This is a genomic window from Photobacterium sp. WH77 (assembly GCF_022014395.1).
In the GTDB taxonomy this organism is placed as follows: domain Bacteria; phylum Pseudomonadota; class Gammaproteobacteria; order Enterobacterales; family Vibrionaceae; genus Photobacterium; species Photobacterium arenosum.
In genome coordinates this window covers 229,122-286,792 of the sequence record NZ_JAKLTE010000004.1, presented here as the reverse complement: position 1 = coordinate 286,792, position 57,671 = coordinate 229,122, and the positions used below count along the sequence as shown (strand labels likewise).

Annotated in this window: 50 protein-coding genes, 1 tRNA gene and 1 pseudogene (1 of these 52 only partly in view); 29 read left to right on the top strand and 23 right to left on the bottom strand. The window is 49.7% G+C overall.

Annotated elements, in window-relative coordinates; translation table 11 throughout:
- Together L6J37_RS06415 and L6J37_RS06410 are read left to right on the top strand one after the other, a co-directional pair.
- A protein-coding gene (locus L6J37_RS06415) for a membrane-bound PQQ-dependent dehydrogenase, glucose/quinate/shikimate family (RefSeq protein ID WP_218386358.1) crosses the window boundary here: on the top strand, nt 1–2,283 show its 3' portion. Its footprint begins 57 nt before the window's first position; the window shows 2,283 of its 2,340 coding nt (coding positions 58–2,340); the start codon falls outside the window, past its left edge; its stop codon occupies nt 2,281–2,283.
- Nucleotides 2,284–2,291: 8 nt separating this feature from the next.
- Nucleotides 2,292–2,447, top strand: a complete 156-nt coding sequence (locus L6J37_RS06410; protein WP_192015002.1) for a hypothetical protein — start codon at nt 2,292–2,294, stop codon at nt 2,445–2,447.
- Here L6J37_RS06410 and L6J37_RS06405 read toward each other — a convergent pair.
- Nucleotides 2,444–3,127 carry a hypothetical protein gene (locus tag L6J37_RS06405; protein WP_237794553.1) on the bottom strand — a complete coding sequence of 228 codons (684 nt, stop codon included), beginning with the start codon at nt 3,125–3,127 and terminating at the stop codon, nt 2,444–2,446. The genes L6J37_RS06410 and L6J37_RS06405 overlap by 4 nt on opposite strands.
- Before the next feature lie 403 nt (nt 3,128–3,530).
- Here L6J37_RS06405 and L6J37_RS06400 point away from each other — a divergent pair, with 403 nt between their 5' ends.
- The 5 genes from L6J37_RS06400 to L6J37_RS06380 all read left to right on the top strand — a co-directional run bounded on the left by L6J37_RS06400 (nt 3,531) and on the right by L6J37_RS06380 (nt 7,792).
- Complete coding sequence (locus L6J37_RS06400) at nt 3,531–4,049, top strand: GAF domain-containing protein (protein WP_237794552.1); 519 nt, start codon at nt 3,531–3,533, stop codon at nt 4,047–4,049.
- A gap of 19 nt (nt 4,050–4,068) precedes the next feature.
- On the top strand, nt 4,069–5,016 hold the full coding sequence (locus L6J37_RS06395) for an alpha/beta hydrolase (RefSeq protein WP_237794551.1): 948 nt from the start codon (nt 4,069–4,071) through the stop codon (nt 5,014–5,016).
- A gap of 40 nt (nt 5,017–5,056) precedes the next feature.
- Nucleotides 5,057–5,491: a DUF2214 family protein gene (locus L6J37_RS06390; RefSeq protein ID WP_192015006.1), complete on the top strand. Its 435-nt coding sequence runs from the start codon at nt 5,057–5,059 to the stop codon at nt 5,489–5,491.
- Nucleotides 5,492–5,667: 176 nt separating this feature from the next.
- On the top strand, nt 5,668–7,038 hold the full coding sequence (locus tag L6J37_RS06385; RefSeq protein ID WP_237794549.1) for a glutamine synthetase family protein: 1,371 nt from the start codon (nt 5,668–5,670) through the stop codon (nt 7,036–7,038).
- 31 nt (nt 7,039–7,069) lie between these two features.
- Nucleotides 7,070–7,792: a glutamine amidotransferase-related protein gene (locus tag L6J37_RS06380; protein WP_237794548.1), complete on the top strand. Its 723-nt coding sequence runs from the start codon at nt 7,070–7,072 to the stop codon at nt 7,790–7,792.
- Nucleotides 7,793–7,875: 83 nt separating this feature from the next.
- Here L6J37_RS06380 and L6J37_RS06375 read toward each other — a convergent pair whose 3' ends face one another.
- The gene (locus L6J37_RS06375) at nt 7,876–9,072 is read right to left on the bottom strand and encodes an MFS transporter (RefSeq protein WP_192015008.1); all 1,197 of its coding nucleotides are present in this window, start codon (nt 9,070–9,072) and stop codon (nt 7,876–7,878) included.
- Between the two features lie 155 nt (nt 9,073–9,227).
- Between L6J37_RS06375 and L6J37_RS06370 the strand changes: the two genes are divergently transcribed.
- Nucleotides 9,228–9,788, top strand: a complete 561-nt coding sequence (locus L6J37_RS06370) for a TetR/AcrR family transcriptional regulator (protein WP_237794546.1) — start codon at nt 9,228–9,230, stop codon at nt 9,786–9,788.
- 129 nt (nt 9,789–9,917) lie between these two features.
- Here L6J37_RS06370 and L6J37_RS06365 read toward each other — a convergent pair whose 3' ends face one another.
- The 6 genes from L6J37_RS06365 to L6J37_RS06340 all read right to left on the bottom strand — a co-directional run bounded on the left by L6J37_RS06365 (nt 9,918) and on the right by L6J37_RS06340 (nt 15,670).
- Entirely contained in the window at nt 9,918–10,625 is a 708-nt protein-coding gene (locus L6J37_RS06365; protein WP_218386370.1) for an anti-sigma factor, read from the bottom strand.
- On the bottom strand, nt 10,622–11,155 hold the full coding sequence (locus L6J37_RS06360) for a sigma-70 family RNA polymerase sigma factor (protein ID WP_192015011.1): 534 nt from the start codon (nt 11,153–11,155) through the stop codon (nt 10,622–10,624). Before L6J37_RS06360 ends, L6J37_RS06365 begins: the two co-directional genes overlap by 4 nt.
- A gap of 124 nt (nt 11,156–11,279) precedes the next feature.
- Nucleotides 11,280–12,392, bottom strand: coding sequence for a HupE/UreJ family protein (locus tag L6J37_RS06355; RefSeq protein ID WP_237794545.1), 1,113 nt, complete (start codon nt 12,390–12,392; stop codon nt 11,280–11,282).
- A gap of 21 nt (nt 12,393–12,413) precedes the next feature.
- The gene (locus L6J37_RS06350) at nt 12,414–13,466 is read right to left on the bottom strand and encodes a tetratricopeptide repeat protein (RefSeq protein ID WP_237794544.1); all 1,053 of its coding nucleotides are present in this window, start codon (nt 13,464–13,466) and stop codon (nt 12,414–12,416) included.
- An 87-nt stretch (nt 13,467–13,553) separates the two neighbouring features.
- Nucleotides 13,554–14,060 carry an Ig-like domain-containing protein gene (locus L6J37_RS06345; protein ID WP_192015014.1) on the bottom strand — a complete coding sequence of 169 codons (507 nt, stop codon included), beginning with the start codon at nt 14,058–14,060 and terminating at the stop codon, nt 13,554–13,556.
- A gap of 11 nt (nt 14,061–14,071) precedes the next feature.
- Nucleotides 14,072–15,670, bottom strand: a complete 1,599-nt coding sequence (locus tag L6J37_RS06340; protein ID WP_237794543.1) for a DUF4331 domain-containing protein — start codon at nt 15,668–15,670, stop codon at nt 14,072–14,074.
- Nucleotides 15,671–15,865: 195 nt separating this feature from the next.
- On the opposite strand from L6J37_RS06340, the gene L6J37_RS06335 reads away from it, so the two are divergent.
- Nucleotides 15,866–16,477, top strand: coding sequence for a TetR/AcrR family transcriptional regulator (locus L6J37_RS06335; protein WP_237794542.1), 612 nt, complete (start codon nt 15,866–15,868; stop codon nt 16,475–16,477).
- 180 nt (nt 16,478–16,657) lie between these two features.
- Here the strand turns inward: L6J37_RS06335 and L6J37_RS06330 are convergent, their stop codons facing one another.
- The 4 genes and pseudogenes from L6J37_RS06330 to uraH all read right to left on the bottom strand — a co-directional run bounded on the left by L6J37_RS06330 (nt 16,658) and on the right by uraH (nt 21,704).
- Nucleotides 16,658–18,028, bottom strand: a complete 1,371-nt coding sequence (locus L6J37_RS06330; RefSeq protein WP_192015017.1) for an 8-oxoguanine deaminase — start codon at nt 18,026–18,028, stop codon at nt 16,658–16,660.
- A 226-nt stretch (nt 18,029–18,254) separates the two neighbouring features.
- A pseudogene (locus tag L6J37_RS06325) lies at nt 18,255–19,527 on the bottom strand (nucleobase:cation symporter-2 family protein); the annotation flags it as partial.
- Nucleotides 19,528–19,722: 195 nt separating this feature from the next.
- Complete coding sequence (locus L6J37_RS06320) at nt 19,723–21,069, bottom strand: NCS2 family permease (protein ID WP_192015019.1); 1,347 nt, start codon at nt 21,067–21,069, stop codon at nt 19,723–19,725.
- 281 nt (nt 21,070–21,350) lie between these two features.
- Entirely contained in the window at nt 21,351–21,704 is a 354-nt protein-coding gene (uraH, locus tag L6J37_RS06315) for a hydroxyisourate hydrolase (RefSeq protein WP_192015020.1), read from the bottom strand.
- Between the two features lie 395 nt (nt 21,705–22,099).
- Between uraH and puuE the strand changes: the two genes are divergently transcribed.
- The 5 genes from puuE to L6J37_RS06290 all read left to right on the top strand — a co-directional run bounded on the left by puuE (nt 22,100) and on the right by L6J37_RS06290 (nt 26,913).
- Nucleotides 22,100–23,023, top strand: a complete 924-nt coding sequence (gene puuE / locus L6J37_RS06310; protein ID WP_218386379.1) for an allantoinase PuuE — start codon at nt 22,100–22,102, stop codon at nt 23,021–23,023.
- 2 nt (nt 23,024–23,025) lie between these two features.
- Nucleotides 23,026–23,541 (top strand): 2-oxo-4-hydroxy-4-carboxy-5-ureidoimidazoline decarboxylase, encoded by a 516-nt coding sequence (uraD, locus tag L6J37_RS06305; protein WP_120511855.1) that lies wholly within the window; start codon nt 23,026–23,028, stop codon nt 23,539–23,541.
- 20 nt (nt 23,542–23,561) lie between these two features.
- A complete protein-coding gene (locus L6J37_RS06300; protein WP_046219225.1) occupies nt 23,562–24,107 on the top strand; it encodes an ureidoglycolate lyase in 546 nt (181 codons plus the stop codon).
- 46 nt (nt 24,108–24,153) lie between these two features.
- Entirely contained in the window at nt 24,154–25,413 is a 1,260-nt protein-coding gene (locus tag L6J37_RS06295; protein WP_237794541.1) for a urate hydroxylase PuuD, read from the top strand.
- 402 nt (nt 25,414–25,815) lie between these two features.
- On the top strand, nt 25,816–26,913 hold the full coding sequence (locus L6J37_RS06290) for a type I restriction endonuclease (RefSeq protein ID WP_237794538.1): 1,098 nt from the start codon (nt 25,816–25,818) through the stop codon (nt 26,911–26,913).
- Between the two features lie 75 nt (nt 26,914–26,988).
- Here L6J37_RS06290 and nsrR read toward each other — a convergent pair whose 3' ends face one another.
- Nucleotides 26,989–27,417 carry a nitric oxide-sensing transcriptional repressor NsrR gene (gene nsrR, locus L6J37_RS06285; RefSeq protein WP_237794537.1) on the bottom strand — a complete coding sequence of 143 codons (429 nt, stop codon included), beginning with the start codon at nt 27,415–27,417 and terminating at the stop codon, nt 26,989–26,991.
- 114 nt (nt 27,418–27,531) lie between these two features.
- Here nsrR and hmpA point away from each other — a divergent pair, with 114 nt between their 5' ends.
- The gene (gene hmpA / locus L6J37_RS06280) at nt 27,532–28,704 is read left to right on the top strand and encodes an NO-inducible flavohemoprotein (RefSeq protein WP_237794536.1); all 1,173 of its coding nucleotides are present in this window, start codon (nt 27,532–27,534) and stop codon (nt 28,702–28,704) included.
- Nucleotides 28,705–28,813: 109 nt separating this feature from the next.
- Here hmpA and guaD read toward each other — a convergent pair whose 3' ends face one another.
- Genes guaD through xdhA form a run of 4 tightly spaced genes read right to left on the bottom strand, consistent with a single transcriptional unit; the run spans nt 28,814 to nt 34,951 of the window.
- The gene (guaD, locus tag L6J37_RS06275) at nt 28,814–30,163 is read right to left on the bottom strand and encodes a guanine deaminase (protein ID WP_237794535.1); all 1,350 of its coding nucleotides are present in this window, start codon (nt 30,161–30,163) and stop codon (nt 28,814–28,816) included.
- A 24-nt stretch (nt 30,164–30,187) separates the two neighbouring features.
- Complete coding sequence (gene xdhC / locus L6J37_RS06270; protein WP_218386389.1) at nt 30,188–31,030, bottom strand: xanthine dehydrogenase accessory protein XdhC; 843 nt, start codon at nt 31,028–31,030, stop codon at nt 30,188–30,190.
- A gap of 56 nt (nt 31,031–31,086) precedes the next feature.
- A complete protein-coding gene (xdhB, locus tag L6J37_RS06265; protein WP_192016474.1) occupies nt 31,087–33,510 on the bottom strand; it encodes a xanthine dehydrogenase molybdopterin binding subunit in 2,424 nt (807 codons plus the stop codon).
- Nucleotides 33,503–34,951 carry a xanthine dehydrogenase small subunit gene (xdhA, locus tag L6J37_RS06260; protein WP_269093374.1) on the bottom strand — a complete coding sequence of 483 codons (1,449 nt, stop codon included), beginning with the start codon at nt 34,949–34,951 and terminating at the stop codon, nt 33,503–33,505. The genes xdhB and xdhA overlap by 8 nt, the downstream gene beginning before the upstream one ends.
- Before the next feature lie 922 nt (nt 34,952–35,873).
- On the opposite strand from xdhA, the gene uvrY reads away from it, so the two are divergent.
- From uvrY to L6J37_RS06225, 7 genes are all read left to right on the top strand, one after another.
- Complete coding sequence (gene uvrY / locus L6J37_RS06255; RefSeq protein WP_027252441.1) at nt 35,874–36,518, top strand: UvrY/SirA/GacA family response regulator transcription factor; 645 nt, start codon at nt 35,874–35,876, stop codon at nt 36,516–36,518.
- On the top strand, nt 36,518–38,353 hold the full coding sequence (gene uvrC / locus L6J37_RS06250) for an excinuclease ABC subunit UvrC (RefSeq protein ID WP_237794534.1): 1,836 nt from the start codon (nt 36,518–36,520) through the stop codon (nt 38,351–38,353). Before uvrY ends, uvrC begins: the two co-directional genes overlap by 1 nt.
- Nucleotides 38,354–38,435: 82 nt before the next feature.
- Nucleotides 38,436–38,993: a CDP-diacylglycerol--glycerol-3-phosphate 3-phosphatidyltransferase gene (gene pgsA / locus L6J37_RS06245; protein WP_027252439.1), complete on the top strand. Its 558-nt coding sequence runs from the start codon at nt 38,436–38,438 to the stop codon at nt 38,991–38,993.
- Between the two features lie 561 nt (nt 38,994–39,554).
- Nucleotides 39,555–42,440: a pyridoxal phosphate-dependent class III aminotransferase gene (locus L6J37_RS06240; RefSeq protein WP_218386393.1), complete on the top strand. Its 2,886-nt coding sequence runs from the start codon at nt 39,555–39,557 to the stop codon at nt 42,438–42,440.
- A 69-nt stretch (nt 42,441–42,509) separates the two neighbouring features.
- Nucleotides 42,510–43,754 (top strand): carboxynorspermidine synthase, encoded by a 1,245-nt coding sequence (locus tag L6J37_RS06235; protein ID WP_218386394.1) that lies wholly within the window; start codon nt 42,510–42,512, stop codon nt 43,752–43,754.
- 77 nt (nt 43,755–43,831) lie between these two features.
- Nucleotides 43,832–44,965: a carboxynorspermidine decarboxylase gene (gene nspC, locus L6J37_RS06230; protein WP_237794533.1), complete on the top strand. Its 1,134-nt coding sequence runs from the start codon at nt 43,832–43,834 to the stop codon at nt 44,963–44,965.
- A gap of 202 nt (nt 44,966–45,167) precedes the next feature.
- Nucleotides 45,168–45,241: transfer RNA gene (locus L6J37_RS06225), tRNA-Cys, on the top strand.
- A 98-nt stretch (nt 45,242–45,339) separates the two neighbouring features.
- Here L6J37_RS06225 and L6J37_RS06220 read toward each other — a convergent pair.
- A complete protein-coding gene (locus tag L6J37_RS06220) occupies nt 45,340–45,969 on the bottom strand; it encodes a DsbA family protein (RefSeq protein WP_237794531.1) in 630 nt (209 codons plus the stop codon).
- Entirely contained in the window at nt 45,963–46,829 is an 867-nt protein-coding gene (locus tag L6J37_RS06215) for an MBL fold metallo-hydrolase (RefSeq protein ID WP_237794529.1), read from the bottom strand. Before L6J37_RS06215 ends, L6J37_RS06220 begins: the two co-directional genes overlap by 7 nt.
- Nucleotides 46,830–46,938: 109 nt before the next feature.
- Between L6J37_RS06215 and L6J37_RS06210 the strand changes: the two genes are divergently transcribed.
- The 3 genes from L6J37_RS06210 (at nt 46,939) to L6J37_RS06200 (ending at nt 51,783) form a co-directional block, all read left to right on the top strand.
- Nucleotides 46,939–47,853 (top strand): LysR family transcriptional regulator, encoded by a 915-nt coding sequence (locus L6J37_RS06210; protein WP_218386397.1) that lies wholly within the window; start codon nt 46,939–46,941, stop codon nt 47,851–47,853.
- Between the two features lie 302 nt (nt 47,854–48,155).
- Nucleotides 48,156–49,805: a bifunctional diguanylate cyclase/phosphodiesterase gene (locus L6J37_RS06205; RefSeq protein ID WP_237794527.1), complete on the top strand. Its 1,650-nt coding sequence runs from the start codon at nt 48,156–48,158 to the stop codon at nt 49,803–49,805.
- Between the two features lie 379 nt (nt 49,806–50,184).
- Nucleotides 50,185–51,783, top strand: coding sequence for a sensor domain-containing protein (locus tag L6J37_RS06200; protein WP_218386399.1), 1,599 nt, complete (start codon nt 50,185–50,187; stop codon nt 51,781–51,783).
- A gap of 108 nt (nt 51,784–51,891) precedes the next feature.
- Here L6J37_RS06200 and L6J37_RS06195 read toward each other — a convergent pair whose 3' ends face one another.
- The 4 genes from L6J37_RS06195 to L6J37_RS06180 are packed head-to-tail and all read right to left on the bottom strand — an operon-like array spanning nt 51,892 to nt 54,655.
- Nucleotides 51,892–52,503: an SCO family protein gene (locus L6J37_RS06195; RefSeq protein WP_218386400.1), complete on the bottom strand. Its 612-nt coding sequence runs from the start codon at nt 52,501–52,503 to the stop codon at nt 51,892–51,894.
- Nucleotides 52,496–52,897: a hypothetical protein gene (locus L6J37_RS06190; protein ID WP_218386401.1), complete on the bottom strand. Its 402-nt coding sequence runs from the start codon at nt 52,895–52,897 to the stop codon at nt 52,496–52,498. Before L6J37_RS06190 ends, L6J37_RS06195 begins: the two co-directional genes overlap by 8 nt.
- Nucleotides 52,887–53,459 carry a hypothetical protein gene (locus L6J37_RS06185; RefSeq protein WP_218386402.1) on the bottom strand — a complete coding sequence of 191 codons (573 nt, stop codon included), beginning with the start codon at nt 53,457–53,459 and terminating at the stop codon, nt 52,887–52,889. The genes L6J37_RS06190 and L6J37_RS06185 overlap by 11 nt, the downstream gene beginning before the upstream one ends.
- A complete protein-coding gene (locus tag L6J37_RS06180; RefSeq protein ID WP_237794525.1) occupies nt 53,456–54,655 on the bottom strand; it encodes an MFS transporter in 1,200 nt (399 codons plus the stop codon). Before L6J37_RS06180 ends, L6J37_RS06185 begins: the two co-directional genes overlap by 4 nt.
- Before the next feature lie 158 nt (nt 54,656–54,813).
- On the opposite strand from L6J37_RS06180, the gene L6J37_RS06175 reads away from it, so the two are divergent.
- The 4 genes from L6J37_RS06175 (at nt 54,814) to L6J37_RS06160 (ending at nt 57,184) form a co-directional block, all read left to right on the top strand.
- Nucleotides 54,814–55,773, top strand: coding sequence for a LysR family transcriptional regulator (locus L6J37_RS06175; RefSeq protein WP_237794524.1), 960 nt, complete (start codon nt 54,814–54,816; stop codon nt 55,771–55,773).
- A 148-nt stretch (nt 55,774–55,921) separates the two neighbouring features.
- On the top strand, nt 55,922–56,161 hold the full coding sequence (locus L6J37_RS06170) for a hypothetical protein (RefSeq protein ID WP_237794523.1): 240 nt from the start codon (nt 55,922–55,924) through the stop codon (nt 56,159–56,161).
- Between the two features lie 136 nt (nt 56,162–56,297).
- On the top strand, nt 56,298–56,474 hold the full coding sequence (locus L6J37_RS06165; RefSeq protein ID WP_237794522.1) for a hypothetical protein: 177 nt from the start codon (nt 56,298–56,300) through the stop codon (nt 56,472–56,474).
- Between the two features lie 242 nt (nt 56,475–56,716).
- Nucleotides 56,717–57,184: a hypothetical protein gene (locus tag L6J37_RS06160; protein ID WP_237794521.1), complete on the top strand. Its 468-nt coding sequence runs from the start codon at nt 56,717–56,719 to the stop codon at nt 57,182–57,184.
- Nucleotides 57,185–57,671 lie beyond the last annotated feature (487 nt).

Genomic DNA, 57,671 nt, shown 5'->3' with positions numbered 1-57,671 from the left:
CTGTGGCTGATCTCCCTGGGGGGTAGCTGGTATTTTGCCATCGCTGGCGTGGTGTTTTTGTTGGTTGCAGCCAAAATCAGAACCAAGCGGGGTAACGCGCAGATCCTGTACGGTTTATTTTTGCTGGCATCGTTGATCTGGTCATTGTGGGAGTCCGGTTATGACTGGTGGCCACTGGCCAGCAGGATGGGATTACTGCTGGTTTTAGGTATACCGCTGCTGTTTTCTTTCCGTCTGATGGGGCGAACCAGAATCAGCCGTTTGACCGCGTACTGGTGGTTAGTCGCGCTGGTGACGCTGGGCAGCATGTTTAACGACACCCACAAGCTGGAAGGTCAGTTAAACACATCCACTATTGTCCAGACACCGAAGCTGGGCCAGGTACCTGAAGGGGATTGGTACAGCTACGGCCGCAGCAATTTTGGGCAGCGTTACTCGCCGCTGGAGGCTATTACTCCGCAGAATGTGGGTAAGTTAGAGCAAGCCTGGCAGTACCAAACCGATGATGTGAAAAGAAAAGGGGATATCGGGGAATTTACTTATGAGGCTACGCCGCTGAAAATCGGCAATACCTTGTATTTGTGCACACCCCACAACTGGCTGGTGGCACTGGATGCCGACAGCGGCCAGCAGCGCTGGGTGTATAACGCGAAAGTCGGCGAGGACAACCAGCGCCAGCACCAGACTTGCCGCGGGGTGTCTTATCTCGCGCCTCAGGCAGGTGAACCGGCCATGATTTCGCAGCCCGGTTCCGGTGCGGCGGAAACATTAGCCAGTGTTGATTGCGATGCGCAGATCTTTTTGCCGACCTCAAATGCCAGGCTGATTGCGCTGGATCCGGCCACCGGTGCACGCTGTAAAAATTTCGCTGAAGACGGGGTGCTGGACTTACTGCACAATATGCCCTTCCCCAAATCCGGTTATTATTATTCCACCTCTCCGCCTGTGGTGGCGAAAGGGGTCGTGGTCGTGGCCGGTTCCGTCAATGACAACTATGACATCAACTCGCCATCCGGTGTTATCCGTGCCTACGATGTCAAAACCGGAGCCTTGAAGTGGAATTGGGATTCGGCCAATCCAACCGATACCCAGCCGATTGCCAAAGATAAACTGTATGCGACCAGTTCGCCGAACAGTTGGTCTGTCGCCAGTGCAGACGAAGCGCTGGGCTTGATATATATCCCTATGGGCAACCGAACCCCGGATCAGCTGGGCATGTTCCGCACCCCGGAGGAAGAAAAATACGCTTCTTCGGTCGTGGCATTGCGCCTGGATAATGGTCAGCCAGTCTGGGTACAGCAGTTTGTTCATCATGATTTGTGGGACATGGATACCCCCGCGCAACCGAGCCTGTTAGATATTCAGACCGACAGTGGTCTGCTGCCTGGGCTGGTTGTGCCGACGAAACAAGGCGATGTCTATGTACTGAACCGGGCGACTGGCGAGCCGATCCATCCGATTACCGAAGTGGCAGCGCCTCAGGGAACGATTGATGGCGACTTTGCCTCTCCGACCCAGCCTGAATCAGCACTGAATTTTAATCCGCCACCGCTGGAAGAGAAAGACATGTGGGGTGCTACGCTGATTGATCAGCTCTACTGCCGCATTCAGTTTCGCCAGCTGCGTTATGAAGGCCGCTATACCCCGCCATCAGAACAGGGAACTATCGTCTTTCCCGGTAATTTCGGTGTCTTTAACTGGGGCGGGATCGCCGTGGATCCAGAGCGGCAGGTGATGTTCGGTATGCCGCTTTATCTGGCTTTTACTTCTACCTTAATCAAGAAAGACAGCAGTGCGTCACTGGGTGAGGTCAACGTAGGGGAGCATGGTGTGAATGCCAACCAAGGTGCTGATTATGCCGTGAGCCTCAAACCTTTCTTATCACCGCTGGGCGTGCCTTGTCAGCAACCGCCCTGGGGTTATGTGGCCGGTGCTGATCTGAGTCAGGGCAACGTTGTTTACAAGCACAGAAACGGGACAATTCGCGATCTGACTCCCTTGCCGCTGCCCATCGAAATGGGCGTCCCCGGCATAGGCGGGCCGATCATTACCAAAGGCGGCGTTGTCTTTATGGCAGCCGCAGTCGATAACTATCTGCGTGCTTATGATCTCAGCGACGGTGAAGAAATATGGAAAGCCCGCCTGCCTGCCGGCGGACAAGCCACACCTATGACTTACCTCAATAGCCAGGGCGAGCAGATGGTGGTGATTGTGGCCGGGGGACATGGCTCAATCGGCACAACGCTTGGGGACTATATTGTTGCCTTTAAGCTGAAAAAATAGCCTGAGCCATGATGTCTTTGGTGGTGACTGGCACGGAATTCTTCGGTGCTCTGGCGGCATTCAGTGCCAGTCTGTTTTGCGGCGCGGCTTGCTATATCAGCCTTGTTGAGCATCCCGCCAGACTGGAATGCGGTGCGGAACTGGCGGCGACTGAATTGAGCTAGCCGGTAGAGACCACTTCCCACGTACCGTCCGGCAGTTTGCAGGCGGTGCCGACAGCGGTTTCTGTTGTCTCGTTCACTGTGACCAATTGCTGAAACTCTCTGCAATAGCGGCCACTGGTGGTTGTACCTTCCCGCGTTGCTTTCACCGAGCCAGAAGCGGCGCCGTCCTGCCATTGTACAGTGCGGCCCACTGGTGATGTGGTAGCCGTTATCTGCGCTTGTTCATGACGCCGTTGCTGGTGTTCATTGAGCTGGTTTAGCAGTTCGAAGTGAATAGCGGTGAAACCCAGCCAGTTGATGGCTTCCTGATTCGTTCGATATTGTCCGTAGCCATCATACCAACTGCCGTAAGGTCGGGTGACCCGAATGCTGTTAACCACAAAGTAACGATCCGGTGGGACTGCAGCATTGCTCTTGTTCTGTCTGGCCAGATAGTCGTCGATGTCAACATAGTGACGGCTGTCCATCACGCCATTTTTTAATTCTTCTCTGGTGATTCGCCCTGTGCGCTTTTCGATATTCACCTGTGGTGAGTAGATGGGTTGCTGGCCGCTGAGCAGCGCCAGTTTCTTGCCGGCTGCAAATGCAGTATCGGTGGCGTGAGCGCCGGACGCCGCTAAAATCAGGGAGGACAGCAGTAAGGATGAGCCTGACAACATAAGAGAGACTGTTCGATGCATTGTCGAATACTCCATATCTAAGGGCTGTACATTGAGTAACCAAATGCCTCCTGCCTGTTATGTCTATACTCCCTTACGCCTTCAGTATAGGCAGCGTATTCATAGGCTTGTGGATTCCATGTCCTGGGTCTAAAAATCGATACATCTTCAGGCAGAATGGTCAGCAAAGGCTATCCTTGACGATATCAGTGACAATGAACTCTGATGCTTCCGGTGGTAAATGCTCGCTGTTCATGCATTAATAATTTATGCGTAACGAGTTGCTTATCTGCCTTTACGTAGGTTGTCTGTCTTTACGCAGGTTGTCTGTTTTTACGCAGACAATACGTTGTTCTGACTCAGTACGGTTGAGTTATTAGCCATATCCACTGTGTCTGATGCAGCGAACAAAACAAGGGAATGTATGCACACTGAATATTCTGAAAGCGAAAATGTGATTCGCCGTTTAAATGAAATTGCCCAGCTTTACGATAAAGGCTTCGATGTCCAGATGAATGCGCTCATTCAGCTGGGACTGGAGCGCTTCAATCTGGACATCGGTATCCTGGCGCAGGTGGAAGGTGATACTTACACCATACGCCATTGTATTTGCCCGGAACACATGCCTCTTATGCCCGGCAATCAATTTGAATTTGGTATGACGTACTGCGCAGTCACTTGCGAATCAAACGGTGTCGTTGCCGTTGAGCATGTCGGTAACAGCGATATACTGGGGAGCCATCCAGCCTACCGGCACTTTGGGCTTGAATCCTATATTGCTATTCCTATCCATGTGGGTGGAGTGACCTGGGGAACACTGAACTTTTCCAGTCCGGCCCCTTATCCCCGCACATTCAAAGACATAGATACCGATACTCTGCAACTGATGGCGAGCTGGATAGAAACCGAGCTGGTACGGCGAATGCAGGAAAATGAACGGTAAGGAGTCCGTCGGCTAAGTCATGGTAAAACTGGATAATGGATTGAAAATCTGGCTGGATGCCTACAATCAGGGGCTGGCGCAACTGATGCAATCTGGCTACGTTGCCACTGCTGAAGCCGTACGGGACGGACTGTCGACCCTGACGGCAACTTGTGTGACTGACTCGCCCCACATAGCCAGAGTACTCGACACCTGTGTCACTGAGCACACACAGGTTGTTCCTGTCCGTATTTATCATCCAGCACCTGACAGGCCGTTGCCTGTTATTGTTTTTCTGCACGGCGGTGGCCACATGGCAGGCAGTGTGGCTGTGTACGATGCTATCTGCCGGAAACTGTCAAAAGCCACGCAACACATAGTGGTGTCGGTTGATTACCGTTTGGCGCCCGAGTGGCCCTATCCCAACGGATTATCGGATGCCCGCATTGTTATCGGTCAACTCTGGCCTTTGCTTGAGCAGCATCAGTTAGCGTATTTACCGACACTGTCACTGGTGGGGGATTCAGGGGGCGGCGCGATGGCGGCCACACTGAGTGCTGACTATCAGGACCATCCCGACGTTAGCATAGATAATCAGGTGCTGATTTATCCCAGCCTGGATTACACCATGAGCCAGCCTTCGGTCACCGCAAACGGCAAAGGGCTGTTTCTCCAGCAGGATAAAATGCAGTGGTATTTTGATCATTATTTTCAGCATGGCGAGGACAGGCAGGCCGCTTCCCCGTTGTTTATGGCTAAGAGCGCCCAGCTGCCCCGAACGCTGATGATCACGGCTGAATTCTGCCCCTTAAGGGACGAAGGTGTGGCTTATGTACAGCAATTGTCAGCGCTGGGAATCCCTACCGAACATTTTCATCTTGATGACATGATCCACGCGTACCTTAATCTTGAATCGTTAGTGCCGATTCAATGTCGCGCCACCTATCAGAAAATTGCAGAATTTTTAACAACATCGGGTGATAATTAACTCTTTGCACCTTTGTTACTTTGCACAATAAGGACCCTGTATGTTCGAAATCGTGATCCGCTATTTCCACTTTATCGGTATTTTTGCACTCTTCTCCGTGCTGGTGGTCGAGCATATGTTGATCAAACGTCGCCTGACAGCTGAGGAAATGCATCGTCTGGCAAGGCTGGATGCTGTCTATGGCATTTCAGCCGTTGTTGTGCTTTTGGCCGGGCTGGCTATGTGGTTTCTGGTGGGCAAACCTGCCGACTTTTACACCGCGAATCCGGTCTTTCATGCCAAAGTGACCTTGTTTCTGATAGTGGCTGCTTTGTCGGTTTTTCCAACCGTTTTCTTTTACAGACACAGACGCACAACCCGCGAAACCATTCCGGTGCCGCCTGCCATTGTTATTCTTATCCGTCTGGAGTTATTACTGCTGCTTGTGATTCCCTTATTGGCTGTACTGATGGCTAGAGGTGTCGGGCTTGGCTGATGCTTGCGGGATACAGCCTGACGACAGCGCGCGACGCGCCGATATTGATCCAGATCTCCCTCTTAAAACTGCCTGAAACTCAGTATGTTGCAAAATCGCATCTAAGCTTAATGTAAGAGCGAACTGTAGCTGTTGTGCGGTGCTGCTCTGCGGGTTGAGCAAAAGGGGTGAGGCTGATGATGGAAGCGCGAGCAGTAAAATCCGTGGCCGATGCAAAAGCGATTGTCGAAGAGCGTGGCCTGACCCATGTTAAGGTTGGCCTGTTCGATAATGACGGCATCATGCGCGGCAAATATATGTCCAAAGCCAAGTTTTTTGCATCACTGGAGAAGGGTTTTTCTTTTTGCGACGTGGTGCTGGGCTGGGATGCGAAAGATCAGCTCTATGACAATACCCGGTATACGGGCTGGCATACCGGGTATCCGGATGCCCCCGTGCGCATCTTGCCGCATACCTGCCGTGATGTGCAGGACGAAGAGGGCATGCTGCTCTTTATTGCTGAATTTACCGGTGCGGCTGAAGCTGTGTGTCCACGCGGGGTGTTACGCCGAGTGTTGGCAAAAGCGGAGGCGCTGGGGTTCGAGGTTCAGGCCGCGCTGGAATATGAATTCTTTTTATTTCGCGAAACACCGCATTCTGCACGGGAGAAAGGCTTCCGCAATCTGCAAACTGTCACGCCGGACTGGTTTGGCTATTCCATGATCCGCAACTCGGTATACAGCGAGCTGTATCACGACATTCTGGCGATGGGCCAGATTATGGATTTCCCCATTGAGGGTATTCATTCAGAAACCGGACCGGGTGTGATTGAAGCAGCGATTACTGTTGATCAGGCGGAAGCGGCAGCAGACAAAGCCGCGCTGTTCAAAACCTACATGAAAGTGCTGGCGCAGCGCCGGAATTTGCTGGCAACCTTCATGGCGAAATGGTCCATGGACTATCCCGGCCAAAGCGGCCACATCCATATTTCCCTCCAGCATAAAAACGGTCAATCTGCTTTTTATGATGCCAGCCAAACTCATGGCATAAGCACAATCCAACGACAGTTTCTGGCGGGCCAGCAACGTTTGATGCCCGAATTTTTGTGTATGATTGCCCCAACGATCAACAGTTATACCCGTATGGTGCCCGGCTTCTGGGCGCCGACGCACGCGACATGGGGCATTGAAAACCGCACAACGGCGCTGCGGGTAATACCGGGGAACGAGACATCCCAGCGCATCGAATACCGGCTGGGTGCAGCAGATGCCAACCCTTACCTGGCACTGGCGGCGGCTGTAGCGTCAGGCTTGTACGGCATCATGAATCAATGGCAGCCATTGGATGCGGTAACTGGTAATGCCTATGATCAGCCACAGCCTGCCGAATTGGCGCTGCCAGCCACGTTGTGGGAGGCCGCGCAGCGTTTCAGGGCCTCCGATGCGGCCCGTTCCCTGCTGGGAGAGGCGTTTGTAGAGCATTTTGCCGCAACTCGCGAGTGGGAAGAGCGCGAGTTCAGAAAGCAGGTAACAGACTGGGAGCTTGCCCGGTATTTCGAAATCATTTAAGTCGCGATGGTACAGACAGGGAGAGATGACAATGCGATTAGGTGTGCTCTTGTGTGATGATGTGGCGCCTGAGCTTCAGGCCACTCACGGTAACTATCGGGATATGTTTTCCGCTCTGTTTCATGAATATTCAAAACAAATCACTCTGGTGTTCTACCGTGTGATTGACGGTGAATACCCCAAAGATGTTGATGAGTGCGATGCTTATATTACCTCTGGTAGTCAATTCGGCGCTAATGACGGCTTTGTCTGGATCGGACACTTGATGGCATTCATTGAAAGGCTATATGAAGAGAAAAAGCCCTTTGTGGGTATCTGTTTTGGTCATCAACTGATGGCAAAGGCGCTGGGTGGCGAAGTGGTGACATCCGGCAGAGGCTGGGGGCTAGGTGTCAACGGCTATGCGGTGAAGAAAAAAGCCGGCTGGATGAAAGGTGCCGGGCCAACAGTTTCTCTTGTGGTCAGCCATCAGGATCAGATCAGTCGGTTGCCTGCAGATGCCCGAGTACTGACAGGCAGTGATTTCTGTCCTTTTGCCATGATCCAGATAAAGACTTACTTTCTGGGTATACAGGGACATCCAGAGTTCACTAAAGCTTATGTGAAAGATTTGATGACAGCCCGGCAGCAGATTTACGCCGCAGAAGCCTATGAAAAAGGTATCGACTCGCTATCGCAACCGGCGGATGACAAACGGGTGGTGTCCTGGATTGTCAGTTTTCTCGATACCGCTCTGGCTAAACGCCGGACATAAAGTCAGAGGAAAAAGAGCAAACTCAGAGTATGAGCCTGCTCTTTTTTCCCGATATATGCCAACGCGTCTCTTCCCGTTACCGGTCAGGCCGTTTGCAGTGCCATACGTTGTTGCAGTAAACGGTAACAATACACGCTTGCCAGCAGAACCCCGCCGCCCGCCACAATAGTGACGGCGAACCCGGCGCGAATCCCCATTTCATCAATCACCCAGCCAGTTAATGCTGCACCGGCGGCGATGCCTATGCCCAGTCCTGTGATCATCCAGGTAAACCCTTCTGTCAGCTTTGACTCAGGCACAATCTTTTCCACAAGGCCCATAGTCACAATCATGGTGGGTGCGAAGAAGATGCCCGCGATGAAAACGGAGACGGATAGTGTCAGTACATCGTATACCACCAGCAGCGGGAGTGTGGCTGTCGCAGTGGCGATGGAAGCCAGTAACAACTGTTTTGGCAGAGCGAGGTTCAGGCGCAGTGCGCCAAACACCAGACCAGAAATACAGGACCCCGCGGCATAGGCCGACAGGACAAAACTGGCTGCCACAGGCACGCCTTGCTGCTTGGCAAACGCGACACTGAGCACATCCACCGTACCGACTATGGTGCCCAGAGCGATCAGAGTCAGCAGCAGCATTTTCATGGTGACAGGTTCAAGTGCAGATCCCTGCTGATGTTCAGTTTGCTCTGATACCGGCGGTTCGGTTCTTTTCTGCAAACTGAATAATGCTATGCCAACCGCCAGCATTAGCGCTGCCACGAATGGCCCGGCGATGGGCGACACAGCCACGCTGAGACCGACGGCGATAGGAGGCCCAACGATGAAACAGACTTCATCCAGCACAGACTCCAGTGAGTAGGCGGTATGCAGGGCAGGCTGGCCTTTGTAGATGTGTGTCCAGCGCGCTCTGACCATGGCGGGCATGCTGGGTATAAACCCGCCCAGCGCCGCAAACAGAAACAGTGTCCAGTCAGGTGCAGCCAGATGAACGCAGGCTAAAAGCAGCAGCATACCCAGCACACTGATTGCCGTCGCAAAGGGCAAGATGCGGCCCTGACCATAGCGGTCTGTCAGGCGGGAAATCTGAGGAGCAATCAAGGCTGTTGAGAGTGTGAAGGTGGCAGCCACCGCACCAGCCAGCCAATAAGAACCATGAATCTGGGAAATCATAGTGATTATCCCAATGCCCGCCATTGAAATGGGCAGGCGGGCAATCAGCCCTGACAGGGAAAAAGCCAATGTTCCCGGGGCGTGAAACAGTTCCTTGTATGGGTTCGCCATGAATATCTCCAGTCAGTCATTAAGAATATGCCCATGCGCACTTATAGCGGATGGGATGCATAAGAAACTAATTGACATACGCGGTGTATGTCAACTATAAATGAACCTGTTTTCATATTTTCGGGGCCAAAACTAGCATGAACAGAGCAATCACGATGGAACAGACAAGGCTTGCCTTGCTGCAGCATGCCCGTACGCTGTTTGGTACCGTTGGCTTTGCCGACACCGTAATGGATGAGCTGACTGGCCGAGCGGGCTTGACCCGTGGTGCGTTGTATCATCACTTCGGCAGTAAGAAAGGCCTGTTTCTTGCCGTGTACCAACAGCTGGATCAGGAGATGGATAACAGACTGCAGGCGATATCAGCCAGCGCCCCGGACAGCTGGAGCGCTTTTTCAGGGCGCTGTCATGCCTACCTGAAGATGGCGACTGAGCCGGATATTCAGCGGATTATGATCAGGGACGCGTCATCGGTGCTCGATAGCGAGCAGATCCAGGCTGTCCGTATGAGCTGCATTGAAGCGATTGCCGGGTTACTGGCGCAATTAATCGAGGACAAAATCATCCCCGACACCTCACCGGTTATGCTTGCCAGGCTGATCAACGGGGCATTGCTGGACACAGCGCGTTATATCGCAGGCAGCGAAGACAGTGTGGTGGCACTGAATGAAGCGGCACAATCGCTGGACCTCATGCTAAACGGCTTGAGGCGCTAAAGGAGTGTCTGTTGCCTGATCCCGCTTTTCATCGGCTCAAAAGCGGGATACATGGCTTAGGGTCTGCAAACCTTGCAACAGATATTGCGCAGCAGATCACTGAGTGACGCTGTCACTTATGTTGTTAATCTAGAGCCGGTCCAATTCGGCGGTATAAAGCACCCTGGTTGGCAGCCCTGACGGCGAGCCGCCCAGAGGTTCTTCACTGACCGCCAGCATCTGGATGTCCAACTGATCAAAGCGGGTGTTTTTCGCCAGTACCAGTTCGCCTTGTTTCGGTAACAGGCCAAGAGAAACCGGGTTCGGCTCATTGGTGGCCACCGCCCACAGCTCGTAATCTTTGTCGGCAAGTCCCTGGAACGAAGATCCGGCCCGGACAGTGATATCGCGCGGGTGGACTTCTATCAGCCAGTATGACGAGGCATCTTCCCCTTTAACGACAGCCACATGCTGGACAGGTCCGGGTGCCACGGGGATCTGGCTTTCCCGCCAGAGCAGCACGGCAAGTAAGAGCGATGCCGCTGTGGCGACACCAGTCAGCACAGGCCACAAACGGGACAACCCGCTTTTGATCACATGGCGGCTGGTTTCGTTGGCTGGTTTCTTATCGAAACCGAGTCGCTGGCTGATCGTTTGCCAGACCGCATCATTTGGCTCGACAGGGGTAATCTGACGGTTGATCTCGTTGAGATGCTGTTCCCACTGCCAGGTTGCTTCCCGAATATGGGTTGATTGCATTATCAGGGTCTGAAAGCGTTGCCGGGCCGGACCGCGCAGTGTGCCCAGTACGTACTCAGCGGCCAGCATATCGATCAATGTCTGGTTGTTATAGTTCATGGCGTCAGACACCTTTGTAGTTGTTGTAACCCGCGGCGAATCCAGCTTTTGATGGTTCCCAGCGGCTTGTCCAGATAGTGCACCACTTCCTGATGGCTCAGCCCGTTAAAGTAAGCCAGATGAATCGCCTGTTGGTGCTCCTGGGGCAGCTCATCAATGCACTGGCTTAATTTATGTCCGGCATCCAGATCGGCAAACCTGTCATCGCTTTCTTCCAGTGGCGCGGGTTCAGCCGTTAAAGCGTCTTCTTTCCTGACTTTTTGGTAGCGCAGTATGTCGAGAGCCCGGTATCTGGCGATGCTGATCATCCAGGTCAGGACACTGCCTTTATGGTGCTGATAATCGGCCGCGTTATGCCAGATTTTCACGTAAGCATCCTGTATCGCTTCTTCGGCCAGCGCCCGGTTACCCAGCATTTTCAGGCACACAGCCAGCAATTTGCCGCTGGTTTGCTGATACAGCCTGGTGAAGGCCTGCCTGTCGCCCAGTGCCGTGGCGCTGATGAGTTTAAGATGATCGTCCTGATCCATGTCTTTCCTTGTACTGTGATGAAGAAATACGTTAAGAAACTGATTTATCAGCTTGTTTCAACGTTAGCAGTCGTAATGACATTCGCCAGTGTGACAATGTCTGTTTGGTATATACACCACAAAATCAAAAGCGTTCAATGGACCATTGCAATGCCATCAGGGCGATACAGGCTGACCCTAAGGGCATAAACCAGCGCTGATAGCGCCATTGATGCCTGACAAGCATCAACACAGGTAAAGCAAGCAGCAGTATCGATAACTGTCCGAGTTCGACCCCTAGATTGAACACCACGACCGCCAGTAAAGTATGGCTCGATGGCAGCCCCAACTCGCCCAGCACAGAGGCGAATCCCATGCCGTGCAGTAAACCAAACCCGAAGGTCACCCAGCCCAGTTTGGTGATCAGCGGGAAGATATTGTTCAGCGCGGCAAAAAGCACAGACAGAGCAATAATGAACTCCACCCAGCGGCTCGACGGCAGCCAGTTGAGTGCTGTGGCTGTCAGCGTGATAGAGTGCGCGAGGGTAAAGGCCGTGATAATCCAGGTGGTGCTGAGCAGTATAGACTTAGGGCTGTCGATACCTTTCCACTGTTGTTTATCGCGATACAGCACGCAGGTCAGGAGTAAGGCCAGCAGAAACAGGATATGGTCGGTACCGATCAGGATATGGACTATTCCCTGATACAGATATTCACGGGCCGTTTCGCCCATGGCAGAGGCTTGCATGTTGACCGCCAGTGAGCGGTTGCTGGTATCCAGTATTCTGTTGATGCTGTGCTCAGGCTGAGAAATATTCACGATCAGCTTATGGCCGGTATTGATGTCGAACATCGCCTGATAGGACAGGCTCAGTCCGGCAGCCGACGGACAATTGACCTCTAACGGCAGCCACAGGTAAGGCAGGTTGGCGTGTGATTCCAGCATCATGTTGCTAGCGACTGTTATGTTGCAAGGACGTCCGCCCTGCTCGACGGTCAGTTGGCTCAGTAACTGTGTTTGTATTGCAGCCTGCTGGTTTGTGATTTCACGCCAGGTCAGGTTGCCGTCCTGATTGGCGTCCAGAATCATCCCCTTATCAGCCATCAAAGGATACAGATCAGACAGTTGCAGTTGCCAGTTTCCGCTTAGCGTGGCGTTGTTATCTTGCTCCAGGGTCAGATACGCTGTGCTTAGCTGGTGTGCTTGTGCAGAGAATGCTGCCGCAAGCAGTGCAAAAATAATAACGAGAGTTCGCATGGTAGCCCTTCCTTGATAGCGTTATACCTGCTGATTAAAAGCCTGTTCTGCGCGTAACAGCAATTGCCTGTCTGATAACAGCCGGTTTTGCTGCCAGTTGATTCTTGCCCAGAACAGCGCCCTGTCAGGGCGATCACCGAGTAGCAGGTAATAGCTCGCCAGTAATCCGGCATGGCTGGCATCCTGTCGTTGCTCGCGCAGGGTGATCCGGTTCAGACAGCGAACCTGCCAGTGCTGAAATGTCCCTGTCATCTGTTCTGCGAGGGCCAGTTTCAGCAGCAGGTTGTCATCAGTTGCCCCTGAACGGGAGGCAATGTCTGCCAGGGTGGTGAGTACGGCCTGGGGGTTATCCTGAGCCAGTTGAGCATCCGCCCATAAACTCAGGTAGCTGATGGGACGCTGACTGTCGGCAGGCAGGCTGAGGTGAGCCAGTGCTGCTTCCGGACGGTCAAGCGCCAGTGCCATACCGGCCAGGATCTGCATGAGCCAGACAGAGTCTTCCTGCTGTTGCGGAGGATAACGAGTGGCGATTGACTGAAGTTCACTGTAGCTCTGGACGCGCTTCTCCCGGGTTTTGGCTTGCTGGAAACTGTTGTCCAGTGCGCAGGCAGCCGTTACGAGCATCGAAGAGCGGCCAATAAGCTGCAGGCACGATTGTCTGGCCTGCCCGAATTTACCCTGGATGGTCTGCACGCTGGCCAGCAGCAATCTTGCACTGGCATCATCGGGCTGCTGTTCCAGTAAGCGCCTTAATGTCAGCTCTGCGCCTCTGAAATCATGCTGATGTTGCTGAATTCTGGCCCAGAGGTAGAGCGCTTCCGGAGCGGAGTCAGCCGTCAGGTGCGGTTGCATCAGGGCATCGGCCAGGCTGAAACCATCAATAGTGCCGGACGGACGCTGCGCCTTGTCAATTAATGTGCGAATGTCTTCCAGCGTCGCTGACTTGACGGCCAGCTCCGGCACCACCAGCAAAGCGGCATCCTGGTTGTCAGGCAGGTAAGGTTTGGCAAGCACCGAGACACTGCAAAATACGGCAATGCTGATCACCAGTGCGGGGAAAGGGTGTGTATTCATGGGACAATTTCCTTAAAAAGTGGCCATCCCTGGCCGATCGAACACAGCACAAATGTGGCCTCTGGAGCAGGCCACAGCAGGTACGCGTTATTCCATCAGCAGGTCGTCATAAAAACTGGCACTGCTGACGTCATTGTTGACAGCCCGTCCGCGCAGGCTTTTCGGCGTACTGTTTGCCGGGGCGTTGAAGACCTCTCGGCTGAACGAGGCAAAACTGACCTGAAGGACCTCAATAGTGACGGAGACCTGGGCACTGACAGGCTGGTTGTTTCCGTCGCTGACCGTGTAGCTAAACTGGTCATTACCTGTGACCCCGCTGGCTGGGGTGTAGGTGACGGTGCCATCGGGTGTGATGACGACTGAACCCAAAGCCGGCGCATTGCCAAGCGCAAAGCTAAGGGCGTCACCCTCTTTGTCTGTGGCCTTCAGCGAGTCGGTGACCGGGGTATCGGTTTGTGTTGTCAGGCTCAGGGCCATGGCTGCCGGGGCGGTATTTGTTCCCCCGGACGAATTCTGGCCGGAATCTGAACTGCCGTTACAGCCTGCCAGTATCAGCGCGGACAGCAGCAAGGTAGTGCGAATAGACCTAGTCATTGTAATGCTCCTTACTCTGAAACCGTGTCAGTACCAGAACCGGAAAGAGGTGGCGCCAGGTAAGGGAAACTGTCATCCATCATGGTGGCATTGACCGGTGCGCCATCAGTAAAGGGGACGTTGCCGACATTGGCATCTTCCGGTTGGCACAGACCAAGATCTGTATCCGTTCCGTTAACCGGGATGGGGTAACACAAACGGCCCATGACAACACGCAGTGCAATATCTACCACGTCATCTCCGGGTCTGCGGCCGTTAGGAAAACCCGCCAGATCGTCACCCGCAACACCGAAAGACGATTGCTGGGCAACAGGTTTGGCTGGAATGGCCGTGTTGAGGCGTAACATTTCTGAAGGTGTGACCGTTTTTAGCTGGTTAACGCCGGGAAAGCCGGTCAGGAATGCTGTGACCAGATCGGTACGGGGAAAATGGGTGGGGGCCAGTGTGGCTAAGTTGGCGCCCAGAGTCGAGTTGACGGCATCTTTGAACAGAATGTTCAGCAGTTCCGGCAGGCTCGGGTGTGTCACATAAGTGGCAAACTGCGCGTCATCGGCAGGTTTGGCTGCCGAGAAGGTATCTTTGTCTTTCAGGCCGATAACCAGCTCATTGACCAGCGGGTTACCCAGTCTTGATACCTGTGTCAGCGCGCCGCCGTTGACTTCCGGCCGGGTGAAGGTGGCATTCGGATTCAGAATTCTGGCCTGTGGCAAGCTGGCGGTGGTCCAGGTGCCTATGGTGCCGTTGCCATCTCCGGTAATGCAGGCTTTGGGGACTTCAATTGCCAGTTCGGTGACATTTTTGAGCCTCAGATCGTCATTGTCGGCTGACTGGGTGATCCCGCCAGGAAAGCCGCCGCCATCGTCAGCACCGGGCGCACTGTCGCCCTCAACAGGCACATAGTTGACCAAGTCGAAGGTTTTACCCAGATTGACAACAAAGGGATCTTTGCGCTGACCGGCAAAGACTTTTCCCGTTGCGGCGCAGCCTGGAATCGTAAACTCATAGATGAACTGGTTGGCGTAATTGATATAGCCACTTTCGCTGCCAAAGGTTTTGGTGCCGATAAAATCCAGCGGCTTGTGAAATTCAGTCTGTCCTGTTGATACATTGGTCAGCTTGGTTGGCTGACCATTTTGCTGCGGGCCGCTGACCAGACTGAGCGTGTAGGTTTCATTGAAATTTGCCGCACTCTGATCGGCGTCACTGATACTGCCGACAACTTTTAACGGCACCGCCACAGATTGGGTTTCTCCGCTGTTGCCGATAGTAAGAGCGACGCCTATGTTGTTGTTCGGCAGTGCATTTTTAAAATTGAACTGAAAAGTCAGATCTTCCACCGCATCGCCGTCGTTATCAATGTGAATGCTGTACACGGCGGCGGGATCCATGGCGAAGTAATTCGGGCCACCATAAGCATCTTGCAGCGGTATGTAGTTGGCGATCAGGGTGACGTAATCCTCCCGGCCGCTTTCATAACTGTTGAAGGCATAAAAGTCGGTGGAGTCCAGGGTGGGAAGCCGGGTAATGTTAGGTGCCTCCCGGTGGCTGGACGCAGAGGCGATGCCGGAAAGGCTCATAGCAATGACACTCACAACGAGTTTTGTATTCATGACAGATCCTTTTTTGTTGTTGGTGGTCATTGAGTAAACGATTGGGGGCGGCAACTGGATGCAAAAAATTTGCAGCGCTGCAGAAAACAGAGAAACCACCGGAGATATCAGGCAAATACCTTTGTCAGACTTTGATTCGCGGGTCAGTTCGACTAGTATGAGGCGTTGCATCGGTTGGAGGGATGAAATCAGGTTATGTCACGTATTCGAGAAAAAAATCAGGAAGTTATTATCAAGTTTGCGGGCCGCTTGTTTGCGGAGCAGGGTTTCGCGGCAACCAAAGTGGCCGATATTGCCAAGCTGGCCGACGTCCCTAAGCCGAACGTGTATTACTATTTCAAGACCAAAGAAAACCTCTATCGTGCAGTGCTGGAAAGTGTGACTCAGCCATTGCTGGAAGCCTCCAGCCCGATTGAGCAGCTGGATGATCCGGCTCAGGCACTCACCGCTTATATTCAGACCAAACTGCGGATTTCCCGTGATCACCCATTCGCCTCCAAAGTGTTCGCCAACGAAGTGATGTCGGGCGCACCTTATTTGCCGTCAGATATTGGCGATGAGCTGCTGGCCCAGTCAAGAATGATCATTACCAAGCTGGAACGCTGGATTGAGAAGGGGATGATGGCGCGAGTGTCGCCGCAGCATCTGATGTTTACTATCTGGGCATCGACCCAGACTTATGCCGATTTCAGCTGGCAGATTTGCAATGTACTGGAAAAAGAAGCACTGGATGATCAGGATTTTGCCGATGCTGCAGAATTTCTGACGCAACTTGTGATTCGCGGTTGTCAGATAAAATCAGCCTGATGCCGATAAACATCAAGTCGCCGAGACACTTGAAATCGCCAATACATTTGAAATCGCCAATACATTTGAAATCGCCGATACACTTTAAATCAATAAAAAAGCGCTTCCGCCCAACGAGGTAAAGAGCGAAAGCGCTTGGATGTTATTTATCCTGAACAAAGCGGTTGTGAGTGATTTCGTTTACCGGCGTTGCTGGAATCGCTCGACCAGACGTTTTGCTGCTGCCTGATGACGGCTCAGCAGTGCCGGTAAATCGACCCCGATCACCATGCCATCATGGACGCGCCATTGGCCTGCCACCATCACTCTGTCTGCCTGGTGCGCGCCACAGAGCACCAGTGCAGCCAGTGGATCATGCGCGCCAGAGAAGCGGATATCATCAAGACGGAACATGGCGATGTCTGCCTGTTTACCCACCTCCAGAGTACCAAAGTCTTCACGACCCATAGCGCGTGCTGACCCTGATGTTGCCCAGCGCAAAGCATCGAAATGGGTGACAGCTGCTGAGCCATAACGTAAGCGCTGGATGTAAAGACCCATACGTACTTCGTTGACCAGGTTAGAGCCGTCGTTCGACGCTGAGCCATCAACACCCAGGCCTACTTTGACGCCCGCTGCTTCCAGCTCTTTGTTGCGGCAGATACCGGAGGCCAGCATCATGTTTGATGACGGGCAGTGACATATCCCGACTTCGGCCTGTCCTAAACGGCGGATCTCTTCTTCGTTGAAGTGAATACCGTGTGCCAGCCAGGTGCGGTGATTCAGCCAGCCGGTTTCTTCCAGGTAATCAACCGGGCGCAGACCGAAACGCTCCAGACAGAAGTTTTCTTCATCAATGGTTTCACACAAATGGGTGTGTACCATGACATTTTCACGTTCTGCCAGGCGGGCGGTTTCTTTCATCAGATCGGTTGTGACGGAGAAAGGCGAACAGGGTGCCAGTGCTATCTGGGTCATCGCACCATCACCACGCTGGTGGTACTGACGGATCAGACGCATGCTGTCATCGAGTATGGTGTCTTCTTTCTGGATGGTATGACGGGGCGGCAGGCCACCTTCGTCTTCGCCCAGACTCATTGAACCACGGGTAAAAATAGAACGGATACCCAGTTTCTGTGCTGTCTCTACCTGGATATCAATGGCATGTTCCAGCCCGCGGGGGATCAGATAATGGTGATCCGATGCGGTTGTACAGCCGGACATCATCAGCTCAACCAATGCCAGCTCAGTGGCGACCTGCATCATTTCTTCATCAAGACCGGCCCAGACCGGGTACAAGGTTTTGAGCCAGTGGAACAGCTCTTTGTTCAGTGCATCCGGATAGGCGCGGGTCAGCGTCTGATAGAAATGGTGATGGGCATTGACCAGACCGGGCGTGATGACATGTTCACTGGCATCAATTACCTGATCGGGTTTGTTAGACGGTTGAGCACCAAGAGGAACCAGCTCAATCACCTTAGTACCTTGAATCACTACGCCGCCGCGTGCATCCAAATCTGTGCTTGAGCCTGTGTAAATGGCTAAAGGGTTTTTCAGCCAGATGGTTACCATTTTGTTTTCCTTAGCCTTCTCTGCCGTTGCCGAGGAGAAGGTCTTATGGGGTGGGGATCGTTATGATCCCCGGGTTAAAGTTAATGTGTTATTTGTCTCTCTGTTCAGGATTGTTTTGCTGTTTCAATGTGTTGCTTCTTTTCCGCAGTTTCAGAGGTTTGAACCGGGAGTTCACTCTCTGCCTCTTCGTCTGTGGTTTCCTCGATGCTGTCGCTGACTGCGTTCTCAGGCAGGATCTGGTTTAGCAGTACAGTAACGATTGTGCCGGTAGTAATGCCTGAGTGGAACAGGTTAGCCAGATCGTGTGGCAGGTGCTGAACCAGACGCGGTTCGATAGTCACTGCCAGACCAGAAGCCAGACCGACGCAGATCACCAGTGCGTTACGCTTGGTGTCAGCCGCTTTGATCAGCATGCGAATACCTGCATAGGCGATCATACCGAACATAATGAAACCGACACCGCCCAAAACAGGCTTGGGAATGGTCACGGCCAGTGCGGCCAGTTTAGGGAACAGGCCACCCAGAATCAGCAAGCCGCCGGTTGTTGCCACAACATAGCGGCTGGCAACGCCTGTGATACCCACGATACCCACGTTCTGACTGAAAGAAGCCAGAGGCATTGCGGTCAGGAAGGCTGCCAGTGTACTGCCCAGACCGTCACCCAGCAGACCGCGTTTCAGATCGTTACCAGACAGCTTGACTTTACAGTTGTTCGCCAGGGCCATGAAATCCCCTGTTGCTTCGGCAATCACGACTATGTATACCAGGCTCATGCTGATGATAGCCGACAGGCTGAAGCTCATACCGTATTCCATGATGGCCGGGCTGCCCACCCACTCAGCGCGTGCAATCTGGTCAAGGTCAACCATGCCCATTGACAGGGCCACCAGATAACCACCGGCCAGGCCAATTACAATGGCAGAAGCGGCGACGGCACCACGGCAGTAAATAGACACCACGATAACGATTGCCAGCGAGATAAATGCCAGGAACAGTTTTGGCATGGTGGCAAATTGCTCGCTGGTATTGGGTGCATCTCCCACCCAGTTCATGGCAACGGGGAGGATGGTCAGGCCGATTAGCGTCACCACCACACCGCTGACCACATTAGGGAACAGCTTGCGAATTTTATCCATGAAAAAGCTGGCTGCCACGACCACGAAAGAGCCGATAAGGGCTGCCCCCATGATACCGCCAACACCGTCAGCGTTACCTATGCTGATGGCAACACCCAGAAAACCGAAACTCGATCCCATGACAACGGGAAGACGGATACCGACAGGGCCAAGGCCAAGACACTGTGCAATGGTGACAATACCGGATGCGAGCAGAGCGGCGTTGATCAGTGTGACGACCTCATCGGTCGGCAGGCCAATAGAGGTACCGACAATCAATGGCACAGCGACAATGCCGCCGATGGAAGCCAGCATATGCTGGATAGCTAAGAGCAGGGTGATGCTGTGTGGTGGTCTCTGGTTTAGCGTATAGAGAAGTTTCATCGTTAGTTCTCCACAATTCATCCGATGAATTGGCTGCGTAGGGTTATAGGTTGTGTTCGCGTCTTTGGTTTTATTAAATTAGGTTTTTTAAGTGTGCAGTGACCTGCCTCTGCCGTACGACAGAGGTAGGTGTGCATCAAATGTTACTTTTCTAATTATGACTTTTAGATTGGTACTGCATGTGTCTGTTTGTAATCAGAGGTACACCAGTTTGGCGACAAAAATCGCGGTCAGTATGTACATGCTGATTGAGACATCTTTGGTTTTGCCTGTGGCGACTTTGAGCACTGTGTAGGTGATGAAACCCAGTGCGATACCGTTGGCGATGGAGAAAGTCAGCGGCATCATCAGCGCTGTGATAGCAGCGGGTGCGGCGTCGGTGAAATCGTTCCATTTCACGTGCTGCATACTGCTCATCATGACGAAGGCAACGTAAATCAGCGCGCCGGCAGTGGCGTAAGCCGGGATCATGCCAGCCAGCGGCGAGAAGAAGATTGCCGCGATAAACAGCAGACCGATCACTATGGCTGACAGTCCGGTACGGCCACCGGCCGCGACACCCGCTGCACTTTCTACATAACTGGTGACAGGCGGACAACCCACACAGGCACCTGCCACGCTGGCGATACTGTCAGCTTTCAGGGCTTTGCTCAGACCTTCAATTTTTCCGGTTTCTTTGTTTCTCAGGTTTGCCCGTTCAGCCACACCCATCAGGGTACCGGCAGTATCGAACATGTTCACAAACAGGAAAGCCAGGATCACGCTGATCATAGAAATGTTCAGGGCGCCGGCAATGTCCATGGCGAACAGGGTCGGAGCCAGACTTGGGGGAGTAGAGATCACCCCGTTGTAGTGGACCAGACCCAGCAGAATACCGATCAGGGTGACACTGAACATACCAATCAGCACGGCACCGAAGACTTTACGCTCACTCAGTACAGCAATGATCAGAAAGCAGATGGCGGCCAGCAGCGCCTGTGGCTGGGTAAAGTCACCCAAACTGACCAGGGTGGCAGGGCTGTCAACTACGATACCGGCGGTTTTCAGGCCGATCAGTCCCAGAAACAGACCCACACCGGCTGTCATGGAAAAACGCAGGCTTTCAGGGATACTTTCGATGATCCATTCGCGGACTTTGTAAAAACTCATCGCAACGAAAAGGATACCGGAAATGAAAACCGCCCCTAAGGCAACTTGCCAGCTGTAGCCCATTTCTCCCACAACAGTGAAAGAGAAAAAGGCGTTCAGCCCCATGCCCGGAGCCAGACCGACAGGCCAGTTTGCAAACAGGCCCATCAGCAAAGTGCCTATTGCAGCACCAATACAGGTTGCAACAAAAATTGCTTCGGCATCCATGCCTGAGGCCGACATGATCTGTGGGTTAACGAAAATGATATAAGCCATGGTGGCAAAAGTTGTAATCCCACCTACGATCTCATTTTTCACGCTGGTGCCGTGAGCTCTGAGTTTAAACAGGCGCTCTAACAGTGAAGCTGAACCAGCTTCAGAACGACCGAGCGTTTCTGTTTTAGAGTTGTTCATGACGACGCTTCCTTTTTTTGCCCGAATGACGATGTGTGCTGGTTGTTTTTTAATGTTTCCAACTTCACCTGCCAGACAGGACTTCCCTCTATGTTTCAGGCCGTCACTTGCTGAAAACCCTGCCGGCCTGATAGCTGCCGGAGACTGCATGGTTTTTGAAGTGATAACTACTTAGCCTGCACTCATTGTATACAATCTTCAAGCTCTCTTGCGCGGTGCCCTGACCTGCATCTGACCTCAGGCCAGGGACCCCCATTGTTCTGCTTGTGTTCCGTTTTGGATCAGCTGCCCCGGTATGTGGAGAAGCTGTAAGGCGACACCAGCAGTGGCACATGATAGTGGCTGCCTGTATCTGCGATACCGAAACGGATGACTACATCGTCCAGAAAGGGAACTGAAGGCAGTTCTACGCCTCTCTGGCGGAAGTAATGGGCAGTTTCGAATACCAGCTCATATTTGCCGGTCTGAAACTCGTTTCCTTCCAGCAAAGGCTGGTCAGTTCTGCCATCAGAATTGGTATGAGTGGTTTTAACCAGAACGAAGTCTGTGCCCTCTTGACGATAAAGCGACACTTTAATCTCCGCTCCAGGTAAGCCTGAGGCTGTGTCAAGCACGTGAGTTGTCAGTTTTCCCATGGATAACCTCGCGCGTTGCGCTCCTTAAGTTGTACAGAAAATAGATTACTTCTTGCATACTAATTGTATGCCTTCTGATGTGTGATCCGTAATCAGTTCGCCACATTGTATTTAACTATGTACACAACTTTACCGATTAGTAAAGGCTTGTGTAACCGAAATGTTAACCCAAAAGTTAGGGTATGTAACCCTTTGTTGTACCTGACTGTTAGCTAACGTATTGATATTAAAGTAGGCAATATAGGGATAACAAGCGGTTAACTTTTTTGATGAATATTAAAAAATGTTGCGCACATTTTATTTACAAAAATTCTGGATATTGTATACAATCACTGTTATAAATTGATTATCAGATGGTCAGTGTGTTGACCAATTAGGATTTAAAGGAGTCATGTGTGAGTAATGAGTATCCACGCAATCTGATCGGCTATGGTGCAGTACCCCCGCACCCACGTTGGCCAAATGACGCTCGCGTTGCTGTCTCTTTTGTTCTCAACTACGAAGAAGGTGGGGAACGTTGCATTCTTCATGGTGATAGCGAGTCGGAAGCATTTTTGTCTGAGATCCCAGCGGCACAGCCATTTCCGGGTCAGCGTCATATCAGCATGGAATCGATTTATGAATACGGCAGCCGTGCTGGCGTATGGCGCATCCTGCGCTTGTTTAAAGAATACGATGTGCCGCTGACTGTGTTCGGTGTCGCTATGGCACTGGAGCGTCACCCGGATGTAGCGAAAGCGTTTGTCGAAGCCGGCCACGAGATCTGCAGTCATGGTTATCGCTGGATTGATTATCAGCACATTGATGAGTCAGAAGAACGCGATCACATGATGAAAGCGATTGAGATCATCAAAAATCTGACTGGTGAGCGTCCGTACGGCTGGTACACAGGCCGCACCGGCCCGAATACCCGCCGCATTGTGGCGGAAGAGGGCGGTTTTATGTACGACTCTGATGCCTACGATGACGATCTGCCTTACTGGCACGAAGAGGGCCCGAAACCGCAACTGGTGATTCCGTACACTCTGGATACCAATGACATGCGTTTTGCCACAGTACAGGGCTTTAATGCAGGTGATCAATTCTTCAATTATTTAAAAGACACCTTTGACACCCTGTATGAAGAAGGTGCTACAGCACCCAAAATGATGTCAGTGGGTTTGCATTGCCGCCTGATTGGCCGTCCCGGACGTATCGCTGCACTGCGCCGCTTTCTGGATTATGTGAGCCAGCATGACAAGGTCTGGCTGTGCCGCCGAATTGATATTGCCAAGCACTGGCACGAACATCACCCGCACCCAAGTATGAAGGAGTATTAATGATGGCACGTTTTACGTCTTGCCAACCGAGCCAAATGAGCAGGGAAGAGTTTGTCTCTCAATTTGCAGATGTGTATGAACACAGCCCCTGGGTGGCGGAAAAAGTTTACGACAATGGTCTCAGCGATGCTGATGATGACATCAGCACCCTGCATGCACGCATGGCAGACACTTTGCTGTCAGCCAGCAAAGAAGAACAGTTAGCCCTGATTAATGCGCACCCGGATTTAGCCGGAAAAGCCGCAGTGAACGGTGAACTGACCGAAGCGTCCACCGCCGAGCAGGCTGGCGCAGGGATTAGCCAGTGTTCACCAGAAGAATTCGAGAAGTTCAATCGTTATAACGATAGCTACAAAGCACGTTTTCAGTTTCCCTTTATCATGGCGGTGAAAGGGGCCAATCGTTATCAAATCCTTGAATCGTTCGAGGCGCGATTAGGCAATGAAATTGAGGCTGAGTTCGATAAGGCGTTGGAAGAGATCAATAAGATCGCTTTGTTCCGCCTGCAGACAATGTAATCAGGACAGGAATAGTCACCATGAGCACACCAGTGAGACAACTGACGATTGAGCCACTTACCCGCGAAGCATTTGCCCCTTTTGGTGATGTTATTGATAAAGAAGTAAGTGACTACTTTATGATCAATAACGGGTCAACCCGACGTTACCATGCTATGGCCAATGTGGATGTGCAGGAAGAGGGTGGTTCAGCCATCATCAGTATCTTTGAAGCCCAGCCTTTGAGTTATCCTTTACAGATAGCCATGATGGAGAGGCATCCTCTGGGATCTCAGGCTTTTATTCCTTTGCTTGGAAATCCGTACCTGATCCTGGTGGCCCCGGCAGGGGATACACCGGACCCCGCTCAGCTTAAGGCGTTTTACAGTAACGGACGTCAGGGCGTGAATTATGGCAAAGGGGTCTGGCACCACCCGGTTCTGGCTCTGCGCAAGGACGATCAATTTCTGGTTGTCGATCGTGCCGGGCCTGGCAACAACTGCGATGAAGTGTACTTTTCTGACGATGTTCGTATCGAATTATCACTGAGCAGTTTGGAGCAGGAAGCATTAACCGTCGCACTTTGATAAGCCCAAGGCAATTAAAGTTCGCATAACATAACAGGAGTTCGTTATGGATCCACATATGACGGAATGGCTGAATCTGGCAATTCGCTGGGTTCACATGATTGTAGGTATCGCCTGGATTGGTGCCTCATTCTACTTTGTCTGGTTGGAAAACAACCTGAACCGTGTCAATCCGAAAACTGGCTTGTCTGGTGACCTCTGGGCCATTCACGGCGGTGGTATCTACCACCTGGAAAAATACAAACTGGCACCACCAACCATGCCTGAAAACCTGCACTGGTTTAAGTGGGAAGCATACTTCACTTGGATCACAGGTGTTCTGCTGCTGGGTGTGGTGTATTACCTCAATGCGGATATCTATCTGGTCGCGCCGGGATCAGGCCTGAGTGCCACAGCTTCAGTTGCGCTGGGTGTGGGCTCTCTGGCTGCTGGCTGGATTATTTACAGCCTGCTGTGTGATTCAGCACTGGGCAAGAAGCCGATGCTGCTGGGTATTATCCTGTTCTTCGGTTTAGTGGCTGCAGCCTATGGCCTGAGCCAGGTGTTCAGCGGGCGTGGTGCTTACATCCATGTTGGTGCGATCATCGGTACTATCATGGTAGGTAACGTATTCTTCGTTATCATGCCGGCTCAGCGTGGTCTGGTAAAAGCCATTGAAGAGAATCGCGAACCGGACCCTGTACTGCCGGCAAAAGGTCTGCTGCGTTCACGTCATAACAACTACCTGACGTTGCCAGTGCTGTTCATCATGATCAGTAACCATTTCCCGAGCACCTATGGCTCAGAATATAACTGGTTGATCCTGGCTGGCCTGGCGGTCTTCAGTATCCTGGTACGCCACTACTTCAACACCCGTCATGGCAGCCAGAAGTTTGCCTGGACAATGCCGGTGGCAGCACTGGGTATGATCGCACTGGCATTTGTGACTTCGCCTTATGCAAGCAAAATGGGTGAAACCTCTGCACCTGCTGCGTCTGCACCTGCTGTAAAAGCAGAGTCAGCGACAGCTCAGGCGGAAACCGACTCGGCACAGCCTGCCAGCAGCGGAGTGAGCTTTGCTCAGGTGAATGAAGTCATTCAGATTCGTTGTTCAGTGTGTCATTCAGCACAACCGACGCACGCTGCGTTCTCGACAGCGCCTGCGGGTGTGATACTGGATACACCGGAAGAAATTAAAGTGAATGCCCCCCGCATTGTTGCGCAGTCGGTACAAACGAAAGTGATGCCGCTGGGTAACCTGACTCAGATGACCGATGATGAGCGTAAGCTGATCGGTACCTGGGTTGAACAGGGCGCGCATCTTTAATCACCCCGGGGGCGAAAGCCCCCACTTTATAGTCCGTTAGCCCAGACATACCCGGTGTTCCAGCTTGGAAACAAGTACGCGAAGTCCATAAACTAGATGGCAATCTGATGGGGTAAGCGTGTTGTGTGGTTCAGGCTGAATCCTGGGTAAGAAGGGCAGATAATCTCCTTTACATATCAATCCATAATATGTGACCAGCCCCATACGTGTTGTATCGGGGCTTTTTTTTGTCTCACAAGAAGCCATGACTTAGCCATTATTCAGGCAATAGAGATTGAAAAAAAAGTAAATAGCAGCAGGCCATATTCTGATAACAGGATCACTTTTTCAGCTAGTTTTCTATGTGATATGCGTTTGTGGCATCTATGGTTCGAACGGAAGAGCTATAGAAAGGAGTTGCTCATGGATTTCATTGAACGGTTACAGACATTGGCGAAGAAAGTTGAACAATTTTCAGAAAAACTGGCAACTGAAGAGGCGACAAAAAATGCACTTGTGATGCCTTTTTTGCATTCGGTCTTAGGGTACGATGTGTTTAATCCTCAGGAAGTCATTCCCGAATTTACGGCAGATACAGCAACCAAAAAAGGTGAAAAAGTCGATTATGCACTGATGAAAGAAGGTGAAGTTCAAATTCTTATTGAGTGTAAAAAATTCGGCGAAACATTATCGACTAAACATGCTGGTCAACTTTTTCGTTATTTTTCAGTCACCAATGCCAGAATTGCCATCTTGACTAATGGTGCTAAATATCAGTTCTTTACCGACCTCGATGCACCGAACAAAATGGATGAAAAACCTTTCCTCACCTTAGATTTAGAGAACCTGGATGAGCATATTGTCCCTGAAGTCAAGAAGCTGACTAAATCATCTTTTGATGTGGATTCTGTGGTTGATGCGGCGGGAGAATTGAAGTACCTCAGCCAGATTAAAAAAGTGCTCGGTGAGCAGTTTTCCTTACCGGAAGAAGATTTTGTTAAATTTTTCACCTCGAAAGTCTACGATGGGGTACAAACATCTAAAGTCAAAGCACAGTTTCTGGAATTAACACAAAAAGCATTAAAACAGTTCCTCAACGACAGTATTAACGCCCGTTTACAGTCAGCAATTGGCTCAGACTCAAAAGTATCTCAAGTAGAGACTTCATCTTATGAAGGTGAGGACGAAATTGAGATTGAGGGTACACCAAAGATCATTACAACAGATGAAGAAATTGAAGGGTTTAATGTTGTCAAAGCAATATTGAGACAAAAATTAGATGTCTCCCGTATTCATTCACGTGATACCCAAAGTTATTTCGGCGTGTTATTGGATGACAATAATAGAAAACCACTCTGTCGGCTGCATTTTAACGCCAAACAAAAGTATCTGGGCGTGTTAGACGAGGACAGGAAAGAAACACGTTATCCCATTAACCGGGTTGATGATATTTTTAATCATACTGACGTGTTGCTATCCGTCGCTGAAAGATATGTCCAGATCGAGCCTTCAGCGTCTTAACGCTGGAAGTGTTATTTGCCAGCAGTATTTACCAGAAATGAATGCCCCACACCTGTTCGACGTGGGGCAGAACTTTCATTCTGGCCTTGTCAGCAAAATCAGTAATTCATCGTTATCTGCCAGCAGATCGGTGATTGTGCACTGGTCTAACTCCGCCAGAAAGGCGTCTTTGGCTTTCGCCAGATAGGATTTCAGACGGCAGGCTGGAGTGATATGGCAGAACTCGGGGGCGCAATTCACCACTTGCAGCGGTTCCAGATCCCGAACCACCTGACCCACAATGATGTCACTCGCTGGCATCGCCAGACATATCCCGCCATTTTTTCCGCGAACGGTTTTCACATAGCCTAGCTGACCCAGTTTATTGATGATTTTCACCATATGGTTTCTGGACACAGCGAACGTGTCACTGACGTGGCTGATACTGGTGAGTTCCCCGTCTGGCAAGGCACCCAGCAGGATCAAAGCTCTCAATCCGTAGTCAGTAAAGTTGGTCAGTTGCACATTTTTTCCTCTTTCAACACTAGCGGCAAGTGTAATTCCTTTATTGACTGAAAGATATATTTAAGATACAAGTTTAAAACATGCATTATAAATACATCTTTAAAGGAAGCCGCTATGCTGAGTCAGAACACCATTGATATCGTTAAATCCACAGCACCGCTTTTAGCCGAAACCGGCCCAAAACTCACCGCACATTTTTATGATCGTATGTTCAGTCATCACCCTGAACTGAAAGATATTTTTAATCTGACGCACCAGGACAGCGGCCGTCAGCGCGAAGCTTTGTTTAACGCGGTGTACGGTTATGCTGCGAATATCGATAATCTTGAAGTGCTGTTGCCCGTGGTGGAGAAAATTGCTCAGAAACATGCCAGCTTCAGCATTACGGCAGAGCAGTACGCGATTGTGGGTGAGCACTTGCTAGGCACCATTGATGAATTGTTCGCACCGGGCCAGGCGGTGCTGGATGCGTGGGCTGAAGCATACGGTTTGTTGTCTACAGTGTTTATTGACCGAGAAGAGGCTATTTACCAGGAAAATGAGGCAAAAACCGGTGGCTGGCGCGGCACGCGGGAATTTGAACTGGTGGAAAAAAAACCAGAAAGCGATGTGATAACCAGTTTTGTGTTTATGCCGACAGATGACCAGCCTGTCGCGACTTATCAACCGGGGCAGTACATTGGCATTTATCTGAAGGCGGATAGTTTTGACAATCAGGAGATACGCCAGTACAGCCTTTCCGGTGCCCCTAATGGTGAGACCTACAGAATTTCAGTCAAACGTGAGGATCTGGGTACTGTGTCATCTTATCTTCACCAGCATCTGAACGTGGGTGATAAAGTTCAGCTGGCAGCACCATCCGGTGACTTTTTCTTCCGTTCTGAAGTTACTCAGCCTGTCGCTCTGATTTCGGCAGGTGTTGGTCTTACACCTATGCTGGCGATGCTGGAAAGCATCAAAGACAACCACCAGGCACCGGTTCACTGGTTGCATGCCGCTGAAAACCACCGTCAGCATGCGTTTGGCAGTCATGTAGCAGAGATTGCAAATACTGCAGAGGGTGTCAGCAGCCATGTCTGGTATCGCGAGCCTCAGGGAGCCACCGCAGACTTTGAAGGATTTCTGGATTTGAGCAAACTGGATACGGTGGTTGACTGGCAAAACACCACTTTCTATTTCTGCGGCCCGGTGGGTTTCATGCAGCATGTGGCCAAGCAGCTTAAAGAAAAAGGCGTGAGCGAATCGCAGATGCACTACGAGTGCTTCGGACCGCATAAGGTATTGTGAGTTAGATTCAGAAAGATGCAGGCAAGATAAAAAACGCCCGTCCGCGGCGGTGTTAGAGACGTGAATACCGGGACGGGCAAGGATAGACGCATTGTGGAGACGCGAGTTTTTAGCTCGCTTTTTTCTTAGTTACCATTTCTGGTTCGGTTGTGCCTTCGGCATCATAGGCTTTTTCGCCATAGACGAAGGTTTTGCTGACGGTGCGGTCATCGCCGAGACTCATCAGCACAAAAAGTTGCTCTTCCAGCGTTTTTGCTTGCTGCATGCGGAAAGACATTAACGGTGTTGCGTGCAGATCCAGTACCACAAAATCCGCTTCTTTACCCGGTTTCAGGTTGCCGATCTTGTCGTCCAGATACAGCGCTTTGGCGCCGCCCAGGGTCGACAGATACAGGGATTTCAGCGGATGCAGTTTCTGCTGCTGTAACTGCAGAATCTTATAGGCTTCGCTCATGGTCTGAAGCAGTGAGAAACTGGTGCCGGCACCAACATCGGTTCCCATACCGACACGAATACCGTGCTGCTCCATTTTCGGCAGGTTGAATAAACCAGAGCCTAAGAACAGGTTAGAAGTCGGACAGAACGAAATGGCAGAACCCGTTTCTGACAGGCGTTTGCACTCACAGTCGGTCAGGTGCACACCGTGGGCAAAAACGGCCCGGTTTTTCAGCAGTTTGTAATGGTCGTACACATCTAAGTAACTGTCGCGCTCAGGGAAGAGTTCCAGCACCCACTCAATTTCTTTCTTGTTTTCAGAAAGATGAGTGTGCATATACACATCCGGATACTCTTCCAGCAGTTTACCGACAGTCGCCAGTTGTTCGGGTGTGCTGGTTGGCGCGAAACGCGGTGTCACGGCATACAGCAAACGGTCTTTGTTGTGCCATTTTTCGATCAGCGCTTTTGAGTCCAGATAACCGGATTCCGGGGTGTCTGTCAGGTAATCCGGCGCATTGCGATCCATCAGAACTTTACCGGCTATCATGCGCAGTTTGCGTTTTTCAGCTTCTTCGAAAAACACATCAACAGATTCTTTATGCACTGTACCGAAAACCAGGGCGGTGGTTGTCCCGTTGCTGGCCAGCTCATCAAAGAAAATGTTGGCGACCTGGCGTGCATACACCGGGTTTTTGAACTTCAGTTCTTCCGGGAAAGTGTAGTTTTCCAGCCAGTCCAGCAACTGCTCGCCGTAAGAGGCGATCATGCCGGTTTGCGGATAGTGAATATGGGTATCAATAAAACCGGCAGTGATCAGCTTGTGCTCATATTGCGTGACGGACATTCCGGACGGGTGGCGAGCCAGTACCTCTTCAGCCGGGCCCAAGTCCAGAATGTGGCCGTTCTCAACCACCAGAACACCGTCTTCAAAAAATTCAAAGCTGTTATCAAGGCCGACTTCCTGGGGATCGGCAATGCTGTGTAAAATCGCTGAGCGATAAGCCGTGCGTTGTAATGTCATGTATTTATCCTTCGTTAATCGCTGTCAGGCGACTTGATTGTCGGGGCTGTCATCGGGCTCTGTGGCAGCAGAGTCCTCGCGTTTATCGGCCAGGGTTTCGCCCTGATAGTGGGCGATCAGCTCGCCCGCGACAGAAACCGCAATTTCTGCCGGATGCTTACCCTTGACGGCATCAATCCCAATCGGGCAGACCATACGCCGTATGGTTTCATCATCGTATCCGCGTTGCGACAGTCGATAATCAAACTTCTTCCTCTTGGTCAGCGACCCTATCATGCCAAAATAGGCAGTATCATTTCTGTTGAGGATTTCCCTTGCCAGCTCAAAATCCAGCTGATGATTGTGCGTCATCACCAGATAGTAACTGTTGGCGGGCATATCGCGGATATCACCCACCGGATCATCAGACACCAGCTTGGTCACACCGAGTGGCAGCTCGGCCGGGAATTCACTTTCCCGTTGATCGATCCAGGTCACGCGAAACGGCAATGTACTGACAACATGGATTAATGCTTTCGCAACATGGCCTGCACCAAAAAGCACCAGATGGTGTTGTTGCTGACCAATCGGCTCCAGGCTAAGGGTGGCCATGCCACCGCAGCACTGACCGAGTCTGGCACCTAAATTGAAGTGCTCGACTCGCGGGTGTCTGTCTCCGGTCAGCAGCATTTCCCGTGCCAGTTTGATCGCTTTGTGCTCAAGATGGCCGCCGCCAATCGTGGCGATGATCTCGTTACGTGTCACCAGCATTTTGGTACCGGCATCGCGGGGTACTGAGCCCCGATCAGCCAGCACAGTGACCATGACACAAGGTTCACCACGTTGATCCAGTTCAGCCAGGGCATGAATCCAGTTGTCTTTAAACATCGCGCTTTCCTCATCAGGCGAGCCCGAAGGCCCGCCATATACTACTTTTGGCTGTTTTACTGGGCTTGTTCACTGGTTGCTGTCTCGGCCTCTTCTTTCTTCCTGCGACTCAGGAAAGGTTGAGACGAAGACGGTTGCACTTCGTTGATCGCCCAGAGTACGCGCTCTGGTGTTGCAGGGGTGTCCAGTTTGACCAGCGCACCCGGCTCGGCAACCGAACGGATGGCGTCTTTAATGGCACTCCAGACCGACATACCCAGCATGAACGGCGGTTCACCCACGGCTTTTGAGTTGAAGACTGTGTCTTCAGGGTTACTGCGGTTTTCCAGCAGATGCGTGCGGAAATCAATCGGCATATCGGCAATGGCCGGGATCTTGTAGCTCGCCGGGCCGCTGGTCATCAGACGGCCCTGATCGTTCCACACCAGCTCTTCTGTGGTCAGCCAGCCCACACCCTGAATAAAGCCACCTTCAACCTGGCCGATATCAATGGCCGGGTTCAGAGATGCCCCTACATCATGCAGTATGTCAGCACGCAGGATCTTGTATTCACCGGTCAGGGTATCCAGTACCACTTCGGCACAGGCTGCACCGTAGGCGTAGTAGTAGAATGGGCGACCGCGGGCTTTCTCATGATCGTAGTAAATCTTAGGTGTGCGGTAGAACCCTGTGCTCGACAGCGAAACCTGATTGAAGTAAGCCATCTGGATGATTTCTTCAAAGGTTTTCAGCTCTTCACGGATTTGCACCAGGCCGTTTTTAAAGATCACTTCTTCCGGCGTGACTTTAAAATGGCTGCAGGCAAAGTCGATCAGACGCTGTTTGATGGTCAGGGCGGCATTCTGCGCCGCTTTACCGTTCAAGTCGGCACCTGAGGAGGCTGCCGTTGGCGAGGTGTTCGGTACTTTGTCGGTGTTGGTCGCCGTGATCTGAATCCGGTCGATATCCACCTGGAACACTTCAGCCACTACCTGAGCCACTTTGATATTCAGGCCCTGACCCATTTCAGTACCACCGTGGTTGAGGTGAATACTGCCATCGGTGTAGATGTGGATCAGTGCACCTGCCTGGTTCAGGAAGGTGGCTGTGAAGGAAATACCGAATTTAACCGGTGTCAGTGCCAGGCCTTTTTTCAGTATCGGGCTGGTTTTATTGAACTCGGTAATGGCTTTACGGCGCGCTTTATACTCACTGCTGGCTTCCAGCTGCTCGGTAATGTCATGAATGAAGTTGTCTTCCACTTTCTGATAGTAGTGGGTGACATTGCGATCCTCATGGCCGTAATAGTTCACCTTGCGCACATCCAGCGGATCTTTACCCAGATGCTGGGCAATTTCGTCCATGATGTGTTCTATGGTCATCATGCCCTGCGGGCCACCGAAACCACGGTAGGCGGTATTCGACGCTGTATTGGTTTTACAGCGGTGACCTGTCACTGTGGCATCGCCTAAATAGTAGGCGTTGTCAGAGTGGAACATGGCACGGTCCACGATAGAGTTAGACAGATCCGGTGAATAACCACAGTTACCAGATACCGTAATATCAATACCGTGGATCCGGCCGTCATCATCAAAACCGACTTTGTACTGGTTGAAGAACGGGTGACGTTTACCCGTCATGACCATGTCTTCCATACGTGGCAGACGCATTTTGGTCGGGCGGCCGGTCAGGTGTGCAATTACAGCAGCCAGACACGCCGGGCTTGCAGCCTGCGTTTCTTTACCACCGAAACCGCCACCCATGCGGCGCATGTCGATCACCACTTTGTGCATAGGGACGCCCAGCACTTCAGCGACCAGTTTTTGCACTTCAGTAGGGTTCTGGGTAGAGGTGTACACTATCATGCCGCCGTCTTCGGTTGGCATTACAGAGCTGACCTGGGTTTCCAGATAGAAGTGTTCCTGACCGCCGATATGCAGATCGCCTTCCAGCACGTGCTTCGCACTCGCCAGTGCGCCTTCGGAGTCACCGCGCTTGTGCTGGTGACTGCCTGAGACGAAGTGTTTCTTGGCCAGTGCCTCTTCAACATCCAATACGGCTTCCAGTGGTTCGTATTCGATGATGGCCGCCTGAGCGGCTTTGCGGGCAGTTTCCATATCATTGGCGGCTACTGCAATGACTGGCTGGCCATAGAATTCAACAATGCCGTCTGCCAGCAATGGATCACCCGGCAATACTGCACCTATGTCCAGTTGTCCCGGTACATCTTTGCTGGTGATGGCAATGGCGACGCCTTCAAAGGCGTAACACGGGCTGACATCCAGCTTGGTAATTTTGGCGTGCGCGTAGGTACTGGTACGAGCATACACGTGTAATTGGTTGGGAAATTCCAGCCGGTCATCAATGTAAACGGCTTCGCCAGTCACCTGTTTGGCAGCGCTGTCATGCTTTACGCTTTTACCCACGCCGGAAGTCAGATTCTGCGCGAATTTCGCCACCATTTCATCGTGACTCAATGTGTTATGGTGATGATTAGACATAAGCAGTTACCCTTGTTTCAATTTGGCCGTTGGACTGTTGTTCGAGATAGAAACGGTGCAGCATGTTCGCGGCCGTTAATGCACGATATTCCTTGCTGGCCCGGAAATCAGACAGCGGCTCGAAATCGTCAGACAGCGCAGTCATCGCGGTCTTGACCGTCTCCAGATTCCACTTCTGACCAACCAGTGCGGCTTCGCAGTTGGCGGCTCGTTTTGGCACTGCCGCCATACCACCGAAGGCAATACGGGCATCAGCCACTTTTCCGTCATCGCTCAACGCAATAGTGAACGCACCACAGACGGCGGAAATATCATCGTCCAGACGCTTCGACAGTTTGTAAGCCCGGAACTGGCTGCCAATCACAGGCTTAGGCACAATGATTTTCTCGATGAACTCGGAAGGCTGCTGCGCTGTGACTTTATAACTGATGAAGTAGTCTTCGAGCGGCATGGTGCGGCGATCGTTACCACGACGCAGCACGATCTGCGCATTCAAGGCAATCAGCAGTGGCGGACTGTCTCCGATTGGCGACGCATTCGCCACGTTACCGCCGATTGTGCCCTGGTTACGTACTTGCAGAGAAGCAAAGCGGTGCAGCAGTTCTCCGAAATCCGGATAGTACTTTTTCAGTGTGGCATAACAGTCGGAAATCGGCAGGTTTGCACCAATTTCAATGCTGCTTTCAGTCTCGGTCAGGATCTTCATATCGCTGACCAGACCCACGTTGATCAGTTTATCGATCGGACGGTGGAACTGAGTGACTTCCAAAGCCAGATCTGTACCACCAGCAACCATACGGGCATCCGGGTGCGTCAGCAGCAGGTTGGCCAGTTCATCGCCAGAGGTTGGTGAGAAGCCATACTGGCCTTCAAACTTCAGTGTTGCATTGGACAGATTGATTTTCGACAGCTTGGCAACCGTCTGGCGCTCCAGCTCTGCGAACTGGTCCATCAACTGCTCTTCCTGGCTTAGCGACAGGGCAGCATCAACGATAGGGCGATAACCGGTACAACGGCATAAGTTGCCCGCTAACGCTTCCATGACATCTTCTTTATCTGCAGCCGGCTTGTTTTTGCTCAGCGCAAACATCGACATAATAAAGCCTGGTGTACAGTAGCCACATTGTGAACCGTGGTATTCGACCATGGCTTGCTGAACAGGGTGGAGCTGCTTGTTGGCATTCTGCAGATCTTCAACCGTAATCAGCTGCTTGCCATGCAGAGAAGATACAAACGTCAGGCAAGAGTTGACTGAGCGGTATTGCAGTTTTCCGTCGACAAGTTCACCCAGCACTACAGTGCAGGCACCGCAGTCACCAGAGCCACAACCTTCCTTGGTGCCTGTTTTCTTTACATGGGTACGCAGGTAGTTCAGTACCGTCATATTCGGGGAAACATGCTCTTCTTCCCGAATGTCCTGGTTTAACAAAAAAGTAATCAAGTGACCTCCTCACAGGCTCATGATCTGACCTATAAGTCAATTCTGGATATACTTGACCCAGTAGTCAACTTTTGTGTTAACGCTGTGTGACAGACCAGCTTGAGTGAAAAAATACAGTTAACTCTTTTTAATCAATATGTTGCTTCATTTTTGTGCTGTTGTGGCATACCCTCTGTGTCAAATTTGTTTCTAAATGTTGTGATATAGGTAACAAGTCATGGTTTTGATATCACTGTCACCAATTAAACGGAATCTTCATCTGTAAATTTTAGTATTTATTGGTGGAATGTGCTGAGTGATAGGTGTGAGATTGTTTGTGGTTGTCGATATTAACTTATTGATATATATGGAAATAGAATGATTTTCTGCCAATTGGGCTTTAATATAGAGACTCTGTGATCTGACAAGCTTTTTTACGGTAGCAAGCCGTATCCAACCACCGGGCTGAACTAAACTGAAGTGAAGGCAGAGCTGTAATGAGGGACTAGACTGTGCAGAGTACCGGCTTTGCCGGGCGGTGTGTTTTTTAACAGTTGCAGTGGTACGGATGTTAATCGCCTGTGAAAAGAAAGCCTTCGTCATCAAACAGGCTGAAATAGATAAATCAGAGCATGAGTATAAATGTGATGAATGAATATGGGAGTAGCATTTTTTTATTTTGTGGATTATAACAGCCCGGTAATACTGAATATTATTCTGCACTGCTTCATAGGTTACTGTCCCTGTATATTTTTGACTTAACAGGCTGAAACAGGATGTTTTCATCCGTTTATGTGGCTTAATACGATGAGTAATTCGTGTGCTTTTACACATAAACAGTCTGTGAGAACATTCCAAGTTCAGGCAAAATTGGGTACTATCAGCAAAAGTTATCCCGCCAATTCCGGCAGGGTGCAGAGCCAAATCATATTGGAGATACAGCTTGATCAATGTATTCCTTGTAGATGATCACGAACTGGTTCGCACAGGGATCCGACGTCTTCTGGAAGATGTCCGTGGTATTAAAGTGGTAGGGGAAGCCATCAGTGGTGAGGACGCCGTAAAGTGGTGTCGAAACGAGCATGCCGACATAATCCTGATGGATATGAATATGCCTGGCATTGGTGGGCTGGAAGCGACACGAAAGATCCTTCGCTTCAATCCGGATGTGAAGATTATCGTGCTGACTGTCCATACGGAAAACCCATTCCCGACTAAAGTGATGCAAGCCGGCGCTTGTGGTTACCTGACCAAAGGTGCAGGTGCCGATGAAATGGTCAACGCTATTCGCACAGTCAATAGTGGTCAGCGTTATATTTCACCGGAAATTGCACAACAAATGGCGCTGAGCCAGTTTGCATCCAACTCAGAGAACCCGTTTAAGGATTTGTCTGAGCGTGAATTACAAATCATGATGATGATTACCAAAGGCCAGAAAGTGACCGAGATTTCTGAGCAGCTGAACTTAAGCCCTAAAACGGTAAACAGCTACCGTTATCGCTTGTTCAATAAGCTGGATATCAATGGTGATGTCGAACTGACCCACCTCGCAATTCGTCATGGCATGTTAGACACAGAGACCTTGTAGTGTCAGAAACCTTCGATGCAAAAAGTTTCCTGAAATCAGTCACAAACCAGCCTGGTGTATACCGGATGTATGACCAGGCTGGTGACGTTATTTATGTCGGTAAAGCCAAAGATCTGAAAAAACGGCTGGCGAGTTACTTCCGTGTTCAGGTGTCGAGTGAGAAGACCCGGGCGCTGGTACGCAACATCTGTAAAATCGATGTCACTGTTACGCACACCGAAACAGAAGCCCTGATCCTCGAGCATAACTACATCAAGCAGTACCTCCCCAAATATAATGTACTGCTGCGCGATGATAAGTCTTACCCCTATATTTTTCTGAGCGGCCAGCATCATCCGAAACTGGCGGTTCACCGGGGGGCGAAGAAACGCAAAGGCGAATACTTCGGCCCGTATCCGGATTCAGGCGCTGTCCGCCAAAGTCTGCACCTTCTTCAGAAAATCTTTCCTATCCGGCAATGTGAAGACTCGGTATATGCTAATCGCAGCCGTCCCTGCCTGATGTATCAGATTGGCCGTTGCCTTGGCCCTTGTGTGAAGGGGCTCGTCAGCGATGAAGAGTATGCTGAGCAGGTCAATTTTGTTCGTCTTTTCTTGCAGGGCAAAGACCGTCAGGTGATCACTTCGCTGGTGGACAAAATGGAAGTGGCCAGTCAGCAGCTCGCGTTTGAGAAGGCGGCACGTTACCGGGATCAGATTCAGGCGTTGCGCCGAATTCAGGAGCAGCAATTTGTCAGCCAGGACAGCGACGATGATCTGGATGTTATAGGTATCGCTCACGATAAAGGCATGGCGTGTATTCATGCCCTCTTCATCCGTCAGGGCAAGGTGCTGGGCAGCCGCAGTTATTTTCCGCGTATGCCAGCCGATACGGATATGAATGAGGTGATCACCAGCTTCATCAGTCAGTTCTATTTCAATCAGGCGGAAGGGCGGACCATTCCTTCCGCTATTCTTGTCAGTGAATCATTGGGTGATGAACAGGCGGCCCTGTCTGCTGCGCTGACTGAAGTTGCAGGTCGTAAAGTCGAACTGCGTTCACAGGCCCGGGGCTATCGCGCCCGCTACCTGAAACTGGCGCAAACCAATGCCCTGACAGCATTAACCAGCAAACTCAACCATAAAATGACGGTTCATCAGCGTGTGACGGAACTGCGTGAATTGCTGGGACTAGACTCACTTTCCCGTATGGAATGCTTTGACATCAGCCATACGATGGGCGAGAAAACGGTAGCGTCTTGTGTTGTCTTCAATCAGGAAGGGCCGGTCAAGGCTGAGTATCGACGGTTTAACATTACCGGTATCACGGGCGGCGATGATTATGCTGCGATGGGACAAGTGTTGAATCGCAGGTATAGTAAACAGATTGATCCTGATAAGATCCCCGATATTATTTTTATCGACGGGGGCAAAGGGCAACTTTCCCGCGCCCATGAGGTTGTGAGTCCGTTGTGCAGTGACTGGCCAAAAAGGCCGCTGCTGGTGGGGGTGGCGAAGGGCACAACCCGAAAACCCGGCCTGGAAACTTTGTTGCTGGTCACCGGAGAAGAATTTTCATTGCCTGGCGATTCACCGGCGCTGCACTTAATTCAGCACATTCGTGATGAAAGCCATGATCATGCTATCAGTGGTCACAGGGCGCAGCGTGGAAAAGCCCGTAAACGAAGTACACTGGAAGATGTTGAAGGTATCGGGCCGAAACGCCGACAGGCATTGTTGAAGTACATGGGGGGATTACAGGAACTGAAACGCGCAAGCAGGGAAGAAATCGAGAAAGTGCCGGGCATAAGCCGATCTCTGGCCGAAAAAATATACGACGCATTGCAACACGGCTAGCTTTGCGGCACCCTTAAGGTCTGTTTACAGCGGAAAGGCTTTCGTTGGCAGGCACAATACGTTAAACATAAGAACGAACAATATGCGCTTAACAATTCCAAATATCCTGAGTTTCATCAGGCTGGTGCTCATTCCATTCTTCGTGATTACCTTCTACCTACCTTACGAATGGTCACCGTTTGCCACCGCTCTTATCTTCACCATAGCAGGTATCACAGATTGGTTTGACGGTTACCTGGCCCGTAAACTGAACCAGACGTCAAGATTCGGTGCTTTTATTGACCCGGTTGCCGATAAAGTCATGGTAGCTACGGCGCTGGTGCTGGTGACAGAACACTATCATTCCGTTTGGGTAACCATACCGGCGATTACCATGATAGGCAGAGAGATCATTATTTCAGCATTGCGCGAGTGGATGGCTGAACTGGGCAAGCGTTCCAGTATTTCTGTTTCCTGGGTGGGCAAGGTGAAAACGGCCGCGCAGATGTTTGCTCTGGTGATGCTGATGTGGCATCCCAACGAGCTGTTGGAGACAGTGGGTTTTGTTGCCCTCTACATTGCAACAATTTTGACTTACTGGTCAATGTACCTGTATCTGAAAGCTGCAAAGGGTGATTTACTCCATCCCGACAATATGTGACAGAACAATCACCTACCTATTGATAGAAAGCGGCCTTGGCCGCTTTTCTTTTTCGCTTGTAACCAGTGTGTTGAAACAAAGTAGATGAATTTTTTTATTCAATCGCAAATTCTGCTTGGCAATGAAAAGCGCAATATGTTATTTTTCGCGCAATCTCAGGGGGCAACATATCTGAGACACATCCGTCATCATGAACTCAGGCTGATTGCATGTTGACGATCCGTAGGTACTGCTAGCGATGGCGCTGTCAGTAGAAGGGCATTAATAGTGCAATCTTGCGTAATGAAGCAAGGGCATCATTGAGGGAACCCAACTGTGAATACTTTAACGTCTCTAACCCAAATCAGCTTTGTCTTACCCAATTGCAGTATTATTACTGAGCCTTGATCGTCCGATCACCATGTCTTCAGCTGACTATCTATCAAACTACAGTGATGTTTATCGCTGGGGTTGTTAGTTGTGTGCTGAGTGCGCTTTACCGATAAGTTACTGACTTATCAATGTCTTTTATACTCAAAAGTACCACCTTTGGTGGGCTTCACTATTTTGGATTAAAAACCAATGAGTAATGTGTTTGATTTTGACGATGTCAAGCATGCGTCCAATGTTCCTGTAGTTCATGACCTGTATGACCTGACCCCAGATGAGTTGCTGCTCAGTCAGGAGCATTATGAGTCCGAAGTTCGCTCTTATCCGCGTCGTTTGCCGCTGGCGATTATGAAAGCGACAGGTGTATTGGTTGAAGACAGTCGTGGCCAGGTCTTTCTGGACTGCCTGGCAGGCGCAGGTACTCTGGCCCTGGGTTACAACCATCCTGAGATTAACCAAGCAATCATTGACCAGCTGAATGCGGGTATCCCGTATCAGACGCTGGACATGACGACACCAGTAAAAGATAAATTTATCCGTGAAGTGATGAACTTCCTGCCGGATGAGTTTGCTGCCAATGCTCGCATTCAATTCTGCGGTCCGTCTGGAGCAGACGCTGTAGAAGCGGCTATCAAGCTGGCCAAGCAAACCACTGGCCGTAACGTGATGATGGCCTTCCATGGCGCGTACCACGGTATGACCAACGGTACTATGGCCATGATGGGCAACCTGAACACCAAGGCACGCCGCCAGGGTCTGATGGCTGACGTCCACTTCATGCCGTTCCCGTACAGCCTGCGCTGCCCGTTTGGCATCGGCGGTGATGAAGGGGCGAAACAAACGCTGCGTTATCTCGAGCGTATGCTGAACGATGATGAGAGTGGCGTACAAAAGCCGGCTGCGATCATTGTTGAGCCCGTACAGGGTGAGGGCGGTGTGATTCCTGCTCCGGCATTCTGGCTGCGTGAACTGCGCCGTATTACCAAAGAACACGGCATCCTGCTGATTTTTGATGAAATTCAGTGTGGTATCGGTAAAACCGGTTTCAATTTCGCGTTCGAAGAATCTGGCATTACCCCAGATATCCTGTGCTTGTCTAAAGCTGTGGGTGGCGGTTTGCCTATGTCTGTGCTGATTTTCGACAAGTCGGTTGACACTTGGCGTCCGGGTGAACACACAGGCACTTTCCGCGGCAATCAGCTGGCGATGGCAACTGGTGCGAAAGCACTGGAAATTATCCGTCGTGACAACCTGGTTGAGCATGCCCGCGTGGCGGGTCAGTACCTGCGCGAAGGTCTGGAGCGCATTGCTACTTACGTTGACTGCATCGGCGAAGTGCGTGGCAAAGGCCTGATGCTGGGTGTTGAGATCGTCAAAGGCGGCAAGAAAAACAAATTCGGCGAGCCGGAAGCGGATCCTCAACTGACAATGCAAATTCAGCGTGCTGCGCTGGAGCGCGGTTTGATCATCGAAAAAGGCGGTCGTCAGGGTTCTGTACTGCGCTTCCTGCCACCTTTGATCATCAGCCTGGAGCAAATTGATTTTGCGCTGGATGCACTGAGCAAAGCGATTATCGCTACTGCCGGTCCAGCGAAAGTGGTTGAAAAGTCAGCGGCCAGCGATGCCGACAAATGGCGCTCATTCTTCATCCAAACCGGTGAAGGTGGTGCTGATCAGTTCGAAGCTGCGCTGAACCAGACAACCAAAGTACTGAAACAAGTATTTGAAAGTACCACTGCGCCGTACTCAGGTATGGAGCCACAGGTGCTGAAAAACCTGATCAACAATATTGAATTGAATGATCAGCAACTGCCGTTGGATGCTGTGATTGACCAGGCTGGCGAGTTGATTGCCAAAAACTCAATCATTGTTCAGCATCCTAACTGCATTGCGCACCTGCACACGCCACCACTGGTACCGGCTGTAGCGGCTGAAGCATTCATTGCGGCTCTGAATCAGTCTATGGATTCATGGGATCAGTCAACGGCTGCCACCTTTGTTGAGCAGAAAGTGGTCGACTGGCTGTGCGGTGTCTATGGTTACGACAAGCAAGCTGATGGTGTATTCACCAGTGGTGGTACACAGAGCAACCTGATGGGTCTGTTGCTGGCACGTGACCGGTTTGCAGATATCCAGTCGGGCCATAACATTCAGAAGCAAGGTCTGCCTGAGTATGCTGGCAAGATGCGCATTCTGTGCTCGAAGAAATCGCACTTCACCGTACAGAAGTCCGCTTCGCTGATGGGCCTGGGTGAGCATGCGGTAGAAACCGTGGATACGCATCCGGACGGCACCATCAAACTGGCATCGCTGGTTACGCGTATTGATGAACTCAAGCGTGATGGTTTGCTGCCGTTTGCGGTAGTGGGTACAGCGGGTACAACAGACCACGGTGCGATTGATGATCTGGATGGTCTGGCAGATATCGCCGCTCAGAACAAGATGTGGTTGCATGTAGACGGTGCTTACGGTGGTGCGCTGATCCTCAGCCGTCACAAAACGCGTCTGCATGGCATAGAGCGTGCGGATTCGATCAGCGTGGACTTCCACAAGCTGTTTTATCAACCAATCAGCTGTGGTGCGGTGATCATCAAAGACAAGAGTAATTTCAAGTATCTGCTGCACCATGCAGATTACCTGAACCGCGAAGACGATATTGTTCCTAACCTGGTTGATAAGTCTATCGCGACAACTAAGCGTTTTGATGCACTGAAAGTACTGATGACAATGCAAGCTGTTGGCACACATTCACTGGGTGCTATGTATGATCACCTGCTGGGTCAGACACAACAGGTTGCAGACATGATCAACCAGTCAGAAGAGTTTGAACTACTGGCTGATCCTGCACTGTCGACAGTACTGTTCCGCTATGTCGGAAATACAGAGGCTGATCTTGACCAATTGAACAAAAAATTGCGTTTTGAGGCCCTGGTGAAAGGTGTTGCAGTATTGGGTGAAACCGTAGTTGATGGCAAAATTGCCCTCAAGCTTACGATTCTCAACCCATGTCTGACCATGGCAGATTTTGAGAACCTGCTAAATGAAGTTAACCAGCTTGCTTGTTCACTGGTTGACTGAATGACGTGGCTTGCTCCAGTGGGGCTGGAGCAAGCCAATGTTTTATCTGAAGAAGACGGAATGAATTAAATGGCAATTTTACAAATCGGTGCTGGGGGTGTTGGCTGGGTTATTGCCCATAAAGCTGCTCAAAACAATGATGTGTTAGGTGATATTACTATCGCTTCGCGTACTGTGAACAAGTGCGAACAGATCATTGAATCCATCAAGGGTCGCAACAATATGAAAGATCCAGGCAAGAAGCTTGAGGCTCGTGCCGTGGATGCTGACGATGTCGATGCCCTGGTGGCACTGATCAAAGAGGTTCAGCCAGATCTTGTTATTAACGCTGGTCCTCCTTGGGTTAACGTTGCAATCATGGAAGCCTGTTATCAGGCGAAAGTGTCCTATCTGGATACATCAGTGGCGGTTGACCTTTGTAGCGAAGGCCAGCAAGTGCCAGAAGCCTATGACCCTCAGTGGGCTTTCCGTGACAAATTTGCAGAAGCGGGTATCACAGGTATTTTGGGTGCCGGATTCGATCCGGGCGTAGTCAGCGTTTTTGCTGCCTATGCAGTGAAGCATCTGTTCGATGAGATCGATTCTATCGACGTGATGGACGTCAATGCTGGCGATCACGGTAAGAAATTTGCGACCAACTTCGATCCTGAAACCAATATGCTGGAAATTCAGGGCGACTCTTTCTACTGGGAAGACGGCGAGTGGAAGCAGGTTGGCTGTCACACCCGCATGATGGAATTCGATTTCCCTCTGGTCGGCTCGCAAAAAGTGTATTCCATGGCGCACGACGAAGTGCGTTCAATGAAAGAATTCATCCCGGCGAAACGTATCGAATTCTGGATGGGCTTCGGTGACAGTTACCTGAACTATTTCAACTGCATGCGCGATATCGGTTTGCTGAGTCCTGAACCTGTCACACTGGGTGACGGTACGGTTGTTGAGCCGCTGAAAGTGCTGAAAGCTTTGCTGCCGGATCCAACCACGCTGGCACCGGGTTACACAGGTAAAACCTGTATCGGTACCTGGGTGCAGGGCACCAAAGGTGGCGAGCCTCGCAGCGTGTTCATCTACAACAACGCTGATCATGAAGTGGCTTACAAAGATGTTGAGCATCAGGCGATTGCCTACACCACAGGTGTACCTGCGATTACTGCAGCATTGCAGTACTTTGGCGGGAAATGGGCAGATGCCGGTGTGTTCAATATGGAGCAGCTGGATCCGGACCCATTCCTGGCAACTATGCCGAAAATTGGCCTGGACTGGCATGTTCAGGAGCTGGAACCTCGCCAGCCACTGATTAATATTCTCAAGTAAGTCACCGACTGTTGAGTTAACCATATTCAAGCCGGCGTTGGAAACGACACCGGCTTCTTTAGATAGAAGCTTAGAATATGCAGCATCCTGAATTAAAAACCCCGTATTTCATGATTGATGAGAGCAAACTGATCCGCAATCTTGAAATTGCCAAGAAACTGAAAGAACTGTCCGGCGTTAAACTGGTTCTGGCCCTGAAGTGTTTCTCTACCTGGGGTGTGTTTGACATCATCAAACCGTACCTGGACGGCACCACCAGCAGTGGCCCGTTTGAAGTGAAGCTGGGTTATGACACCTTCGGTGGTGAAACGCATGCCTACAGCGTGGGTTACAGCGAAGATGACGTCAAAGAGGTCGCGGATATCTGCGATAAAATGATTTTTAACTCGCAAAATCAGCTGGCAGCGCACCGTCATCTGGTGGAAGGTAAGGCTGAACTGGGCCTGCGCCTGAACCCTGGTGTCAGCTATGCAGGTCAGGATCTGGCCGACCCGGCACGTCAGTTTTCTCGTCTGGGCGTACAGGTTAATCACATCAACCCGGAAGTATTTAGCAGTATCGATGGTGTGATGTTCCACATGAATTGTGAAAACAAAGATGTGGATGCCTTTATTCGTTTGCTGGATGATATTTCTGAGCAGTTCGGCGCATATCTGGATCAGTTGAAATGGGTGAGTCTGGGTGGCGGCGTCTTCTTCACCTGGCCGGGCTACGATGTCGAGAAACTGGCAGCAGCGCTGAAAGCGTTTTCTGAAAAACACGGTGTTCAGCTGTATCTGGAGCCGGGCGAAGCCATCATTACTCAAACCACAGACTTGGTAGTGACTGTGGTTGATATTGTAGAAAATGAGCTCAAAACAGCCATCGTCGACAGCGCGACAGAAGCGCACCGTCTGGATACCTTAATCTATAACGAACCTGCTTCGATCCGTGGCGCAAGTGAGAGTGGTGATCACCGTTACGTGATTGGCAGTTGCTCATGTCTGGCCGGCGATCAGTTCTGTGTCACTCAGTTTGATCAGCCGCTGAAAATTGGTCAGCGTCTGCACATCCTGGACAGTGCCGGTTACACCATGGTGAAACTGAACTGGTTCAACGGCCTGAAAATGCCGTCGATTTACTGCCAGCGTGCGAATGGCGAAGTACAAAAGCTGAATGAATTCGGCTATGAAGACTTCAAACGCTCGTTGTCGCAGTGGTCGGTTAGTTAAGATTCTGCCCAAACGAAAAATAGAAGGCCGGTTACTGACCGGCCTTTGTTTTATCGGTGCCATCAACACTTTGGTGCAGTTTTTAACTGCTTGAGAGAAAATTTGAACAATTAAACCCAAAACATCAATTAGTGTTTGACTCAAATTTTAAAATCAGTAAATTAGCACCCGCACCGCAGTCAATGAAGCGGTATCACAAAATGGCGCGTTGGCAGAGTGGCTATGCAGCGGATTGCAAATCCGTGGACCTCGGTTCGACTCCGGGACGCGCCTCCATATTTCACCACGCTGAACTATTCAGCCTGGTTGTGCAAAACAGACAAAAGCCAGCATTTCAGCTGGCTTTTTTGTACCTTCGAAAAGTCGTCATCTTGTTAGCCGGACAGCGAAGCCCAGTAGGCCGCCCATTCTGCTGGCTTGCCGAAATAGGCCTGTAGCGGGATATGTTTCAATTGCCCGTCCTGCTCAACCGTCATTGACGGATAGCCGCTCAGCTGATGTTGCCTCATCAGGTTGGCTGTGCGGGCAATAACGGAACCCTCATCCGCCGTGATGAGCGCTTGACGCCAGATCTCAGCCGGAATGCCCATCTCGGCTGCCAGCCCGGTTAATACTTTTTCATCATGCACCGTCTTGCCTTGCTGATAATGGGCAAGCTGGATCCGTTTGAGCATCTCTAACGCCGATTTCCCGCATTGCCCGGCTGCCAGAATGGCACGTACCGGCACGATGGAATCAAGAACCACAGTGTCTGCATGTCGCATCTTTGTCTGATAGGCATCGCCAAAGATGACGCCACTCAGGGCGTGGATACGCTGATCACTGTCGAGAAAGTGCTGGCGGCTCGCTTTGTCGAGTGCTCTGCTGTCAAACAAGCCTCCGGGATGCAGTATAAGCTCAATATCATCGCGCTCAGCCAGGTGTTCAATCAGCGGGCAGGCGCCGAAGCACCAGCCGCAAAGTGGGTCGTAAAAGTAATGGACCGTCACGCCAGTATTTACCATTTCATCTCTCCCATGTGGACTTTTGCACCTATGCTCAGCGCCATCGGCAGGCCAGCATCCGGGTAGCGTGTCTCCATGGTGTTGATGACTTGCTGGCTGTTGTCACTGGATTTCACGGTTTGCTGAAATGCCTTCAGGTAGTTCAGGGCAAACGTGATGTTTTCAGCCGTCATTGGCGTGCCCGCTTTCATGTGGCCCGGAATGACAGTTTGCGGCTTCAGTGCCTGCATGGCTTCCAACTGCTGTGCCCAGGCGGTTTGTTCAGCAGGTGTCTGTGCGTCGGCCATCCACAGGTGAACATTACCGTATACGGCAACATTGCCCAGCACGGTTTTACTGGACGGGATCCACAGGTAAGGGCGGTGCGCCAGCTCGCTACTGGTGTCACGGATTTCAATCGTCTCACCGTCAACTGTTAAAGTGGTCTGTGCATACGCGTCAGGAAGCAAAGTTTTCACTGGTGCGTTGTCACCCATTTTGGGTGTCCAGAATGCCAGTTTGCCCGCCATTTTCTCTTTAATTACCGCACGGACTGCAGGCGTGGTGATCAGGCGTGCTTCAGGAAACTGTTCTTTCAGCACTTGTGCGCCAAAGTAGTAATCCGGATCGGCCTGGCTGATGAAAATGGTTTTCAGTGTTTTGCCACTGTCCAGCACCATAGCGGCGATACGCATGGCATCGGCACGGGTAAAACCGGTATCGACCAGCATGGCGTCATACTCGCCATAGACCAGGGTGGCATTAACATGGAAGCTGTTGCCATCGGCGTTATACACCTGAGTTGAAAGCGGCGCCGCTTCGGCCAGAGTGGCGGTAGAAAGTGCTACAAGGGAGGCTGCCATTAAGAATGTCTTTTTCATGTGTTCGCTCCAGCGAATGTCATTGGGAATGGCATGCATCATAGTGATTTTATTTGATTGGATATAGAATCAATTATCAACAACATTGTTTCTTAAATCGGACAAATAGATGGACAGACTCACGGCAGCAAAAGTGTTTATTGATGTCGCAACGACCGAAAGTTTCACCACGACAGCAGATCGGCTGGAGATGTCCCGCTCTATGGTGACCCGCTATATCGCCACCATGGAAGAGTGGATGAAAGCCCGGCTGTTACAGCGCACAACCCGCAAAGTGGCATTAACAACTGCAGGCCAGCAGTGCCTGAAAGAAATCAAGCTTTGGGTTGAGCAGGCCGAGCATATTGCGGTGACATTGCAGCCTGCAGACCGGCTCACCGGTCATGTCAGATTGACGACCAGTATGTCTTTCGCTCATGCGCAGCTTGCTAAGGCAATACAGCCATTTTTAGCGCTCAACCCTGAGGTTTCTGTTGAAATAGATGTCCGCGATCAGGTAACAGATTTGATTGCAGAAAGATTCGATTTAGCCATTCGTATTGCTATGGCGCCGGATCCGTCATTAATCGGAAAGCCGATAGCAGGTTGCGATTCTGTGATCGTGGCGTCACCTTCCTATCTTAAGCGGTCGTCTGATATACAGGTACCGGCGGATCTCAGTCATCATCAATGCCTTGGTAATCGTAGTTTCGAGCAACATGTGTGGCACCTGACGAAAAATAACGTTACTGAGTCGGTAGAAGTGACGTGCCGATTCATTTCAAACGAGGCGACCGTATTGAAAGCCGCGGCGATAGAAGGAGCGGGAATTGCAGTGCAACCCACGTATCTGGTTAGTGAAGATATTCAAGCGGGCAGGTTAGCCGTGGTATTAGCGGACTGGGTACCCAAATCAATGTCGGTATATGCACTTTATCCCGCAAGAGAATATCTATTGCCGGCGGTGCGGGGACTGATCGATCACCTGGCACAGTATTTTGAAGACAATCATTGGCCTGCAAAGCCGAATGAATTCGGGATGTAAATAAAAGTGAACAGTTTCTGTGAACCAGGTACGGCTTCTCATTACTGTAAATGTGAGATAAGTCATACCTTCTGGTAAATTGAGAGTTAACAGCAGTATTACTTTGACTTATATAACAAAGTTGGTTTTACGCGGAGTTTTTTCTCGATGTTGGTAGCTGAAACACATATCCGCTTTATGGGTGTGATTTAGCATATCCTAATATGGTATATTGCGCGCTCATTTTTCGATCTGGTTAGTGAGTTGGGCAAGGCGTGAAATCAGGCATTATCAACATCAATTTAGCTGTAAACCGGAATCGGTTGTTAGAAGTCTTTGATGCGGGCAGTGAAGGCCTGTGGGAGATGACGCCAGGGAATGTGGTGAAATTTTATAATACGCGTTTTTATGAAAATTTTGACGTGAACTTGAATGGTTCTCCAATTCATGAGTGGATTGCCATTGTGCATCCTGATGATGTTGAACAATTCCAAAATAATGTGAATCGACAGGTGACGGAGAAGATCAGCTATTTTACCAGCCAATACCGGATTCGGAATCGGCAGAATGATTATCGCTGGATTGAAGCTGTGGGTGTACTGAATACCGACGAGCATGGCGAACTGCAATATCTGGTTGGTTCACATAAAGATATCACTGAAAAAAAATTGCATGATGAAAAATTATTCCAATTAGCTTACCGGGATTCACTGACCGGTTTGTGGAATCGTCGGCAATTGGTTGAGCAACTTAACGTCATTCAGGCGGATGGTGTACCGGGCATTATCATTACTTTTGGGCTGACGAAGTTTAGTCAGTTTGTCGAAGTTTTTGGTTTTGAGGCTGGTAATCAGTTGATAAAGCTGTGTTCTGAGGCGATTACTGAAGTCTTTACTGACACCGATCTGATCTTCCGTTCGTATTCCGATGAATTTGTTGTCATGCTCAAAGACTGCCCTGAAAAATCAACGCTATGTTGCACTATCAATAAAGCGATCACACTGTTTGATCAGCGATTCCGTGCCGTTCACGACACCACAATTCAAAAGTTAAATGCCGGGGTTTATCAATTACCCGGTGGTTCTGCAGCGGCTGAAGATGAAGAATCTATTTTATATAAATCTATGCTGGTTATGCGCCACGGCAAAGAGCACGATTCACGCATTGCGTTTTATGCAGACGATGAGCAGCGAGCCATTGAGCGGCATCTTTTTCTGGAAACCGGCATAGAGAAATCTATTCAGGATGATGAATTTTATTTAATGTTCCAACCGATAGTGTGCGCAACGACCGGGAAGATCAAGAGTGTCGAGTCATTGCTGCGTTGGCACAGCGCCAGTTATGGCGAAATTAATCCGGGAGAATTTATTGGGATTGCGGAAGCCAATCAGGACATTATTCCATTGGGATATCATGTGTTGGATTTGGCGTGCTCATATATTGCGGAGTACCGCCGACAGCACCAGCATGATTTTAAAGTATCTGTGAATATTTCTGTTATCCAACTGATGCAGGCAGATTTTGTTCGTAAATTTCTGGCAATTGTCAATCAGTATCAGCTATCCCCGAGTTATCTGTCAGTGGAAGTGACCGAATCGGCCGTATTAGAAACCAATGTATTTGCTGTTGAGCAGTTGCTGATTCTGAATGAGTTAGGGTTTTCAATTTCACTGGATGATTTCGGCTCCGGGTATTCCTCCTTCAACACCTTCTTTTCTATTCCTTTTTCTCAGCTCAAACTCGACAGATGCATCGTCAAAAAAATGGCTGATGATTCATCCGTATACTCTTATGTCAAATTTCTGGTTGTTATGTGTCGTGAAAAAGGAATTTCTGTCGTCGCAGAAGGCATAGAAGATCTTGCTCATGCCGAATTAGTCAGAGAAGCCGGAGTTGATTTAATGCAAGGCTATTACTTCTATCGACCTATGGTAGGACAAAAATTGCTCGAGTTAGAAATCAGTCCCGATTGAACGTCGCCAGAACAGGGCAATGTTACCTCAGAGCATAATGGAATATGCTCTGAATACTTATTGAAGCATGACTAAGAATATACAGTAGCTAGTGTAGCTATAATCTTTCTTATTGATACTGATTTTCCTATATATTTTAGTTGATTTATCTTAATTTCAAATTAAAGCTAGTGGGTTAAGCTGTTTTTCTTCATAGAGTAATTATTCACTATTGTTGATATGTTAATCGTTTATCCTTGTATGGTATATTACGCGCTTCATTTTTTACTGGTACTCAACTGGGCTTAACGTGAAATCTGACATTATCGACAATAAAGTTGTTAATAATCAGCATAGGTTGTTGGAAATATTTGATGCTGGTAGTGAAGGTTTGTGGGAAATGACACCAGATAATATGGTGAATTTCTATAACACACACTTTTATGAAAACTTCGATGTGTCATTACACGGCTCACCATTGGATGAGTGGATAGCCATTATGCATCCTGATGATAAAAGCCAGTTTATTGAAAATATTAGCACTCAGGTTACAGAGAAAATAACCCGTTTTATCAGTCAGTACCGTGTGCGCAACCGGCAGGGTGAGTACCACTGGATTGAAGCGGTCGGTGTTATTCATGCTGATGACAGCGGTAATCTTCTGTATATGGTCGGCGCGCATAAAGATATCACAGAAAAAAAGCAATATGAGGACAAGCTGTATCAGCTGGCTTATTGTGATTCACTGACTGGGTTTAATAACAGACGTAAATTAATTGAAACCCTGACAGAGTTGCTGGAAGCCAAAAGTCATGCGGCGATAATGACATTTGGGTTAAATAAAATAAACCAAATAATGGATGTATTTGGCTACCAAGCGGGCAACAGTATCATATTGCTTTGTGCTGAGTGTCTGAAAGAAGCCTTTGGCTCGAAAAACGTATACAAAACACAGCCAGATGAATTTGTAGTGTTACAGAAGGGTGTTTACTCTGAGAGCGTATTGAAACAACAAATTGCCTCAGTGCTTACTGACTTTGAACAACGCTTTCGCTCTTTTCATCAGTCGACATTACAGTCACTGAATGTGGGTGTTTATTTGTTGAAAGAAGATAACTGCCTTAGTGAAGATGCTGAATCGCTGTTATATAAATCAACGTTAATCATGCGGCACGGTTCAGAAAAAGACGACTGTATTTCTTTTTATGCGGATGAAGAGAAGCGATCGATTGAACGCCATCTCTTTTTGGAAACCGGATTAAAAAAAGCAATTACAGACAAAGAATTATATTTGTTGTTTCAGCCCATTGTCTGTGCTGCAACAGGAAAAACAGTGAGTGTGGAATCTTTGGTTCGCTGGAACAGTGTTCGGTATGGCGAGATCATGCCTACTGAATTTATCAGTGTTGCGGAAGAAAACGGGGATATTGTCGAACTGGGCTACCATGTACTTGTGCTGGCATGTGAATTTTTAAATCAATACAGAGAGGCCCATTCCCGCGTCATTAAGGCGTCGGTGAATGTATCGGTTATTCAGCTGATGCAGCCTGACTTTGTTGCCCATTTTCTCGCTATTGTGCGCCACTATCAGCTACAACCAGAAAATCTGACGATAGAGATGACAGAGTCTGTCATTCTTGAATCGAATCCTTTTGCCGTACAGCAGCTGCTGGCACTGGATGAGGCAGGATTCACCATTTCCCTGGATGATTTTGGTTCCGGATATACCTCTTTCAACACCTTTTTCTCCATCCCGTTCACCCAGCTTAAACTGGACAGAGCCATTATTAAAAAAATGGAAGCGAACAGCGCAGTCCGAGCCTATGTGAAATTTCTGGTCAGCATGTGCAACGAGAAAGGCATCACTGTGGTTGCTGAAGGCATTGAAGACTATGCTCAGGCGGAACGGGTTAAAGAAGCCGGAGTTGATCTGATACAAGGGTTTTATTTTCATAAACCCAAGAGCGGCAAGGCGATTATTGAATCTGAAACTGTATAAATTCGCCCTGCCAAAGCCATATGTACTGACCGCTGATACTGATTATTTGAGGTTTATGCAGTACCTGTAGCATCAATGTGTCAGTCACTCTGTTCGGGTTGGTTAAATTCAATTCAGTTTGGTTGTAAAGTCCCGCACTAAGCTGGGCATATCGAAGTCCGGGCTAAACCGCCCGCGGAAAACGCCTTCAGGGTCGATAATGGAAAATGTTACGGAATGTGCAACGCTGTAGTCTTCCTTGTTTGCTGAGACTTCAAAACGGATGCCAAGACTGTTGGCAAAGCGCGTTAACTGCGGCTCACTACCTGTTACACCGTGAATTGAAGCATTAAAGTACTGCAAATATTGGCTGAGTTCGACAACTGAATCCCGTCCGGGATCAACAGACACAAACACAAAACTAACATCATGTTCGCCAGGGTTTTCTGTCAGGGCGGCAGAGAGTCTTGATAGCTGTGCCAGACTGGTTGGGCAGATGTCAGGGCAATGGAGAAAGCCAAATAATACAATGGTCCAATGCCCCATTAATGACTGGTTAGTAAACTCACCGACCTCAGATTCAAGGCTAAAACTTGCCAGACTGCGCGGGTTGTCCAGCCACTCAATGGCTTGTTGTGTCTTGGATTGCTGTGCGTTGAGTCCGAGGGCTACGATAGCTAATGTTGCCCCCAAGGCGATACTCAGACTAAGTAATAGAAAAACACGCTTTGTACTATTCATGCGCCTGTTCCTTATACTTGGCCACAATCAGCCACAGCGCCAGCAATGCGGGCAGTGTAACGCCGCCAAAATCAATGATCAGAAATTCAGGCCCGCAGATGCCAACTAGCACTTCCCACACATGGAAAATGGCATGGCCGGTTAACCAGGCAGTTGGCATCAACCAAAGCGTCAAGCTATGTCTGGTGTCAATCGCTCCCCAAATAAAAGCGGCACCGATCAGGCTGTAATTCATGCCGATATCACGCAGAAAGTGCTGATTGAACGGTCCCCGGTCTGGCACGCCCGGCACCATCCAATACCAGGGCTCAGGGGCGAGCGTCATAAACACACCGTTACCCAATGCTGCCAATCCGAGCAGCACAGCTATTCTGATGCTCCATTTATTCAGCATTCTCAGCCTCCCCGGTTAATGCAGCGCCCCGCTCAGGTGTGATGTATGGTGCGTTGATCTGAATTCGCTGACAGGTTTTCCCATAGCCCAAAGTGTATTTCAGGGCCGGATAAACCCGATAAGCACTGATGGCAAAACCAATTGTAATCAGCCCTTTGGGGCCCCACAAAGCCAGTATTTTCTCACGATAATCATCCGCTTCAGGGTGATGAGCCAATACAGATTCAGTAAATTTCACCACCAGGGCAATATCATCAGGCAGATTGTTTAAATCTTTATTGATAATGGCTTGTACAATATCCGGGCTTATTTTTGCCTCCAGAGCCATATTCACCGCCAATTGGGTGCATGGGCCGCAATCGTCCCAGAGAATGGCGCGTATTCTGGCGGCATACAGCGGCCCTGCGGGTAAATTACCCGAATGGGAAGACATGGTCTGGAATCCCATAAACTTCAGGAAAGCCCCAAGATCGGTTTTCAGAATATCCTGCTGATAACGAATGTCGTAATCGTAACGGTTTTTGAATGCCAGAAGCATCTTGCTGAACAGATAGCGAATCATATTGGGTCCTTAGTGTTTGGCTGATAGTGAGGTGGCAGCACACCGGTTTTTGTTCTTTCCTGTGCCTGAACAGGCTTGAATAACAGAAAGAGACACGAGAAAAAGACCAGGGCGCAGGTATAGAGCATGACCGAAAAGTTACCGTTATCTAATAAGCCGGAAGCGAGCAGCGGGCCTGTCGCTAAACCGACGGAAGAAACAACAGCCGCCAGCGCTGAAAGACGCCCTGTGCTGTCCATGTCAGCCGTTACCGCTAACAAATAAGACTGAACGGCAGGCCAGGAAAAAAACAGCAGCGTCATTGAAGTGACATAAAGCAGCGGGGTGAGCGGCGAGGCGCTGAGCAAGAGCGCAGAAATGCTCGACAGAGCAACACCAGCGAGAACCCAGGATAAACGACCAAAACGGTTGCCGCTTATCACAGGTAACATTGCCCCCAATAACCCCAGCAATCCGGTTATTGCAATATACAGACTGACATTATCCGTGCTAATGCCCGCACCGAGGCCGATGCGCCCGACATAAGTCCAGATAGCGCTGGCGGCAAGCTGATAGGCGGTGATGGCCAGCATCAGTAACACTGCATTGCCATTTAGCTCGGTCAACAACACCGATTGTTTGACTGGCTTGCGCTCACTGGCAAGAGAAGGCAGAAACAGCATCATAATCAGGCTCAATAATGCAAAGCCTGCCATGACATAAAATACCGCATAAGCGCTCAGCAGCGTTTCAAGTGCCGGCAGCAGGTAAATTACCACAGCGCCCAGGCTGAACTGTATGAGTAACAAGGTGCCAAAAGCACGATCCGCATTGTTTAACCTGGCCAGTACAGAAAAGCCGATACCGACACAAAGCCCACCGAAAAGCCCGGCTAAAAAGCGCCAGCCGAGCATGACACTGTAGGTTTCAATCCATAAAGTCCCTATATCAACGACAGCTAGCAGGGCTAAAAACGTATACATGGCAGACTGCCAAGGCATTCGGCGCACCAGAAAAATAGCTACAGTGCTGCCCAAAAGGCCACCGTAGCCATTGAGCGCAACAAGCTGTCCGGCCTGCGCATCACTAAAACCAATACTGCCTGCGAGTGCATTAACCATACCCGGCAGAAAATTAATATAGGAAAGTCCGGCCATAGTGATAAATGCCAGGAAAAAATAAACCAGCGGATGATTGGCGGATACTTTTCTGAACATAATGCCTCATTGAAGTAACAGGATTTGTTGTTGGAGCCTGAATATTAAGATTCAGCAAAGGGAAGAAAAATAGGCCGAAATCCCTTTGAGTCGTGAATACTATTCATGAGTCTTTATTGTTATAGTCAGCCAACGAATAAAATCTTGATGCTCAGTGAATGGATAAACTCAGGTCATTAGAAATATTTTTAGCCACGTGTGATGGTGAGAGCTTTGCGGCAGCAGCACGAAGCTGTAACACAGATCCGTCCACGGTCAGCAAGGCAATCAGCCGACTGGAAGCGCAGTTAGGACTGACACTTTTTCAGCGCTCTACCCGACAATTGCGTATCACCGCTGCGGGTCAGCGCTATGCCGATACAGTGCGCAAGATGATTCAGGATCTCACCGTCTGCGAATATGAGCTCAAGCATTTGAATGATTCGCCCAGCGGTACTCTGCGCATCAGTTCGGCCGTCTGTTACGGCCATCTCTATCTTCGCCCCTTGCTGCAGGCATTCTGTCAGCGTTACCCAGCCATCAAGCTAGATCTGGAAATCAATGATTTACACGCCGATATCATTGAGAACGATATTGATGTCGCGCTGCGTACGGGTTACGTAAAGGACAGTCGCCTGGTGGCCCGGCGCCTGAGCCCAATGGACTTTCTTGTTTGTGCCTCACCACACTATTTAGCGGCCCAGGGTACACCCCAATGTGCCGATGACTTTCACCAGCACAGCTGGATTGGTTTTCGTATCAAAGAGACACGACAGCTACAGCCCATCTTTTTGCCGAATGAGCAGGGTGAATATGTTCCTTATGAATTAGAACGAACGCATGTCACTGATGATGGCGAAGCAATGGCCTGTATGTGTGCCGATGGTCTGGGCTTTGCTCAATTACCTCACTTTCTTGCAAAACAGGGCTTGAACAACGGCACCTTAGTATCCCTGTATCCTTATTTCAGACCGCCACAACCTGATAATGGTGTGTTTGCCATCTACCCTAAGCGCGAATATTTACCCGCCAAAGTCAGAGTGTTTATTGAATTTATGACTGCATCTTTGGCATCTATGGGGGAAAGCACAAATCACACCTGGGCTGAAAACTGGGCGCCTCTTGTGAGTGGCCGGTAGTTTTGCGGGGTGTTCAATAAATTGGTTTAGTAAATTAATATAAGTGCCTTTAGTATAGAGTTTTAGCAGAAGTATGTGAGAACATGGTAATGCGAAATTAATAAAGGCTAAACCCGATAATTGTAATGTGTTATTTTCAGGTGAATGAATGGAAAATTCAATTGGTATGTTATTAGTTGTAGCGTTGATGCTGGTAACTTTATTTGCTTTGAATCGGTTTTGTAATGTGATGAAAGAAATCTGGATGAATAAAAGTATTAATTGGATGTTGATATTTCAGTGGTTTGTTGCTTTTTCTATTTCAATTCTTCTGTTTTTATTCCTTTCGGAAAATGCAGAAATGCTAAACATTCCGGTAAGCCCAGCAAATCCACCTATTCAAAGATGAATAGTCAAAATGATCACAGAAATATTGATTATGAACATAAATCGCTTAACAATCTTGGATGCCAATGGTTAATCACGATGATAATTTATCAATAATTTAAAGGGTTTAATTTGGTTTGCACAGAAATCTGCTATAAATGGAAGGCGATGAAAATATGAATGAGATGAAAGTGATTAACACATCAGGATTAATTACTATGTGCTATATTGCAAGTGGATTTGTGTCTTCCATGCTTTTTAATGAAGGCTTTAATGAGCTATTAATATTCTTTGTCGTGATTCTTGTATTTTTAATGATTGATTTTTTCTTTTAAGCAAAAGATGAAGAGAGAGTTATTAGCTTTTCAAAGCTATTGATTATTTGTGCTGGAAGTGCCATTGTTGGTGGTTTTTTTAACTCTGTGGTGATGGTTATTATTTATTCTGTGGCTGTGATGTTGTTTTTTCCATTCTATAAAGGTAAGTAAATATAAGGGGTTAAGTTTTACATGGTTGGTTTATATTAAGTGGCTAGTGGTAGTATTCATTGGTTTTAATGCTTAAGGTAAGTTGCGCGATGAGGTTAGTTTTTGGTTTCTTGATTTTTTTAACATTTCAAGTTAAAGCTTCAGGTGGTGAGTCGGCTTTAAATACCATTAATTCTTTAATGGAAGGTATTAAAAATGGAAATCAGGATAAAATTTCGAGAGTTACTCATGAGTACTTTAAGTTCTCAAATGTTATAAATGATCTGGTAAGTGAAAACGCTGGTGTTGATGCTTATTTTTGTGATTATTCTCATGTTTCAAAACGTTTTTATGGTGTGGTGTGCCATGTAACATATAATCAGCATAGAAGTGGGAATATCTGGTTGTTCTATGTGTTTTCAGGAGAAAGTGGTGGTCAGATAAACAATGTTGTGACTAACGTGTATTTTTCTGATTATTTATCAGATAGACAAGATTGTGTTTATATCAAAAAGTTCAAGGGTGGTTTATCTGGGGACATTGTTTTTGATAAGGTTTCGTGTGATTATAAGTCGTGACGTATTTAGTTCGAGATGTATTTTAGGCCATGAATAAAAGTATCTATTTGTTATTTTTTCATTATTCATCATGTTTGTAGCTGAAATGGCTTCGAGAAGCACGTATCAATTTGAATCAGGAAACTCTGGCTATTTGGTCTTATTCAAGAAATTTAATAACGGAGGTTTCGGTGTTTGGGGCGGTTCAGGAATAAAAGTATGGTAACTTTCTTAATTATCCTAGTTTTTGTTTTTACTGTGGTTCTCGCTTTTAGGGGTGTTATATTGGCCAATATGCTCCAGTACCAGCTTGGTGTAAAAAAAGGGGCGCTAGAAGTTTACTATATTGTCCAGGTTGAAGCTTTTACAACAGGAGGTTCTATATTTAATTTGGATAATGATAATAAGTTGGAATTATATAGGTCTTGTGTAAACAACATCAGGTATATGTATTTTACAATATTTATTGTGGTGCTTTTGATATTTATTCATGAACTTACTTAAGCTG

Coding starts and splice junctions, on each gene's coding strand:
- L6J37_RS06340 (WP_237794543.1), bottom strand. CDS start 15,670: ATGAATACAAAACTCGTTGTGAGTGTCATTGCTATGAGCCTTTCCGGC.
- L6J37_RS06195 (WP_218386400.1), bottom strand. CDS start 52,503: ATGAATAGTACAAAGCGTGTTTTTCTATTACTTAGTCTGAGTATCGCC.
- L6J37_RS06390 (WP_192015006.1), top strand. CDS start 5,057: ATGTTCGAAATCGTGATCCGCTATTTCCACTTTATCGGTATTTTTGCA.
- L6J37_RS06395 (WP_237794551.1), top strand. CDS start 4,069: ATGGTAAAACTGGATAATGGATTGAAAATCTGGCTGGATGCCTACAAT.
- L6J37_RS06345 (WP_192015014.1), bottom strand. CDS start 14,060: ATGACTAGGTCTATTCGCACTACCTTGCTGCTGTCCGCGCTGATACTG.
- L6J37_RS06295 (WP_237794541.1), top strand. CDS start 24,154: ATGGATCCACATATGACGGAATGGCTGAATCTGGCAATTCGCTGGGTT.
- guaD (WP_237794535.1), bottom strand. CDS start 30,163: ATGACATTACAACGCACGGCTTATCGCTCAGCGATTTTACACAGCATT.
- L6J37_RS06165 (WP_237794522.1), top strand. CDS start 56,298: ATGGAAGGCGATGAAAATATGAATGAGATGAAAGTGATTAACACATCA.
- L6J37_RS06375 (WP_192015008.1), bottom strand. CDS start 9,072: ATGGCGAACCCATACAAGGAACTGTTTCACGCCCCGGGAACATTGGCT.
- L6J37_RS06350 (WP_237794544.1), bottom strand. CDS start 13,466: ATGAATACACACCCTTTCCCCGCACTGGTGATCAGCATTGCCGTATTT.
- L6J37_RS06215 (WP_237794529.1), bottom strand. CDS start 46,829: ATGAAAAAGACATTCTTAATGGCAGCCTCCCTTGTAGCACTTTCTACC.
- L6J37_RS06300 (WP_046219225.1), top strand. CDS start 23,562: ATGAGCACACCAGTGAGACAACTGACGATTGAGCCACTTACCCGCGAA.
- uraD (WP_120511855.1), top strand. CDS start 23,026: ATGGCACGTTTTACGTCTTGCCAACCGAGCCAAATGAGCAGGGAAGAG.
- L6J37_RS06355 (WP_237794545.1), bottom strand. CDS start 12,392: ATGCGAACTCTCGTTATTATTTTTGCACTGCTTGCGGCAGCATTCTCT.
- L6J37_RS06170 (WP_237794523.1), top strand. CDS start 55,922: ATGGAAAATTCAATTGGTATGTTATTAGTTGTAGCGTTGATGCTGGTA.
- L6J37_RS06330 (WP_192015017.1), bottom strand. CDS start 18,028: ATGGTAACCATCTGGCTGAAAAACCCTTTAGCCATTTACACAGGCTCA.
- pgsA (WP_027252439.1), top strand. CDS start 38,436: ATGCGCTTAACAATTCCAAATATCCTGAGTTTCATCAGGCTGGTGCTC.
- L6J37_RS06365 (WP_218386370.1), bottom strand. CDS start 10,625: ATGAACTATAACAACCAGACATTGATCGATATGCTGGCCGCTGAGTAC.
- hmpA (WP_237794536.1), top strand. CDS start 27,532: ATGCTGAGTCAGAACACCATTGATATCGTTAAATCCACAGCACCGCTT.
- L6J37_RS06210 (WP_218386397.1), top strand. CDS start 46,939: ATGGACAGACTCACGGCAGCAAAAGTGTTTATTGATGTCGCAACGACC.
- nspC (WP_237794533.1), top strand. CDS start 43,832: ATGCAGCATCCTGAATTAAAAACCCCGTATTTCATGATTGATGAGAGC.
- xdhC (WP_218386389.1), bottom strand. CDS start 31,030: ATGTTTAAAGACAACTGGATTCATGCCCTGGCTGAACTGGATCAACGT.
- L6J37_RS06380 (WP_237794548.1), top strand. CDS start 7,070: ATGCGATTAGGTGTGCTCTTGTGTGATGATGTGGCGCCTGAGCTTCAG.
- L6J37_RS06180 (WP_237794525.1), bottom strand. CDS start 54,655: ATGTTCAGAAAAGTATCCGCCAATCATCCGCTGGTTTATTTTTTCCTG.
- L6J37_RS06175 (WP_237794524.1), top strand. CDS start 54,814: ATGGATAAACTCAGGTCATTAGAAATATTTTTAGCCACGTGTGATGGT.
- L6J37_RS06220 (WP_237794531.1), bottom strand. CDS start 45,969: ATGGTAAATACTGGCGTGACGGTCCATTACTTTTACGACCCACTTTGC.
- L6J37_RS06160 (WP_237794521.1), top strand. CDS start 56,717: ATGAGGTTAGTTTTTGGTTTCTTGATTTTTTTAACATTTCAAGTTAAA.
- L6J37_RS06185 (WP_218386402.1), bottom strand. CDS start 53,459: ATGATTCGCTATCTGTTCAGCAAGATGCTTCTGGCATTCAAAAACCGT.
- L6J37_RS06400 (WP_237794552.1), top strand. CDS start 3,531: ATGCACACTGAATATTCTGAAAGCGAAAATGTGATTCGCCGTTTAAAT.
- L6J37_RS06335 (WP_237794542.1), top strand. CDS start 15,866: ATGTCACGTATTCGAGAAAAAAATCAGGAAGTTATTATCAAGTTTGCG.
- L6J37_RS06410 (WP_192015002.1), top strand. CDS start 2,292: ATGATGTCTTTGGTGGTGACTGGCACGGAATTCTTCGGTGCTCTGGCG.
- L6J37_RS06360 (WP_192015011.1), bottom strand. CDS start 11,155: ATGGATCAGGACGATCATCTTAAACTCATCAGCGCCACGGCACTGGGC.
- L6J37_RS06200 (WP_218386399.1), top strand. CDS start 50,185: ATGACACCAGATAATATGGTGAATTTCTATAACACACACTTTTATGAA.
- L6J37_RS06190 (WP_218386401.1), bottom strand. CDS start 52,897: ATGCTGAATAAATGGAGCATCAGAATAGCTGTGCTGCTCGGATTGGCA.
- uraH (WP_192015020.1), bottom strand. CDS start 21,704: ATGGGAAAACTGACAACTCACGTGCTTGACACAGCCTCAGGCTTACCT.
- L6J37_RS06370 (WP_237794546.1), top strand. CDS start 9,228: ATGGAACAGACAAGGCTTGCCTTGCTGCAGCATGCCCGTACGCTGTTT.
- L6J37_RS06385 (WP_237794549.1), top strand. CDS start 5,668: ATGATGGAAGCGCGAGCAGTAAAATCCGTGGCCGATGCAAAAGCGATT.
- L6J37_RS06320 (WP_192015019.1), bottom strand. CDS start 21,069: ATGAACAACTCTAAAACAGAAACGCTCGGTCGTTCTGAAGCTGGTTCA.
- xdhB (WP_192016474.1), bottom strand. CDS start 33,510: ATGTCTAATCATCACCATAACACATTGAGTCACGATGAAATGGTGGCG.
- L6J37_RS06405 (WP_237794553.1), bottom strand. CDS start 3,127: ATGCATCGAACAGTCTCTCTTATGTTGTCAGGCTCATCCTTACTGCTG.
- L6J37_RS06290 (WP_237794538.1), top strand. CDS start 25,816: ATGGATTTCATTGAACGGTTACAGACATTGGCGAAGAAAGTTGAACAA.
- L6J37_RS06235 (WP_218386394.1), top strand. CDS start 42,510: ATGGCAATTTTACAAATCGGTGCTGGGGGTGTTGGCTGGGTTATTGCC.
- L6J37_RS06240 (WP_218386393.1), top strand. CDS start 39,555: ATGAGTAATGTGTTTGATTTTGACGATGTCAAGCATGCGTCCAATGTT.